We start from the raw sequence: 57671 nt of genomic DNA on the forward strand, positions 1-57671 counted from the left end.
CATTGTATGGATGTAGTGCCCAAAAGTATTGACGAGGCGATTATCAATCTCACCAATCACGAGGGTGCCGATCCGTTAAAAATAGCCAAAACCATTAAACGGGAAATACTGGAAAAGGTGGGCGACTGGCTCACTTGTTCTGTTGGCATTGCCCCTAACGCTTTCCTGGCTAAGCTGGCATCGGTACGGGGTAAAAAACAGGATGGTTTACTGATGATCACCCATGATAATATAGACGACATTTTACGCCCGCTCGGATTAGGCGATTTGCCGGGTATAGGCGGCAACATGTCGTACCGGCTGGAGCGCGCCGGAGTGATGACCCCGCTGGATATGCGTTATGCCGGGCCGCATAAACTAAAAGCTATATTTAAAGGTATCGAGGGGGTTTTCTGGCATTACCGGCTTAATTTCATCGAAACCAATATTGTGGCTCACGAATACCGGGGCATGCAGGCCATGCGGCAGATCTCGGCCGAGAAACGACAAAGTATGGAATATATTGATCAGTTGTTTATGACGCTGTGCCTCACCCTGGAGAAACGCATGGTAAAACATAAGTTCCATTGCAAAGCCATTGGCTTTACAGCCCGGTATGAGGACGGTACCCGCTGGGACGATGCTTTTACGGTAAGCACGCCGGTGCAGGACGCCATTAGCCTGATGCGCATGATACGCCTGCGGGTTGATAAGTTTCAGCAACTGATGAACTGCGGACCGGTTTTTAATAACGACATTACCCAGATGCGGGTATCGGTCACCAATTTTGTAAATAATGGCAGCATGCTTTATAGTTTGTTTGAAGAGGATGATAAAAAAGACACCGCCTTTAAAACCATGCACGATATTAAAAATAAGTTTGGAGCAGACAAATTGATACGGGCTATCGAGATGACCGACGAGCAGGTAATTAAGGATGTGATTGGCTTTGGATCGGTAAAGGATTTGAGCGAGTTAGATTATAAAGCGTAGTTGTTAGTTTTCAAGCAAGATCAAGTTAATCCCCCCAATTAAAACTTCTTTTTTTCATCTCACGTATAAGTGTGTAACTATTGCCATAAGCCAAGGTTAGCCAAAGCTTTTTAATGGCATTAGTAAACAAAAGCACAAACCCTGATTATATTTGTTATGAAACTATTTACTCCCAAATTTTTTATGCACTATTCACTGCTTTTTGTCATGTTATTATCCCGCTGTGTGGTGCAGCCCCTGCAAGGCCCAACCAAGCCGGGAGCAGATAATGCAGCTTTAAGCGCAAGGAACACGCAAAATACTACCGCTGCACTTGTGGAGGGCGGCAGTGGGGTACCTTTAAAAAACATGTTTGGTGTTAACTCCTACGAATGGAACTTTTTGCAAAATCCAGCCGATCCCGGTAACCGGAATGTTATTTATGAAGATAATATGGCGCTGATTAAATCATTCAGCGCGGTAAGGCATTATATGAACTGGAATAAGCCTGAGTATAGCGAGGGGAATTACACCTTCAACCCTACGCACGATGGCAGCTGGAACTATGATATTATTTACACCCGTTGTAAGCAGGAAGGCATTACAGTTTTGGCCGATTTAAAAAACTGCCCCAACTGGATGATGCAAACCTACCCTGCCGATCAGCAGGATAATGAAAATGTACCCGCCTTTTATGGTACCGATTTAAGCTTACCGGCCAGCTATGTGCAACAAGCCCGGGTTGGCTTTCAGTTTGCAGCAAGATACGGCTATAATACCTCGGTCGATCCCAGCCTGGTAATGGTAGATACCCGCCCCCGTTGGACAAATGACCGTATAAATGAAGTAAAAATAGGCTTGGGCCTGGTTAAATATTTTGAATGCGATAACGAACGTGATAAATGGTGGAAAGGCCCGGCAACAAAGCAAACGCCCGAACAGTATGCCGCTAACATGTCGGCGTTTTATGATGGCGATATGGGTAAGCTTGGCCCCAATGCCGGCGTAAAAACTGCCGACCCCAGTATGACAGTAGTAATGGGTGGCCTTGCCTCGTGCGACCCGGCTTTTGTTAACCGTATGATAGCCTGGTGTAAAACCAATCGTGGTTATAAGGCAGATGGATCGGTAAACCTGTGTTTTGATGTGATCAACTATCACTATTATTCAAACAATGGCGATATCCTTACGCATAAAAAATCTACCACAGGCATTGCTCCCGAATTATCACAGGCCGGCGTTATTGCCGATTCATTCACCAGCATTGGCAGGCAGTATAATATCCCGGTTTGGGTTACCGAGGCAGGTTACGATATTAACCAGGGCAGCTATCAAAAGGCCGTTCCTATCGGCAGTAAATCAGCATTACTTACCCAGGCCGACTGGATCTTACGCACCGCTTTACTGTATATGCGCCACGGTATACAAAACCTGTATTATTATCAATTATTTGATGCGACGGCCAACAGCCCTACCCAATATGCCACTTCGGGACTGGCCGAAGGAATAAAACGCCGCCCGGCAGCCGATTATGTTTTGCAAACCACCAAACTAATGGGCAATTATACCTACAGCGGCACCATTAATGCCGACCCTTTAGTAGATGTATATACCAACGGCGCTAAAACCATGTATGTGTTAACCGTGCCCGATCAAATTGGCCGTACAGCAACTTATAATCTTGATCTGGGCAAAACAGCAACGGGCGCCAATATTTATAACCTGAAAGCCGGTGCCGACGCTGTAACACAATCAAAAGGCAAACTGATAGCCGGAAAAGTAAAGATAACGGTAACCGAAACACCGGTATTTGTTGAGGCTGTAAATTAATTACAGATATTGAGCTAAGCACCGGCGCGTTTGCGATAAATAAGCGCCGCCAAACAAGTTTACGTGTACCAATAACGGGTACAAATTCCACAGGTTTATCCTTTGTTGCCAGCCAGGCAGCAAAGAATAAACCGAATGGTAAGCATCGTAAAAATCCCGGTCGAAACCGCCAAATAGGGTCGTCATGGCTATATCAAACTCCCTGTGACCGTAACTTACGGCGGGGTCAATTAAATAAGGCCGGCCATTGGTGCCGATGAGATAATTACCGCTCCACAGATCGCCGTGGATCAGCGCGGGCTGCTCTTCGGTAAAAAGGCCGGGGAGTTTTTGATACAGCTTTTCAAAATCCTGTTCATCCTGATGGTTTAGCTGCCTGTTATGGACAGCCAATTTTACCATGGGGTGCAAGCGTTCGGCTATAAAAAAATTGGTCCAGGTATTATGCCGCTTGTTACCCTGCGGTAACGCCCCCATGTAATTATCATTATCAAAACCAAATTGCGGCGCGGTATCCCGGTGCATTTGGGCCAATTGTTCGCCTAATAGTCTAAACGCGTTTGGGGAGGCATTTCCGGGATCTATCCACTCCAGCAACAGGTAACTATAATCGTCAACATCGTTCTGTAAAATAATCCCGGGCACGGCAATGGTACCCGTTTTTGCTATGGCGATAAGACCTTCCTGCTCGCGTTGAAACATACCGGGAAATTGCTGCCGGCTGTTTACCTTAAGCAGGTACGCAACCGTTGATGATTGCAGGCGATATACCCGGTTTATGCTCCCGCCGCTAACAGGTTTTACATCTTTAATGCTTTGCCCGGTTTGTGCTTCAATATGTTTTAAAAGGACATTCGGCAGCACTATTGGTTCAGCAATTTCTTTTTCTGGGCTTCGTATTCTTCTTTGGTGAGCGCGCCCGAATCGAACAATTTTTTCAGCTTTGCAATCTCGTCGGCTACCGATGGTACAGCTTTGCCTGTAGTTTGTCCGCAAGGCGTTACTTCGCAGGCCGAAATAGCATCATCAATATATAACGAAAAGCGCAGCGGTCCGCCGGCATAAACCATAAATACGTATTTATCCAGGTTATTTAACGTTGTCTTTTTGATGCTCCGGATGATGACGCCGCCATTGGCAAACTCTTTAGGCAACCCGCGCGAGCCATTACTCCTGCCCGGAGGGCCGGGTAACGAAATGCCCAGTCCTTTATCTTCCACATACAAAAACGAACCGTTTGAATTTGATCCCCTACCCAGCCTTACCGTATCGTTAATATGATAGGTAACACCGTTGGTGGCTTTATATTCGGTAATGGTTTGTGCCAGGCTATATAGTGGTGCAAACAGCGCCATGGCAAATAGTATTTTTTTCATATTTCAGGTAAGTAATGTGGTACCAAGTTAGGCAAATCCTTTAATTGATACTAATTTATCCATGCAAAAAGCTATTTTTGCGCTTCAATGAAGCACATACGTAATTTTTGTATTATCGCACATATCGACCACGGCAAAAGTACCCTTGCCGATAGGTTGTTAGAATATACCCATACCATCTCCAAACGCGAAGCGCAGGCCCAGTTGCTGGACGATATGGACCTGGAGCGCGAGCGGGGGATCACCATAAAAAGCCATGCCATCCAGATGGATTATGAGCTGAACGGCCAGAAATACGTGCTGAACCTGATAGACACCCCCGGACACGTGGATTTTAGCTACGAAGTTTCACGGTCGATTGCTGCCTGCGAAGGCGCTTTGCTGATCGTTGACGCGTCGCAAGGGATCCAGGCGCAAACGATATCCAATCTTTACCTGGCTTTGGAGAACGATTTGGAGATCATCCCCGTGCTAAACAAAATGGACCTGCCCGGCGCTATGCCCGAGGAAGTAAAAGACCAGATTGTTGAGCTGATCGGCTGCAAGCGCGAGGAAATTTTGGCAGCATCGGGCAAAACAGGTCAGGGTGTGCATGATATCCTGGAAGCCATTGTAGCCCGTGTCCCTCCTCCCGTGGGCGATCCGGAAGCACCGTTGCAGGCTTTGATCTTCGACTCGGTATTTAACTCCTTCCGTGGTATTGTGGCCTACTTTAAGGTAGTGAACGGCGAGATCAGGAAGGGTGATAAAGTAAAATTCTTCGCTACCGAAAAGAACTATATTGCCGAAGAAGTTGGCACATTGAAGCTAAACCAGTTGCCTAAAGATGTGATTAAAACCGGCGACGTAGGTTATATCATATCAGGTATTAAAGAAGCGCGTGAAGTAAAGGTTGGTGATACCATTACCACCATTGCCCGCCCCTGCGAAAGCGGCATACAAGGCTTTGAAGAGGTAAAACCCATGGTATTTGCCGGTATTTACCCCGTTGATACCGACGAATATGAAGAGCTGCGCGAGGCCATGGCCAAGCTGCAACTAAACGATGCTTCACTGGTTTTTGAACCGGAATCATCGGCTGCTTTAGGCTTCGGTTTCCGTTGCGGATTTTTGGGCATGCTGCACATGGAGATTATCCAGGAGCGGTTAGAGCGCGAGTTTGATATGACGGTAATTACTACCGTGCCCAACGTATCGTACATCGCTTTTACTACCAAAGGTGATGAACTGCAGGTACATAACCCATCCGATCTGCCCGATCCAAGCAAACTCGATTCGGTTGAAGAACCGTATATCAAGGCAAATATCATTACCAAATCCGAATTTGTAGGGCCGATCATGTCGCTTTGTATCAACAAGCGGGGAACGATCATTAATCAATCATACCTGACATCAGATCGCGTTGAGCTGATCTTTGAGATGCCAATGGGCGAGATTGTATTTGATTTTTACGACAGGCTGAAAACCATATCAAAAGGCTATGCCTCGTTCGATTATACGCAAACCGGTTATCGCAAAAGTGATTTGGTGCGTTTGGATATTAAACTGAACGGTGAACCTGTGGATGCGCTGTCATCCCTGATCCACCGCAGCAACTCTTACGATTTTGGTAAACGCATCTGCGAAAAGCTAAGGGAATTAATCCCGCGCCAGCAATTCGAGATCATTATACAGGCCTCTATCGGCGCCAAGATCATTGCCCGCGAAACGGTGAAAGCTTTGCGTAAAGACGTAACCGCCAAATGTTACGGTGGTGATATCTCGCGTAAGCGTAAACTGTTGGAGAAACAGAAAAAAGGTAAAAAACGCATGCGCTCGGTTGGTAACGTAGAGATACCGCAAAGCGCGTTTATGGCGGTGCTTAAACTCGACTAACAAGCCCCCTAACCCCCTAAAGGGGGGAACAATGGCGGGCTTTTATATAAATTAACATTACTAAACTCCCCCTTTAGGGGGCTGGGGGGTTATATATGCAACTACTCGACGGCAAATACGTATCAGAAAAACTTAAAGTTGAAATAGCTGAGGAAGCAGCTAAAATATTAGCGCGCACAGGCCGCAAGCCACACCTGGTGGCCGTATTGGTTGGTCACGATGGTGGCAGCGAAACCTATGTAGCCAGCAAAATGCGTAACTGCGAGGCGGTAGGTTTTAAATCGAGCCTGGTGCGTTACGAGGATACCGTTACCGAAGCTGAACTGCTGGCTAAAGTTGCCGAGCTAAACGCCGATGCGGATATCGACGGTATCATCGTTCAGCTTCCCCTCCCTAAGCATATCGACCCGGAAAAAGTAACCGAATATATTGATCACCGTAAGGATGTGGACGGCTTCCACCCTATTAATTTGGGCCGGATGCAGCGTAACCTGCCATCGTTTATCCCCGCTACTCCCTACGGTATCACTTTAATGCTGAAAGAGTACGGTATCGAAACCGCCGGTAAGCATTGCGTGGTGATTGGTCGCAGTAATATTGTAGGTTCGCCCATGAGTATCCTGATGGCGCGTAATACCCAACCCGGTAACTGCACCGTAACTATTTGCCACAGCCGTACCCCCGATATCAAGAAATTTACGCTGGATGCCGATATCCTGATCGTAGCCATTGGTAAAAAGAACTTTGTAACGGCAGATATGGTGAAAGACAGCGTGGTAGTAATTGATGTAGGCATGAACCGCGAAACATCAACCCTAACCAAATCGGGCTATAAACTATATGGCGATGTGGATTTTGAAGGCGTAGCGCCTAAAGCATCGTACATTACCCCTGTCCCGGGTGGTGTTGGCTTGATGACCATTATTGGCTTGCTGAAAAACACCTTGGCTTCGGCTAATAAGGAAGTTTATCCATAAGATTTCACCGATTGGGGGTTGATTTCACCGATTTTCTTTCCCTTCCTCAGGTCTGTGTCTTCACAGACTTCCTTGTGGTTAGTATTGGACAAGTTTTTAACTTAATCTTTATAATTGCGCCATGTTTTCAAAAGCGGAGGCCTCTCAATTACGGCATGAATTCTGGACTACCTTTGGCAGGTATCTAAGGCCGCAATTATCGGCCGATGGCGAAAAAGTGAATTGGGTAAATTATAAAACCGGTGTTAAGTATGTATACTTCCGCATGGAGGCCGAGAACAGGCTGGCCCGCATCAGCATTGAGATAGCTCATTATGATACAGGCATACAAGAGCTGTTTTATGAACAGTTTGTAGAATTAAAAACTATGCTGCAAAGTCACCTGCAAGAGGAATGGGAATGGCAGCTGCACCATGTAGATATAGAAGGGAAAACCATTAGCCGCATTTACAAAGAGCTACCCCGTGCCAGCATTTTTAACCGGGAAGACTGGCCAAAGCTGATCAGTTTTTTTAAGCCCCGCATGATAGCGCTGGATGAATTTTGGAGCATGGCTAAATATAGTTTTGATGCCTTGAAGTGACGTGAGTAAAAAACGATGTCATTTCGACGAGCCGGGGCTGGATTGCGCGGTAGTGTGAGGAGAAATCCTATGCGTGCGATATACAAACCGTATAAGATTTCTCCTCGCCCTACTACGCTTTGCCCACACATGCTCGTCGAAATGACATAAGGACTTATACCAAAACTAAAAACAAAAGGCCGCCTAAAGGCGGCCTTTTGTATAGACGCTATACATCTGCTGATTACTTCTGCTCTGCTTTATTATCGGGCGCTTTGCCTATCAAATCCATAAACTGATCCAGTTTGGGGGTAATGATAATTTGGGTACGCCTGTTTAGCGTTTTGCCCGCGTCTGTGCTGTTATCGGCAACCGGGTTATATTCGCCACGCCCGCCTGCAGTTAAGCGCTTAGGATCGACCCCATAGTTATTTTGCAGGGCTATTACTACTGATGCCCCTCTCAAGGCGCTCAGATCCCAATTGTTACGGATGTTTTTCTGCGCGATAGGCACATTATCGGTATTCCCCTCAATCAATACATCATAGTTGCTGTAATCTTTAATGATTTTGGAAATTTTGCTCAGGGTTTCTCCTGCCCTGTCTGATATTTCATAACTACCCGATTTGTACAACATATTATCAGCAAGTGATATGTAAACTACGCCTTTTAATACCTTCACATCCACATCCTTCATTTCCTGCTGACTTAATGAGCGGGTTAGGTTGTTGGTTAAAACCACATTAAGCGAATCGCTTTTATTTTTAGCGTTTACCAGTTGCTTGATGTATTTGTTAGAGCTGTTGATCTCATCAACCAGTTTAGAAATATTCATATTACCCTGGCTGCCCGAGTTTAAACATTTGTTAAGCGCCTCCTGCAGTGAGCGGGCATTGGCTTTTTCTGATGCTATTTGCTCATCAAGGCTTGTTATCCTGTTAGTGGCAACTGCCAGCCTTTGCTCGGTAGTTTGGAATCTAACGGTTAAATCGCGGTTATCCTTTTGTAATTGATCATTAGTGGTTTGCAGTTCTTTATACTTTTTAGTACTCACACAACTTTGACCCAGCGCTGCTATAACAAACAAAGCGGGTATAATTATTTTAAGTTTCATAATATTTTAATTAATAAAACAATAGTTAAATAATAACCCATTTTAGCCCATAAAGTTTGTTTTTTATTTATTTCAGGCTGTAGCATTATAAAAAAAAAGGCTGCCCGTATAAGGAGCAGCCTTTTTTTATATTATAGTGCAATTACATTTTCGGAGGTGTTTTGGTAGTATCCCTCTTAGTGGTGTCTGTTTTCACAGTGGTATCTTTAGGAGCAGTCATTTTGGCCGAGTCAGCCTTTTTTGCACTATCTGCACTGCTCGTCGCAGATTTTTCTGAACTGCAGCCCGCTGCAATTGATCCAACTATGGCCGCCACCAGGGCGAGGCTTAAAATTTGCTTTTTCATAGGTATCTTAAATAAGTGTGAATTAATAGCTGTTTATACTTACAACCTGTTAAATAAACCTTTGTTTAAGATTTTTTGTCTTTTTTGCTTTTTAAGCAATTTTGTTACAATGAATTGAGGGTTTTAATGTTATCATATTCAAACTCAAAATCTATCTCAAAGCAATCTACAAACTTGCGCTTCATAGCCTGTTTCAATTTAAAAGGATCTTCACAATAAAACACAAAAGCGCCGCCACCGCCGGCGCCGCATATCTTGCCGCCATAAGCGCCATTTTGCCTGGCGAAGGCGTACATCAGGTCGAGTGTATCGTTGGTACTGGCTTTAGCTAATTGCTTTTGGGCTTCCCAGTTGCGTTCCATTAAGCGGGCGCATTCCATATAATCGGCTTTGGCAAGGGCATGGGCAAATTTCAGACCGCAATCGCCAATAATATCAAGCGCTTCCCTGCCTACCGGTGTGTTATGATTCTCGTAAACCTGCTCTACAGCCGATTGCGCGTTGCGTGATATGCCGGTATGCAATAACAGCAGGTTTTTGCGGAAACCTTCCAGTGTTTCTTTTGATACGGTAACATCTATTGGTTTAGAGTAATCATCGCCAGATTCGAAGCAATGGAAACCGCCAAACACTATTCCGTACTGATCCTGCCGGCCAATGGCCCAGTTCAGTTCTTTATTCTCCAGGTTAAACAGGTCTTCTGCAATATTGGTTAATGTTTTCGATTCGGCATTGTAATTACGCGCGCTGATCAATTCCAGCAGCTTTACGGCTGTAGATGTACTTAAACCACTTCCCCTTGGGTACCCGGAAAAGTTAAAATGCCCGTTCTTTAACTCAATCACCGGTTTAATAGCCACGTTTGATACATAGCCTTTTTTGCCATACATGATATAGGGCACATCGGTCCATCCGCCCGAAAAATCGATACGCAGGGCAGCTTTATACGAGTGGTTTATTTTGCTAATGATGTTTGAAGTAGAAGTAGCTTGTAATTCGGCAGGCACATCCCTGCCCACCAGCTGTATCTTTACACCCAATTCATCACACAGTGTTTGTTTAAATGCAATTGCCGAGTCATCGTCGTTCAGGATAAATACATCGGGCCTTAAAGCCGTTATTACCTCCTTAAAATCTATTTTGCCTTCGCCTATGGTATGGTCGTTTAAAACAGCATAATCCACATCCTGCAATGCAGCAACCAGGTATACCCGGTTATTTTCGGGGTTTACCGGCCGGCCGGGGCCTTTTAACGCGGTAAGGGTACTATCGCGGCCTACGCCAACAACCAATATATCGCCAAACTGACGCGCGTGATTAAAAAACACGGCATGGCCCGATTGCAGGATATCGTAACAGCCTGTACAAAACACAATTCTTTTTTGTTGATTATTTGATCTGATAAGAGCAAGGCCCTCATTATCAATCACTTTAGACCGTAAAGTTTCGAACATACTTATAATAATATATAATAACTAAACAATGCAATAACATGCTAAGCCTGATATGCCAAAACAGCAAATCATTAAGCTATATTTGCCAATCACCTTATCAACAAATTTGTGCTTTCACCATTTTTTTTATGATATTTAGCCGTCATGTTAATTTCAGAAAAGGCTTTAAAATGGGTCATCCGTTTTTATCCACCACTTTTCTTCCAACGTATTTGGGTAAAGTCTTTTGCAAAGGACTTTAAAGGGGTAGATGTTAGTATAAAAAAAAGCGTTTTTAACAAAAACTACAACGGTTCAATTTTTGGCGGTACACTTTTTGCCGCGGCCGATCCATTTTATCCCCTGCTATTCCACCAGATATTTTTGCGCCGCGGGCACAAGGTAATTGTATGGCTAAAATCGGCTCAGATACAATATTTAAAGCCGGCTGCCACCAATCTGCACTTTAGCATCACCATCAACGACGAAACAATTGCCGAAGCCGAGCGTATGTTAACCGCAGACGGGAAGTTTATCAAAACTTTCCCTATTGAAATTTTTGATAAAGACAATAACTTGTGCGTAACCGTTTTTGCAGAGGCCTATGCACGTAAAATATATTGATTAATGAAGGTAATAATGAACGATGCCGCATTTGCAAACAAAGGTTTCAGCATCTCCACCGATCCCGGCTTGCTTGATTTTGAAATGATCTATCATTACCTGGATCAGGGATCGTACTGGGCTAAAGGCATACCGGTTAATACTTTGCGAAAGGCTATTGATAATTCGCTTTGTTTTGGTGTTTATGAGCATGATAAACAGATTGGCTTTGCCCGGATAATTACCGATAAGGCAACTTTTGCGTACCTTTGCGATGTATTTATTTTGGATACTTATCGCGGCCTGGGGCTTTCCAAATGGCTGATGCAAACCATACGCCAACACCCCCATCTGCAGGGTTTGCGCCGCTGGTCGTTGGCTACCGCCGATGCACATGGCCTGTATCAGCAATTTGGATTTACGCCTGTTACCAAACCCGAAGTATGGATGGAAATATTTACGCCCTATACTGCTCAACAGAACTAAGGAGAAAAAAGATGAATATCAAAAAGCTGATCTTTGATGGTGAAGGTGTAACCTTAGACTTTAAAAAAACAATTACCCGCTGCGAAAAGATAGCTAAAACAATGGTGGCCTTTGCTAACAATAAAGGCGGCCGGCTTTTAATTGGTGTAGCTGATGATGGCAGTATAAAAGGTGTAAAGTTTGAGGACGAAGAGAAATACATGATCACCAGGGCGGCGCAGTTTTATATCCGCCCTGCATTAGAGCCTGTTTTTGAGGAGGTTTATGTAGATGATAAAATGGTTTTGGTGGTGAATATTGAAAACAGTACCACTAAGCCGCATTATGCCCTGGCCGAAGATGGCAAATGGTGGGTATACGTACGTGTAAAGGATAAAAGCGTACTGGCCAGTAAAATTGTAGTGGATGTTTTAAAACGATCGGCTGATGATCAGGGTGTAATGATTGAATATGGCGGCAACGAGAAAACCCTGCTGGAGTACCTTGAACAGCATAACCGCATTGATATTAAGGAGTTTTGCAAACTGCTCACTATCAGCCGGAAAAACGCCCAACGGATATTGGTTAACCTGGCCCTGTCGGGCGTTATCAGCATCCATACTACCGAGAAGGAAGAGTATTATACTGCGGTATAATTGGTTTGTTTAACAAAAAGCCTTACGAAGTTTTAAAACTTCGTAAGGCTAAAGATTGTCATTGCGAGGAGCAGCGAGGGAATGTAGCAGGGGCGACGTGGCAATCTCGTAGCTGTTCGGGTCTTCATTATGATTGATAATTTGCCACAGGGCCTATTACTTTTTTCTTGAAAAAAAAGTAACAAAAATTCAAGACAGCAAAAATGCTTCCTCTGCCACACGTGGCCTTTGCCCTACAAAACGGGCAGAACCACGGCTACGCTTATTTGCCCCGCTGTCGCACCCGCTTACCCTCGCTTCTGCAAAACGCTGATGCCCTCCTGCGGCACAGTCCACCATTGTTCTGTCCGTCTTCGCCCGGAAGCTCCTTTGCTGTCGGGAACCCAAGAAAAAACACGTCATTACGGGTACGAAGCAATCATCGCTTAGCAGAGCCGCTCTTCATGCCGGGAATTGCCACGCTATCGCTCGCCGTGACGTGATGGAACTATTATTATTGATCAGCTAACTGAAAATTAATAGGTATCACATACCTCACTCTTACAGCCTGCCCATTTTGTTTGCCGGGTTTCCAGGCGGCGGCCAATTTAAGCACACGTACTGCTTCCTCATCAAAACCATACCCTCCTTTGCGCTCAACCGTAAAGTTTGACAGGTGTCCGTCTTTTTCAATAATAAAGCTCACAAATGATCTTCCCGATACGCCTTGCTCCTGTGCTATCATTGGGTAGCGTAAATTCTTCTCCAGGAATTTCTTCCAGGCTTTTTCGCCGCCTACTGGTTCGGGCATAAATTCTAAACCATCGGCTGGAGTATATGTGATGTCGTCTACACCAGGGGCTGTTCCTGTTCCCTGGCCACTCCCTGTTCCGCTTGCCGGTACATTCTGCGCAACCTCACCGCCGGCAACTTTAACCTCTGCGCTTCCCACTGCCATGTTTGGATCAATTGGTTTGGGTTCCTCCGTTACGGGCTCTGCGGTAGGTCGCATTACCACAAACTTTTGTACGTTAACAGGCGGCGCAGCTTTAGCAGGCTCTACTTTTTGCTGTTTTTTTACTGGTTCTGCCTTTTTGGCTTCATGGATGATGTCCTCCTTTGGTAGAGCTATAGGAATATGACAGACTATCACAGGCTCTACGATGGGTTTGTTACGCGAAATAACAGTTTCCGTTATACCAAATGCCGCTACGGTAAAAAACGTAACCGCCATTGCGCGCGATAGTACATTGGTGTAATGGCTCCTTAACTCGTAAGCGCCATATTGTTGGTTGCGGTTCTTAAATACAAGCGAAAGCCACTCCCGCTTGTACAAATTAAATTCTGAGTTTATCATGATGGTTGAAATTTAGTTTCTTATTTAACGCTAATTTAAACTATAAAATTGCGAAAAATAACCATCTGACACACTTTTCAGATATTTTCAATAATCAATAAACTAAATTATTAGTTTTCAAATATACGTATAATTTTATTTGAAAACTAATAATTTAGTTACCATTTTTTAGTATCAATTTTAGTTGGTGAGGCTTGCTTTTTTTGCGGGTTAGCAGTGTATAGCTTAAGTAAATCGCCTGTTTGCTTGCCAAACAGTGCAATTTGTTCCAGATAATTATCCAAAACGCGACCATCGTATTTGTCTTTTATCTTTTCAGCGGGGATCTCCACTCCCGGCGCTCGTTCAAAAACACCATAACGGTTGCGCTGGTATGGCATAAAAACAAAGTCGGTTAACCAGTACCGGTATTTGGCATCTTTAAACTCTATATTTAAAGTATAGGCCAGCTCACCATCTTCATGTTTTACATAAGTAAGGCTGCTGTAAATCATTATTTTTGATTTGATGGTAATAGATGATCCCGGCACAGTTACCGGTTTACCAGCCTGCTTTGGCTTCATCCGGGTAAGGCCTGTTAAACACCTGTTGTATAAAGTATCGGCGCTTATCCCCGGCATATCGGTAACCTGGTAATAAATATATTTATTATGCTCATCTAAAGTAACCAGTTCTTTTTGGGCATGCGCATATTTGCAGATACATACTATGGCTATAAGTGCTAACAAGTTTTTCATTTTACAAAACAAAAAGCCGCCGGCTTAATTACCGGCGGCTTGTAAATTTAATTTAAATTTTATTAAAACGCGTAAACCGCAGCCAGTGAAAACTGTGATGCTGATTTAGTTAATGCGCCGTTTTTATCGGTATACAGGTTTTTTGAACCGTTGTCCAGTCTTACTTCAGGGATAAAGGTTAACGGGCCGCCTTTAATGTTAGCGGTAAAGGTTAAACCTGTTACAGAATCGCCTGCTGCAGGGCCAGCGGTAGTAAAGCCACCTGTTTTAGTTTTAAAGTACTCGCCGCGTAAACCTAAGGTTACTGCAGATGATACTGCATATTGCGGATACAATGCTACACCGGTAAAACCACCTTTAACAGCATCAGGTGCAGAAAAATCGGCAGCGTTTAAGCCTAATTTAAATGCATCAGTGATTTGATAGCTGGTGGTTAAATCAAATTCTGTACCCGATACAGAACCCGCTAATACGTTCAGGTAAGCGGTCCAGCCTTTTACCGGGGCTACCATTAACTGCGCGCCAAAAGTGTTGATCTTACTTGTTGCAGTATAAACATTCCAGTAATCGTTAAACACACCTGCCATTAAGCTGGCCTTGTCAGAGAAAGTGTAAGTGAATTTAACACCTGCATTTTGGAAAGGGCCGTTAGTGAACAAGTACGAAGTAGAATAGTTGAAGTTACCAGTTGGGGCAATTACTTCGTAACCTACAAACGTAGCCATATAACCTGCTGTTACGTTAAAGTTTTCGGCCAGGTCATACCCTACATACAGGTTTTGGATGTGGAATGATTGTCCGTTGCTTCCTGCATTCGGGATAGATTGTCCTTCGCCGCGGGGACCGAATGATAGTTCGCCAACAAACGAGGCTTTGCTAACTTTCTTTTTCAGGGCCAGATCTACCATACCGATTGAAAATGAGTTTTGATCGCTGGCAAAGCTGGTTGGGATATTGTTATGCCCCGAAAAATCATACTTGTAATAGGTATCTACCGAACCAGAGATGGTCAACGGCGGATCGGCTGGTTTAGCATCCTGCGCTTTAGCAACATAACCAATTGCAGAAAGAGAGAGTAATAGTAAAAGTTTGTTTTTCATCATTTTTAATTGTTTAAGGATTGAATATTTAGTTGAATATTTGGGTTTGTAAGCATCCCCCCATCGGCTGTTAAGGCCGGGAAAAGGATGTAGTAAATTATAATTCTAACTGCTTATTAACGGGGGTATTGAAAGCGCCATTACTTACAAGCAGTACAAAAGTATGATGTATGATCTTTTAAAACCGTGCGGATGATGCGTAATCATCCGCACGGCTAATCATATCATTTTATGCCAACGGTGCTTTTACACCCGACTCGAATAAGCCGCTTAAGCTTACATCTTCATCATCTGACGGATAAGCTTCGGCGCCGTGTTCAAACACGTCTATGCCGCCTTTCATCAGTTCGCCATGTTCTTCAACACGCAGGTTCCATGGATAAGGCAACTTACGGATGATAAACATCATTACAAGTGCAACTGCAAATGTTGCCGCGGTAATAGTAGCGCTGCCAATAGCCTGTGATTTTAACACTGAAAAACCACCGCCATAAAACAAGCCTGTTACCGGATGAGAGTTATCCGGACCTGTTGGGCCGGTAAAACCATATTGCCCTGATGCGAAAAGGCCTAACGACAATGTACCCCATATACCGTTTAAACCGTGTACGGGTACAGCACCAACCGGATCATCTATACGTACATGCTCTAACAAAATGGTACCCAGGTAAACAATAACACCCGATACAGCGCCTAAGCAAATAGCACCAAGCGGACTAACCCAGTAACATGGACAGGTAATAGCAACTAAACCTGCCAGGAAACCGTTTACAGTAAAACCTACATCAAACTTACCTTTGGTAGCACCAAACCATAAGCCCATGTACATGGCCACCATACCCCCGGCGCAAGCTGCCAGTGTAGTATTAGCGGCAACACGGCCTATACCAGCGCCATCCATTGCTGATAGCGTACTGCCCGGGTTAAAGCCATACCAGCCAAACCACAGGATAAAACCACCAACAGCAGCAATAGTTAAGTTGTGTGCCGGTGGCATGCCGCCGCCGTCACGCTTAAATATCCTGCCCAGCCGTGGCCCTAATACAATAGCGCCGGCTAATGATGCCATACCGCCAATAGTATGTACTACGGTTGAACCTGCAAAATCAAGGAAACCTAAACCTACAAGGAAACCATCCGGTCCCCAGGCCCAGTGACCAATAATCGGGTAGATAAAACCGGTAATACCGATACTGTAAAGGATATCGCCGCGGAAGCTTGTACGACCGATCATAGCGCCCGAAACGATAGTTGAGCAGGTATCAGCAAAAGCATATTGGAATATCCAATGCGCTAAAACAGGGATACCTGTGCTGCCGTATGTTTCAGGGGTGTTTTGTAAAAAGAACCAGCTTTTGCCATCGGCACCATGCCAGCCAATAAATCCGTTACCACTGCCAAACATAAAGGCATAACCAACAGCCCAAAACAATATACCGCATAAGCAGGTATCAAAAATACACTCCATTAAAATGTTAACCGTTTCCTTTTTACGGGCAAAACCGGCTTCCAGCATAACAAATCCGGCCTGCATACCGAATACTAAAAATGCAGCTACCAATGTCCATATCGTATTAACGGTATTGATCATTGACGTTTCATGAGCCGTATAAGTATCGGCCGCGTTTGCTTTTGTGGAAATTAATCCGGGGATTACCATCATGGCAACAAACACAAGGGCAAGCCCAAGTAATTTGCCTGTAAAAATAGTAGCGCCGAGTTTCCATTTTTCCCGCGTCAGTTGTCGAAACTGCTGGGAGAGTTTACTTTTTGTGAAGTTTACTTCCATTGTTTTAAAAATTTAGTTAGTTAGAATGATATGTGAACGATTAATAAATTCAAAAAGCTATAATATGGCAAAAACTCACATCTGAAAATTATAAAACTTGTGTTTTCAAGATAAATGCTTTGATTTTTACAATAACAATTACCAAAATCGCATATTTTTTAATTTTTACAGTGAATTTTATTAATATTTTTATGAAATTATGAATATCTTTTCAATAAAGCAAAATTTTACATAAAAATAAACTGCATTTTTTGTAAATTTTATTATTTTATTAAAACAATTACTAATTATCTTACTTCGTTTTACATATTTTCAAAAAAACAGTCTTAAATTGAACATAATATTAAATTAACCTACATTATAACATCTTATCATATAAAATCTATGTTTTTAGTAGAATATTATCAAATTTGTATAAAACCGATATAATAGCACCCGAATAAGTTTTCAAATAATGGTGTCCGCACTCAATATATATTTCTTCTTTTCTTGATTTTTTTTGATGTTTCTGCCCGGATTAAGTTATTTTTGGTCATCAATTACCTAAAAAATGACAAATTTTCGATTCAGAGCATTAGAAACAGTATTAACACGTACTATTCCGGAGGTAAAACCACCTTCCAACAAAATCTCCGATTATTTTGGGGCAAATGTTTTCGACAATAAAAAGCTAAAGGAATATCTATCAAACGATGCTTACCAGAGCATCATCCATTCAACCGGCGATGGCGAACCTATACCGCGCGAAACTGCCGAGCAAATTGCTTCGGCTATGAAAAGCTGGGCTATCAGCAAAGGGGCTACACATTATACACACTGGTTTCAACCATTAACGGGTTCAACTGCCGAGAAACACGACGCGTTTTTTGAACCTACCGCCGATGGCGTGATCGAGCGCTTTAGCGGCGATGCCCTGGCGCAGCAGGAACCCGATGCTTCCAGTTTCCCAAGCGGCGGTATCCGTAATACTTTTGAGGCACGCGGCTATACCGCCTGGGACCCATCGTCGCCTGCCTTTATTATGGGCCGTACACTATGTATCCCAACCGTATTTGTTTCATACACCGGCGAGGCGCTTGATTATAAGGTGCCTTTATTAAAGGCGCTAAGCGTGCTGGATAAAGCAGCTGTTGACGTTTGTCACTATTTTGATAAAAGCATCGAAAAAGTAAACGCATCGTTAGGTATCGAACAGGAATATTTCCTGGTAGACCTCGCCTTATTTAATGCGCGGCCTGATTTGTACCTGACCGGTCGTACGTTGTTTGGCCATATGTCGGCAAAAAACCAGCAATTAGAAGATCATTACTTCGGTTCGATACCCGAGCGGGTTTACGCCTATATGCAGGATATGGAAACCGAGGCCTTATTATTAGGCATACCCTTAAAAACACGCCATAACGAGGTTGCCCCATCGCAATTTGAGTGCGCGCCGGTATACGAAGAAATTAACCTGGCTATTGATCATAACCAGTTGCTGATGGATTTGATGGACAGGGTAGCCAAGCGCCATAACTTTAAGGTGCTGCTGCACGAGAAACCTTATGCCGGCATTAACGGTTCGGGCAAGCATAATAACTGGTCGCTGATTACCAATACAGGCAAAAACCTGCTTTCGCCGGGTAAAACGCCTAAAAACAACCTGATGTTCCTTACCTTTTTTGTGAACATTATTAAAGCGGTGCATGAACATGCCGATTTGTTAAGGGCATCGATAGCTTCGGTAAATAACGATCACCGGCTTGGTGCTAATGAGGCGCCGCCGGCTATTATATCCATATTTTTAGGCAGTCAGTTAAACGATGTGCTGGACGAGATAGAAACATCCCGCATCAGTAAAAAAATAAAGGATGATAGCTTATTATGGCAGGGCATCCCTAAAGTACCTCAAATACTAAAGGACAATACCGACCGTAACCGTACCTCTCCTTTCGCGTTCACGGGTAACAAGTTTGAGCTGCGTGCTGTCGGTTCATCGGCAAACTCGGCTAATCCTATGACTATCCTTAATTTAATTGTGGCCGACCAGCTGCGTAAATTTAAGTACGATGTGGACAAACTGATCCGTAAAGGCGAAAAGAAAGACGTAGCGCTGTTAACGGTGATCAAAAAATGCATTAAGGAATCGAAAGCTATACGTTTTGAAGGTAATGGTTATAGTGCAGAATGGGAAGCTGAAGCTAAAGAGCGCGGCCTAAACAATATTAAAACCACACCAAAGGCGCTTGATGCCCTGCTATCCGACAAAACAGAGCGCCTTTTTGATGAAACCGGCGTATACAACAAACGCGAGGCGCAGGCACGCCATGAAATATTATTAGAAAGCTTTTATAAAAAATTGCAGATTGAGGCCCGTGTAATTGGCGAGCTGGTAAACAATGTGATTATCCCGGCAGCTATCAGCTATCAAACCAAATTGGTTGAAAACGTGATCGGCTTAAAGGAATTGGGCTTCCCGAAAGAAACATACGCGGCGCAAACAGATATTATTACTAAAATAGCCGAACACGTAAACTTTATTAAAAGCAACGTGGAGCATTTAATTGAGGAGCGCAAAAAAGCTAATATAATTGAAGATAGCCGCGACAAGGCCATCGCTTACGATGAAAAAGTGAAGACATATTTCCAGCCCATACGCTATCATGTAGATAAGCTGGAACAGTTAATTGATGATGCCCTATGGCCACTGCCTAAATTCAGGGAATTGTTATTTATAAAATAAGGACCCCTCCTAACCCTCCCCGAAAGGGAGGGCTTTCAAAAACTCAACTTCCCAAATCTCCCCCTTTGGGGGAGATTTAGAGGGGGTGAAGCACCCTCACCGTCACTAACAACTGCCCGGTATGCCGCATGGTATGTTCGGCGGAGTGCATCAGTAATCCGATTACTGTAGATGGTATCTGCGCGCGCCCTACTCCCCGTTTTTGAGTTAATATTTGCTCGTCCGTTTGGGATAATTGCTTAATAGCTTTATCTACCTGTATGTTAAAGGCACTAATCAATTGCGACAGGTTTATATTCTCATTTTTCCCTTCCGATGCCAGGTATGTTAACTGATCGTTATCCAGGCTTGCACCCGATGCGTAAGTAAACAACCTGTCCAGCACACCGGTTAAATGCTGCAGGTGAAATCCCGGCGAGGCCAAACCGGCCACTTTTTGCCACAACATATTTTCAGGAAACCCATCCATTATTTCGTTCACTTCTTCGCGGGCTTGTAATAAGGCGTGCGCAACGGGTTGCAATAAGGCGGGTATCCCATTCAGTGGACCCCGCAGCCATACTTCGGGTTGTTTGGTTTTAGTCATATACTGACCTATAAAATATAGAATAATATCATTTGTGTATTAAATTATCAACTGCCAGCGGCCGTTAAACGCCCGTATTAACTTAAACAGGGCACTGCGTAAATATGGTACAGACATTGATATATTAAATATATAATTAAATCTATAATATGACACTAAATACTAAACCGGTAAAAAAAAGCCGGTCAATCATTGTTCTTATCTTACTGTTAACCTTAACCATTGCTTTTCAAAGCTGTAAAAAATCACGTTCGGATATGGGTAAAACCTTATTTTCGAAAACTAAAAATAAGGTTTTTAAGGATATAACCCCCGAAGGCTTTGCCCCTGTTTTTCAAAAGATGCTGGCCGAACAAAAATCTAAAATGACCAACCCCGGCATTATTACCAGTTATTATGAAAGTCATGATTTTGACCCGGTTTTATTAATGGACCATATTGCAAACGACGATGTAAAGAACCTGATAGTTTATTATAATAAAGCAGGCCTGCATGGTTTGGATCCTAAAATATTCCAATCGCCGCAAATAGATACACTGTTACACAAGTTTTACAATAAAAAGGGTATAAAAACCGTAGATGAAGCTTACCATGATATGGCGCAGCTGGAAATACTGCTGGCTAACTCGCTGATCAATTATTCAAACGCTTTGCAGTTTGGCGTATTAAACCCGCGTAAAATTTACGCCCGCTATTTTACCCAAACCAAACGGCCCGACAGTGCTTTTATGGCCCATGTATTTGGTGTTACCAACTTTAAAAGTTACCTGGACAGTATCCAGCCGAAAGACCCGCAATACCTGGCGCTGCAAAAAGCCCTGCAGAACCATATTAACGCACCCGGTATGACCAACCAGGAAGTACAACGCACCCTGATAGTTAACCTGGAACGGTTAAGATGGAAAAACAAACCCACCGAAAGCCGCTATGTGGTTGTAAACATCCCCGATTTTCAATTAAACATCATGAATAACGGTAGATCTGAACTTAACATGAAGGTTTGCGTGGGCGAAGGCCGAAATAAGGATTACGCCAATACACTGGTGGAGTACGACGATAGCGACCGGGTGGACCGCCCATTTTCGCGCGAGACACCGCAGCTAAGCAGTAAGATTAATGAAGTGCAGGTAAACCCGGTATGGAATATCCCCGAAAGTATAGCCAGTAAAGAAATCATTATAGAAGCGCAAAAAGACCCTTACTACCTATCTAATAAAAACATTAATGTTTATAAAGATGGTAAGCTGATAGAAGACCCCGAAACCATTACCTGGGATGATAACTCGGCTAAAGAGTATGAGTTTAAGCAACAACCCGGCGCAGATAATGCATTGGGTAAGATCAAATTTCTGTTCCCTAATAAAAGCAGCGTTTATTTACACGATACACCCGCACAACTGCCCTTTAAGCGAAGCATGCGCGCGGTAAGCCACGGCTGTGTACGCCTGGAAAAACCACTTGAATTTGCCAGGGCCCTGTTTGGCAATGATACTAATAAATTTAACCTGATAGAAAAATACATGAGCCAGGATAATGCCGAGCCAACCAACCTGTCGCTGCCCCAAAAAATGCCGATATACATTACCTATGTTACTTGCTGGACTGACGAGAGCCACCAGCTGCAAATACGGTCGGATGTATACGGGTTGGATATTGTACTATACGCACACCTGCAAAAGCTGGCCGGTTTATAATTACAGGACAAAACAAGATACAAAAAAGCCCGTCAATGTTTAATTGACGGGCTAACCCAGGTGGGTTTATAATTGGTTAGTTTGTAAACACATCTTTTACCAGGTTAAAGCTACTGTCTGCAAATGCAAATTTTGCGGCCTGGTCTTCATCTAAATATTTAGATGTATAATCACTATCGTTACCGGTAATAAATAGAAGGTTTTTATTCTTAACAATATCAATTACCTTATCAACTATTTCGGTTGATACCGCCGGGCAGCCATAACTGCGTCCAAGCCTGCCTAACTGATCAATCGTATTCTTATTTACATATTCGGCACCGTGCAATACAATAGCACGCTCACGGGCTTTATCATTAAAACCCTGATCTACACCATCCAATCGTAACGACCGGCCGTGCTTACCTATATAGGTTTCATCTGTAATATAAAAACCCAAACTGCTTTGATGCGATTCTTCATTATTAGAGAATGCCTGTGCCATATCGGCGCCACTACCCTGCCCATGTGCTACCCAGGTGTTTAATAACAGTTTGTGCTTTTGCAGATCAACAATCCACATACGTTTGGTTGTACTGGGCTTGTTGAAATCAACAATAGTTAAAATAGAACTGTTAGATGGCAACAGATTAGCAATTTTTAAATTGTAGTAGCCAGTTACCGCTTTCTCAAATACAGCCGAATCCAGGCCAGACTGATTTAAACCAGCTGATGAATAAATATCATCCACATAGTGAATAAACAATACCCTTGACGATGAATTTGGAGATTTTTTTACTGTAGCAACTTTGGTACTGTCGCTTTTTACATTTGCAAAACCCAGGCTAATAATGGATACTGATAGCCCAAAAAAAGCGCAGATTACCCACAAAAAATGTTTTCTCATATTTTACTTAGTAAAGTGGTTAACAATACAGCAAAAAGGTTTATAATTTATAAGTGTAAAACAAATATAAGCAATATTATATTACACACCAAAAATTATTAACAGAAATACACTTAAACGAAAGTAACTTTACCTTTAATTAACAATTCAATCCACCCATTTCACCTTATCTTCAACAGGTGCTTTACGCTTACCTTCGGGGTGTTCATCAGCATAACCTAAGTATAAAATACCCAGCACATTATCATCGTCGCCCAGTCCTAAAAAGGTTTTAAACTCGGGGCGCAGCGTCATACCGCCGGTGCTCCAAAAAGATGCGATACTTAGCGCGGTAGCCCCTATTAACAGGTTTTGCACGGCTGCAGAAGCGGCCGCCACTTCCTCAAACGGTGGGATTTTAGGTAGATCGCCGCGTTTCATGCTGGCTATTACAATGTGCGATACCTTATCGCCCATGTGGGTAAGATTATTGAAGGTAGTTGGGTTAAAATTTTCGGCGGCGGTATTTTGCTGATAGAGTTCGGCATGCTGGGCACAAAATTGAGCCGGATCGGCATAAACTACAAATTGCCATGGTTGCGTATTACCGTGATTAGGCGCCCAGTCGGCCAGTTCTAATAAAGCAGCCACGTGGCCATTAGGTATTTTATTACCGTTCATCATAGCAGGTTTAATACTGCGACGGTTTTTTATTGTATTTGATACGATTGAAAAAGTGTTAGAATCCATTCGGCGAAATTAGGGAAATATTTACTTATCCTGCTCGTAATATTTGGGGAGTTTCAGCGAAAAAATCTTCATAGTCGTTTTGGATATTTTTTTTGTGATAGTATAATCTGCTTTATCTGTAAGAGCCCGACTCATTATCGGGTAATTGAAATGATTACTGACATTTACAAGATGACCATCTTCATATCTGTAAACATCAAACAGCCAATAAGCATGCCACCTGTAAGAAACGTAGATTGTACCCACAATTTCAAAATTACCATCGCCATCAAAATCATATAAACAGTTTGAGGTATTATCATGAAAATCCCAAAAGAATATTTTCTTAAAAGAAACTTTACTTGTACCGAATAAATACAGATTGCCTATATACGACGAGGCCAGGCCGGAAGCACTGGAATTATAACAGCCTATATTAAAATCAATAAGACCATCACCATTTATATCCCCAATATGTAATTGATTATTAACTATAGCCTGTGGTGATAGACAAAAACTGACTTTTACTTTTTTTATTAATTTGTTATGATAGTAAAGCAAAACAACACTTCCATCAAAATCCCCCTGAGGTATTTCTACTCTATAAAACTTATATGTGGCTACTGCTACAGCCGTAGAATCTGTTTTCCTAAAAATATTTATAAAAGGAACTTTAGTAAATTTTATGGCCGGATATCTTTCAAAAGGATATTGCGCGCACGCATTGAAAGAAGAGAATAGGAACAAAGCGCAGATAATCGTCTTCATTCCTATTCAATAATTCAAAATTCAATAACTTGATAATTAATATATCGCCGGATATTTCGCCGGGTTGGCCTCGCTCATCATCGCATAAATGGTTTCAACCACGTCATCCAGGGATGGCTTGCTGAAATAATCCCCATCCGAGCCGTATGGTGGGCGGTGTTCTTTACCGCAAAGAGTTTTAGGCTGCGCATCTAACGCATAATAACCTCCCTGGTTTTCCAGTATTTGTTGCAGCAGGTACGCCGATCCGCCACCCGGGATATCTTCATCAACCACCAATAGCTTGCTGGTTTTTTTAAGGGATGTATTGCAAACCTTTGTCCTGTCAAACGGATATAGCGTTTGCGGGTCTATCACCTCTACATTAATCCCCATTGTTTCCAGTTCGGCAGCGGCTTCCATTACAATACGCAGGGTTGAACCATAGGATACCACGGTAATATCGCTACCCTCCTTCACCACTTCGGCAATGCCAAGGGGAACGGTATAATCGCCCGGGTTTGAAGGTAATTTTTCTTTTAAGCGGTAACCGTTCAGGCTTTCAATTACTATGGCAGGCTCATCGCCGCGCAGCAGTGTGTTATACATGCCGGCAGCCTGGGTCATGTTGCGGGGAACGCAAATGTGCAATCCGCGCATGGTATTTAAGATCATCCCCAAAGGCGAACCCGAATGCCAGATCCCCTCTAACCGGTGGCCGCGTGTACGGATGATCAGTGGCGCTTTTTGTCCCCCGCGTGTACGGTAGCTCAAGCTGGCCAGATCATCACTTAAAACGGTAATAGCATATAACAGGTAATCCAGATATTGGATCTCGGCAATAGGTTTTAAGCCACGCATGGCAAGGCCCATACCCTGCCCAATAATAGTTGCTTCGCGGATACCGGTGTCGGTGATACGCAGATCACCATATTTTAGCTGTAAGCCCGCAAAGCCCTGGTTAACATCGCCAATCGAGCCTACGTCTTCGCCAAAGGCAACAATAGCTTTATCCCGCTCAAAATTAGCATCAAAGCAGGCATTCAATAACTCGCGGCCATCCAGTAGCTTGGCATCCTGATCGTACGTAACCGGCGTAACGGGTACATTTAATGGCGAAAACGGAGTGCCGGTAAAAAGTTTGGAGTTAAAACGCTCGTTATTTAAACCTGCCTGCTGTTGCAGCCAGGCCTTTAGCTCGTCTTTAGCGCTGCCGGTTTCGTTAATGGTGATACGCATGGCTTTCCGTACCGCTACCATTACATCGGCCCGGCCCGGATCAACACAACGCTCCATGGTTGATACGGCTTCCAGTAATTCATCCCTTTTGGCGGATTGCCCGGCCAACCGGTTAATTAAAATTGAAGCTTCGCTGAGGTCAGCTTTTATTTCTCCGGCCAGTTCGTTCCAGGCCTCGCGCTGGGCATCACGGACAGTTCTTTTAGCGGTAGCCTCCAGTTCGTCCATTTCCTCGTCGTTACTAATGGCCGATGTGATCATCCATTTGCGCATTTGCAAAAGGCAATCGTGATCGCTTTCCCAGGCTAAACGATCTTTAGATTTATAACGCTCGTGCGATCCGGACGTAGAGTGCCCCTGCGGCTGCGTCATTTCTATCACGTGGATCAGCACCGGCACATGTTCGGCACGGCAAATATCAATAGCACTGGCATAAGTATCGCACAGGGCGGGGTAATCCCATCCGCGCACTTTAAATATTTCGTAGCCGTTGGTACCTTCTTCGCGTTGGAAACCTTTTAATATCTCGGATATATCTTCTTTAGTGGTTTGCAGCTTGGCGGGGACAGATATCGCGTAAGCATCGTCCCATATAGAAATAGCCATAGGCACCTGCAGTACACCGGCCGCGTTTAACGATTCAAAGAACAAGCCTTCGGATGTGGCGCCATTGCCAATAGTACCAAATGCTACCTCGTTGCCGTTAACCGAAAAGTTTTTTAAATACTCCAGCTCTTTATTCTGGCGATACAATTTTGAGGCGTAAGCCAGCCCAAGCAAGCGCGGCATGTGCCCGCCCGTGGTTGATATATCTGATGAGCAGTTTAAAGTTTCGGCCTGGTTTACCCAGTTTCCATTGTTATCTATATAGCGTGTAGCATAATGACAATTCATTTGCCTTCCGGCCGATGCAGGGTCTTTTTCGATATCGGGATGGGCATATAGCTGGGCAAAAAACTCTTTCAGGTTACTCATGCCCGTAGCAAACATAAATGTTTGGTCGCGGTAATATCCTGCACGCCAGTCGCCTGCTTTAAAAGCCTTGGCCATAGCCAGTTGGGCAACCTCCTTACCGTCGCCAAAAATGCCGAATTTAGCCTTACCCGTCAGTACTTCGCGCCTGCCCAGTATACTGGCCTGGCGGCTTTCAAAACCAATACGATAATCATTGATCACGATCTTTCTGAACTCTTCAAAACTTAGTTCAGATGCGTCAAACCTGCTGGTAGCATGCATTATGGTTTCAGGCATATATAATATTCTGTTAAGGTGGTAAAATTAGGAAATTCTATTTTGTAAATAGCATAAAATCCATTTGAATAAAATTGTTGAAGCAAATAAACTATTTGCTTTAAAATAAATCTATATATTTGTGTATAAACAAACGAAAATGAAAAAGTTGATCATATTATGCGCAGTAGTGTTAGGTTTCACATTTGCTGCATCGGCCCAGGACAATACCAAGCCCGAGTTTAAATTTAATGAGGAAAAACATGATTTTGGTAAAATCCCACAAGGTAAACCGGTAACCACCATGTTTGAATTTACAAACGTGGGCGAGCAGCCACTTATTATTGCCGCCGTGCAACCTACCTGCGGTTGTACCATTGCCGACTTTACCCGTACACCTGTTAAAAAAGGTGATAAAGGCACCATTAAGATCACTTATAATGCTGCTGTAATAGCTCCTTTTAATAAATCGATCACCATTACATCAAACGCGTCAACACCTACTAAAATTATCAGCATTGTTGGCGAAGTGGTAGCAGCCGGGGCAGCTACAGCAAGCAAATAACGATAGCAAAAAACATAAACAAAGAAAGGCGCGAATATTCGCGCCTTTCTTTGTTTATGCCTGTACATGTTTTTTTCTTAATTTTGCGCCATGCCAAAAATCTCGACAAAAGGGCAACAAATGCCTGCTTCGCCCATACGTAAATTAACCCCGTTTGCCGATAAGGCTAAACTGGAAGGCAAAAAGGTATATCACCTTAATATCGGCCAGCCCGACATCGAAACGCCCGAAGGGATGCTTAACGCAATTAAAAATATTGATTTTAAGGTGTGGGCCTATACCCCATCCGAAGGCACCTTGTCTTACCGTAAAAAACTGGTTAACTACTATAATAAACTGGGCTATAACATCAGTCCCGAAAATATTATTGTTACCGTTGGCGGATCTGAAGCTATCACCATAGCGATGATGGCCTGCCTCGACCCGGGCGACGAGGTAATTATCCCCGAGCCTTTTTATGCCAATTACAACGGCTTTGCCTGTGAGAGCGATATTGTGGTGAAACCCATCCTATCGTACATTGATAACGGTTTTGCCTTGCCCCCAATCAGCGAGTTTGAAAAGCTGATCACTGATAAAACCAAGGCCATCATCATCTGTAACCCTAATAACCCTACCGGCTATTTATACAGTGCTGATGAGCTGAACGCGCTAAAAGAACTGGCCTTGAAATACGACTTGTACCTGTTTAGCGACGAAGCTTACCGCGAGTTTTGTTATGACGGCCGGGAGTTTATATCGCCTATGCATTTAGACGGTATTGATGAGCATGTAATTGTGATGGATACCGTAAGCAAGCGTTACAGCGCCTGCGGGGCCCGACTGGGTTGCATGATCACCAAAAACAAAGCTGTAATTGCCGCCGGACTAAAATTTGCCCAGGCACGCCTGAGCCCCGGTATGGTAGAACAAATTGCCGGTGAAGCCGCTGTGGATACCCCCGACAGCTACTTTGAAGCAGTAAATACCGAATACACTCACCGCCGGGATATCCTGGTAAGCGCGCTTAATAAAATGGACGGCGTTTATTGCCCTAACCCAGGCGGTGCTTTTTATGTGGTGGCCAAGCTGCCAATAGATAACGCCGACAAGTTTTGCCAGTGGATGCTGGAAAGCTTTGCCTATGATAATCAAACCGTAATGATGGCCCCTGCAACGGGTTTTTACAGCAGCAAAGGCGCCGGACTTAACGAAGTGCGCATGGCCTATGTTTTAAATACCGGTGACCTGCAAAACGCGATGATTTGTTTAGATGAGGCGTTGAAAGTATACCCGGGCCGGACAGAAAGTGCTGAGTCTGCAGTCTTAAGTTCAGAAGCGAAATAAATGATTAAAGAACAGATATCCACCCTGCTTAGAAATTTAAAAGACAAATCAATCGCGTTTAAAGATGTACTTGAATTGATAGATGCTTACTATCAGCACCAACCAACTGCCTTTAAAAATGGCGATGCGTATAACGAAGCGACACAGAACCAGGGAAGCGCCAGGGTTTTCGCTTTCGCCCAGATAAACAACCTGGCTAAGGAGGATACCTTATCATTATTTGCCGAACATTATCAGTCGGTTTTAGATAACCCCAATGGCACTGACCATCAAAACATCAGGCAGTTTATAGCGCATGGCTGGGATGGGGTTGTTTTTGAAGGACAGGCTTTACTTGCAAAATAGATAGGCGTTGTGATAACCTACCGGTTAATATTACATCATATTAATCCTGCAAACGGTGTTTAATTTGTATATTTGTAACCACTATTTAACTCAGGACTTAAAACTCCCGGCTTAAGACTTAAAATGGGGTCGACCGGAATTGACAGGATGGAGATAAGTAAGTAAGCATACTGCGCGTTGGGTGAATTAGCGCATAAATCTGAACGCTCAAACTTACAAATGGCGAAAATAACTACGCCTTAGCTGCCTAATTTAGAATTAGCATAGCTTTTGTCCCGCCGGTTTTGCGTCCCATTGGATCGGCAACCGGGGCATCGAAAAATGGAACTGGCCTGTTGATGGTGTTATAAACAGGTGAGATAAAGCACCTAAGGTTTACGGTACAGGCAAGCGACTGGCCTTCTGTATCCCCGACAATTAAACAGAAGCTAAGTATGTAGAAAGCTTACCTTATACCATGTTTGGACGAGGGTTCGAATCCCTCCGGCTCCACCAGATGAGAAATCATCAAAAACCTCATTAGGCTGCTCCAAAAAGAGCAGCCTTTTTTGTCTCAAAATCAGCAAGGTATGATTGAACGCCGGATGTATCCAAGTTGCTCTAACTACCCCTTCATTTCAAAGAAAAAACCATCAGACCCAACTAAGTCTGGCTTGTACAAAAACGTTTTTGAATACTAACCGACTTTATCAAATACCGTCTTCCAGGAACGCCCGGCGTCAAATAAACCTGATTTTGCATTGGCCTGCACAGAAATAGACCGGCCATCATTGCTCAACTTCCAAACCTCTGTTATGTAAACAGATTCTTGTTTTTGACCAACCATCAGGCGCACAGTTGAGTTAACAGTCATCGTTTGCCCATCAGCTGACAACTTTACGGTAAACTTTTTTCCTTTTCCGGGGCCATGCTCAATTTCGCTTGCTTTACCGTCGAAGGCCATTTTCTCCTGGCTGGTAACAGGATCTGTCCCCGAAAACGAGCTTGACACCTCTACGGTTAAAAAATTCACCTGATCTGCTATTTTCATCGTTTTAGCTAACATACGGTCACCCGAGTTATAACAGCAAACAATATTTCCGCCCATAGCTATCGACTCTTTGGCTCTCCATTCGCCGGAAAAGCTAGCGCGATGAGTGCCATTTTTTTGCTGAGCCAACACAGGAAAATAAATTAGTCCAACCAAGATGATAGCCAGACCGTACAAAACATTTCTTTTATTTTTCATATCTTATTAAATTGATTCAGCAAATCTACCCTGACATCCTTTAGCCTGAAGAATTTGTATTGTAAATTAAAATGTAAACTTTGTAAATAAAATCTTGACACTATGTTTGGTAGTCGAAACCTCCTGTCGGGAAAACGCAAGTACTTCTTTGGATAGTATTACTAAATATCTTCCCCACATTCCCGGCATAGAAAAACTAAAAAGTACTTTATAAAAGTTTAATACTATATATTTGTTGCCAATGAAATTTATAACCATCTTATTGAGTGTCTATATGACCATCCTTGCCCTGATGCCCTGTCAGGACAAAGACGATGAGGTGAGCCATTCATTTAATACTACTGTTTCTAAAAATAAAGCCTGCAACGATCAGGCCGGTCAGGAAACCTGCCCGCCATTTTGTACTTGTAACTGCTGTTCTACTGCAAGGTACATTGCGGCCCAACCTATTACAACTATAGTAATTCTGGAATTGATCAATGATTACCCTGCTTACAAAATCCCCGTTGCTCAGCAACAGAGCCTCGATATCTGGCAACCGCCGCAAATAGTATAATCTCTCTTTATTGAATTGTTACCTGTCGCCTGTAACCGGGCCGGGTATGTTTTATATATTCTCTTTAAAAAGATCTTATGTTAGCTGCCATTATACGGTTCAGCATCCGTAATAAACTGGTGATCGGCTTTTTTACCCTGGCGCTCATGGCCTGGGGTATCTGGAGTACTTCACAAATTCCAGTGGATGCCCTACCCGATATTACTAATAACCAGGTGCAGGTTATTACCAAAGCACCCACCTTAGCCGCGCAGGAAGTGGAGCAGTTCATTACTTACCCGGTAGAACGCTCGTTATCTAACCTGCCCGATATTACCGAAATGCGGTCGATGTCGCGCTTCGGGCTAAGCGTTATTACTATTGTGTTTAAAGAGTCTGTCAACGTCTATTTCGCCCGGCAACTCATCGCCGAGAAGCTTAACGAGGTACAGGAACAAATCCCCAAAGGAACTGGCCGGCCCGAGATGGCACCTGTTACTACCGGTTTAGGCGAGATTTACCAGTATATCCTGCACCCTAAAAAGGGAAGCGAGCACAAATACTCAGCAATGGATCTCCGTACGATGCAGGACTGGATCGTCATCCGCCAGTTGTATGGCATTGCCGGGGTTGCAGAAGTTACCGCTTTTGGCGGCGTGGCTAAACAATACGAAGTGGCGCTTGACCCGGATAAACTTAAGGCGATGGATGTCACCATTCCGGAGGTATTTACAGCGTTGGAGAAGAACAACCAAAATACGGGTGGTGCTTATATCGACAAAAAACCCAATGCTTATTTTATCCGCGGTGTGGGTTTAATGTCCGGCATCCCCGATATTGAGAATACCATTGTTAAACGCCAGGCCAACGGTGTGCCGATACTGGTAAAAAACATAGCGAAAATACAATTGGGTTCGCCCCCCCGCTATGGGGCGATGACCTATAATGGAGAAAAGGAAGTGGTTGGTGGGATTGTGCTGATGACCAAAGGGGCCAACAGCGCCGAAGTAGTGGCCCTGGTAAAAGAGCGAATGAAGCTGGTACAAAAATCGTTGCCGAACGATGTGATTATCGAACCGTTCCTTGACCGTACCAACCTCATCAACCGGGCGATAGGTACGGTAGAACGTAACCTGACGGAAGGCGCCCTGATCGTGATCTTTGTGTTGGTGCTTTTCCTGGGAAACTGGCGCGCCGGGCTGATCGTGGCCTCGGCTATTCCTTTATCGCTATTATTCGCGCTTTCATTGATGAACCTGTTTGGCGTATCGGCCAACCTGATGTCATTGGGCGCGATAGACTTTGGCCTGATCGTAGATGGGGCCGTAATTATTGTAGAAGCGACCATGCACCACTTGATCCTGAAAAAGAGTTCGGGCCGGTTCACCCAGGCCGAAATGGACGAGGAAGTATTTCAATCGGCTTCCCGTATCCGTAACAGCGCAGCTTTTGGCGAGATTATTATCCTGGTGGTGTATATCCCCATCTTAACCCTGGTGGGTATTGAAGGTAAGATGTTTCGGCCAATGGCGCAAACGGTGGGATTTGCCATTTTAGGGGCGCTGTTGCTGTCTTTGACCTATATTCCAATGATGTCGGCTTTATTTCTATCTAAAGACGCAGAACCTAAAAACACTTTTTCCAACCGGATGATCGGATTTTTTCAACGCAGGTACGAACCGGTTTTAAAAGCGGCGATACGCTTTAAGTACATTGTGATTGGTGTGGCAGTTGCCTTGCTAATTGTGAGTGGCATTATCTTCTCCAAAATGGGTGGCGAGTTTATCCCGCAACTGGAAGAAGGTGATTACGCCATCGAATTTGTATTACCGCAAGGCACTTCAGTAACGCAAACGGTAGAAACGATTATGCAGGCTGAACGCATGCTTAAAAAGTACCCGGAGGTAAAAATGGTGGTGGGTAAAACCGGCAGCGCCGATGTGGCGACCGACCCGATGCCGCCGGAAGCTTCCGACCTGATCGTGATCCTGAAAGATAAATCGGAATGGCCATCCGGTAAAGGTTTCTATGAACTTGCCGAGGATATGCGCATTACCCTGGCTGACCTGCCTGGTGTAATTGCCGAACCCAGCCAGCCGATACAAATGCGTTTCAACGAATTGATGACCGGGGTAAAACAGGATGTCGCGGTCAAAATATTTGGCGAAAACCTGGATACACTAAACCTGCTTGCCGATAAAGTTGCCCAGGCAATCAAACCGGTCAACGGCGTAACTGCCCCGCAGGTAGAACGGGTAAGCGGCTTGCCACAGATCACCGTGAAATACGACCGCGCACGCATGGCTAATTATGGCTTAAATATTGAAGATGTGAACCAGGTGATCAGTACGGCTTTTGCCGGTGCTTCAACAGGCTCCATTTATGAAAATGAACGCAGGTTCGACCTCGTGGTTAGATTAGATTCGGCCCATCGCAACGCGATAGAAAATGTCAGCGACCTGTTCATCCCGACAGCGGACGGCAACCAGATCCCTTTATCGCAGGTAGCTACCGTTGCTTACGAGACCGGCCCGGCACAGATCAGCCGTGAAAATGCCAGGCGGCGTATTGTCGTCAGCTTTAATGTGAGCGGCCGCGATGTGGAAAGTGTGGTGAAGGAGGTGCAGGCCAAGCTTAATACAAAAGTGCCTTTACCAACCGGATATTACTACACTTATGGTGGCACGTTCGAGAACCTGCGCCAGGCTTCGGCCAGGCTGATGATAGCTGTACCGGCGGCATTACTGCTCATTTTTATCCTGCTTTATTTCACGTTCAAATCTATTAAGCAGGCAACACTCATTTTTACTGCTATACCCATGTCAGCTATCGGTGGTGTCTTCGCTTTGTTGTTAAGAGGGATGCCATTTAGTATTTCGGCTGGTGTTGGCTTTATCGCACTGTTCGGTGTCGCGGTGCTCAATGGTATCGTACTCATTGGCACTTTCAACCAGTTAGCTAAAGATGGCGTGGATGATGTATTACAGCGCATTTATCAGGGCACGAAAGACCGTTTGCGCCCGGTATTGATGACGGGCGCGGTGGCTTCTTTAGGCTTCCTGCCGATGGCGGTTTCGTCAAGTGCCGGTGCCGAGGTACAAAAACCGTTGGCAACGGTAGTGATCGGCGGGTTGTTGACAGCGACCTTGTTAACACTGATTGTACTGCCTTTACTCTATCTGATCTTTACTAAAAACACTCAACCCCTATCAGTTAAAATGAAAAAAGCTTTGATCACGCTATTGGTCATGGGTTTCACCCTACCAACCTTAGCGCAAACAACGCCGGCCAAACGCATCACGCTGAACGGCGCTTATGAACTGGCCATTCAAAATAATTTGCAATTACGTTCGTCAGGTTTAAAGATCGATCAGCGTAAAGAACTCGGGAAAACCGCTTTCTCCTTACCTAAAACAGGTTTATTTGTCGAGAATGAGGATATCAACCCCGATGATCAAAAAGGTATCCTGAAAATTGGCGTTTCCCAAAGCCTGGACTGGCCGGGTTTATACAAAGCCAAAAAAAGTTTATTGTACGAACAAACCCGCTCGGCAGAATACGCCAAACAATCTCAACTGGCCGGGATCAAAAGAGACATTGCCGGTACCTATTATTACCTGTGGTACTACCAAAGTAAACAACGGCTGTGGCAGCGACTGGATAGTATCTACAGCACCTTAGCTAAAGCGGCAGTATTAAGGGTAAAGACCGGCGAGAATGCCGGGCTGGACAGCATCGCCGCGCAAGCCAAAGCCAAAGAAACCAAAGTGCAATTACGTTTGGTGCAACGGGATATCAATAACCAGCAGCAGGCATTAAAGCGTTTGCTAAATACTCCGCTGAATTTATTACCGGATAGTTCATCATTACAAAAAGTCCAATTAGAGGGGAATAAAGCGGACACCACCGCGCACCCGCTACTCAAATTACAACAACAGAACGTAAACATTGCTGGTGCGGAAGCTAAGGTAGCGGGGCAAAGCCAGATGCCATCCTTTGAAGGGCGCTTCTTTTCGCAGCGCTTGTATGGTATTAACCCGCCATATTCAGGTTTCTCGGTAACGGTCGGTATCCCGTTGTTTGGCAGAAGCCAGTATAAACACACGGTTAAAGCTGCACGGTTGGAACAAAGCTACCAGCAATCGGTGCTGACCGATCAGCAACTGGCGTTCAGTACTTCCTACAACCAGGAATGGGAAACTTTACAAAAGAACGATGACTTATTAGCGTATTACACCTCCACCGGGCTGAAGCAGGCTGATGCGATTATCAAAGCGGCCAATCTGTCGTACCGTTCCGGCGAGATAGGTTTTGCAGAACTGTCGCAATTCCTGACCCAGGCAATTGATATCCAGCGCAATTATCTGGAAGTATTAAATGAATATAACCAATCGGTCATTCAACTGAATTATTACACCAATAACAGTAAATAAAGACATGAAAACGCATTTTAAATATTATAGCTATCTGTTTCTTGCCTTGCTGGCGCTCACCGCTATATCCTGCGTACAGCAGGAAAAACCAAAGGAGGAGGAGGCGAAAGCAGACACTGCGCCCGAAGCAACAAATACCGTAAGCCTTACAGCGAACCAGATCAAAACGGCGGGCATTGAACTCGGCACAATAGAAATGAAGAACCTGTCAACCGCCATCAAAGCCAATGGTTTGTTATCGGTGCCCAATCAGAACAAGGCATTGGTTACTTCTGTTACCAGCGGCACGATCAAAACATTGACCGTTCAGCCCGGAAATTATGTAAACAAAGGCCAGGTGATCGCTACGATACTTAATCCTGAAATAGCGCAATTACAGCAGCAATCGCAAACTACCCAGGCGCAATTGCTATTGGCTGAACAGGAATACGGGCGTCAAAAGGAATTGGTGGCCGGAAACGCTGCGCCCTTAAAAAACCTGCAGAAAGCCGAAGCGGAATTAGCCGCGCTGAAAGCAACCAAAAAATCCCAGCAAATGCAATTGTCGGCAATGGGGATCTCGCAATCGGCTACCAATAATGGCCGTTGGGTAACCAGTATCCCGGTGCTGGCGCCCATTAGCGGCACGGTGAGCGAGGTGTCGGCACAGATCGGCTCCAATGTAGATGCCTCCACACCCATCGCGCAGATCGTTAATAATTCACAATTGCACCTGGATCTGTTCGTATTTGAAAAAGACCTGCCCCAAATAAAGGCCGGTCAACGCATCCATTTCACCCTGACCAACAGCGCGGGTAAGGAATATGATGCGCAGATCTATTCTATCGGTACGGCATTTGCCAGCCAGTCAAAAACTATCCCGGTACATGCTGTGGTGATGGGCAACAAAGCTGGACTGATTGAAGGGATGAATGTAACAGCAATCATCAGCATCGGCACATCGGTAGTGCCGGCCGTTCCCTCTGAAGCCATCGTAAGCAACGGGGGGCAGGATTATATTTTCCGGGTAAAGAAATACGATGCCAATGGAATTGTGTTTGAACGGGTGCCATTAGCAAAAGGTGTTTCGGATATCGGCTTTACCGAGATCACACCCGTAAAGGAATTAAAAGAAGGTTCGAAGATCGTCGTGAAAAAAACTTTCTTCGTAATGGCTAAAATGGTGAATACAGGTGAAGAAGAATAAAAACAAGCTATGAAAAAGCAAGTACAGCACGCTTTCATGGAAAGTGAGCCGGTCATGATCACGCTCATGGGGGCAACTTCATTTTCCGCGTTAAGGATAGCAGCGGATACCGGCCCTGTGGCTAATGCTTGTGCAGTATGAGCGGAAAGCCTGGGCCGCAGGCAACGCCCATTTTAAAACCTGCACATCCCCTACCGTAATTTTCTCAAAAATCTCCCTAATCACCAATCTCTAATTAACTGATTACTAAAAAAAGCCATGCCTTATTGTCAGTACAGCCTGACTTTATGCCTACTAAAACGTCATTATTTTTATAAAAAGCAACGATATTAAACTATTTAAGGTAATAATTATCAAAACCTTAACTGTTGATTGACATTTTATTAATAATTTTATGCAAATACTTGCTGTATATGGGCTCAAAAACCTTTATTTAGCAAGGTGATTGCACGGTTGCATCATTTGATTGTCTGATTTTACCGTATGTAAATTATTGGCAATATTGTTGATAATTATTGTGCGGGATGTCTCTATCAAACGAAACTAATTTATAGATTAGGACGTTCATAATTTATTGAAAGGTATTATATGGAAGCTAAATTTTCGCCGCGGGTTAAAGACGTTATATCATATAGCAGAGAGGAGGCCTTACGCCTTGGGCATGACTATATAGGTACTGAACATTTATTGCTGGGGCTTATTCGTGATGGCGACGGTGTTGCTATTAAACTATTGAGAGGATTGAACGTGGATACCGCCAAACTGCGCCGCGCCGTGGAAGATGCCGTTAAAGGCACTACCGGCACCAACGTGCATATTGGCAGCATACCTTTAACCAAACAGGCCGAAAAAGTATTGAAGATCACTTATCTTGAAGCTAAAATATTTAAAAGCGATGTAATTGGTACCGAGCATTTATTGCTTTCGATCCTGCGGGACGAGGACAATATCGCGTCGCAATTATTACTGCAGTTTAATGTTAACTATGAGATATTTAAACACGAGGTAGATTCGCACAAGAACAACGTGACCGACGAGATGCCGGGTTCGCCAACGGGTGGTGATGATGATTTTAAAGAAGAAGAATCATTTAGCCAGCCTAAAAAGGTGAGCGACATTAAATCAAAAACACCTGTGCTTGATAATTTCGGCCGCGATTTAACCAAAGCTGCCGAAGAAGGCAAGCTTGACCCGATTGTTGGCCGCGAGAAAGAAATTGAACGCGTATCGCAGATCTTATCGCGCCGTAAAAAGAATAACCCTATTTTGATAGGTGAACCGGGCGTTGGTAAATCGGCTATAGCCGAGGGTTTGGCGCTGCGTATTGTACAGCGTAAAGTATCACGTGTCCTGTTTAACAAACGCGTGGTTACCTTAGACCTTGCATCGCTGGTTGCCGGTACAAAATACCGCGGGCAATTTGAAGAGCGTATGAAGGCCGTGATGAACGAGCTGGAAAAATCGCCTGATGTGATCCTGTTTATTGACGAGATCCATACCATTGTAGGCGCCGGTGGCGCTTCAGGTTCGCTGGATGCATCAAATATGTTTAAACCGGCTTTGGCCAGGGGCGAGATCCAATGCATTGGCGCGACTACTTTAGATGAGTATCGCCAGTATATTGAAAAAGATGGCGCTTTAGACCGCCGTTTCCAAAAGGTAATGGTAGAACCTGCTACCCCGGATGAAACTGTGGAGATTTTAACCCGCATTAAAGACAAATACGAAGAACACCACGGTGTAACTTATACCGACGAGGCTATACAAGCCTGCGTTGCCTTAACCACCCGTTATATTACCGACAGGTTTTTACCTGACAAGGCGATTGACGCGCTGGACGAATCGGGCTCGCGTGTGCATTTGACCAATATCCATGTTCCGCAGGAAATTTTGGATATCGAGCAGAAGATTGAGCAGATTAAGGTTGAGAAAAACAAAGTGGTACGCAGCCAGAAATACGAAGAAGCTGCTAAACTGCGCGATACCGAAAAACATTTGTTAGAGGAATTGGAACAGGCTAAAGCCATTTGGGAAGCCGAAACCAAATCTAAACGTTATACCGTAACCGAAGATAATGTTGCCGAAGTGGTGGCCATGATGACCGGCATACCCGTACAAAAGGTGGGCCAGGCCGATAGCCAGAAACTGCTACACATGGCCGAGAACATTGGCGGTAAGATCATCGGTCAGGAAGATGCGATTAAGAAGCTGACCCGCGCTATTCAGCGCACACGCGCAGGATTGAAAGACCCTAAAAAGCCAATCGGTTCGTTCATATTTTTGGGCCCTACCGGTGTTGGTAAAACGGAATTAGCTAAAGAGCTGGCCCGTTTTATGTTTGATACCGAGGATGCCCTGATACAGATTGACATGAGCGAGTACATGGAGAAATTTGCGGTATCCCGTTTAGTGGGCGCGCCTCCGGGCTATGTGGGTTACGAAGAAGGCGGACAGTTAACCGAAAAGGTACGCCGTAAACCATACGCCGTTGTATTGCTGGATGAGATTGAGAAAGCCCACCCCGATGTATTCAACATCCTGTTACAGGTGTTGGATGAAGGCCAGCTGACCGACTCGTTAGGCCGCAAGGTTGATTTCAGGAACGCGATCATCATCATGACATCCAACATTGGCGCACGCCAGTTGAAAGATTTTGGTCAGGGTGTTGGTTTTGGCACCGCGGCTATGAGCAAACAGGTGGATACCCACTCGCGCGGTGTAATAGAGAACGCTTTAAAACGTGCATTCGCGCCTGAGTTTTTGAACCGTATTGACGACGTGATCGTATTTAACTCATTGGGTAAAGAAGAGATCTTCAAAATTATTGACATTGAGCTGGCTGCCTTGTTTGGCCGCGTAAGCAGCTTAGGTTATAAAATTGAACTGACCTTAGCCGCTAAGGAGTTTGTTGCCGATAAGGGTTTCGATTCGCAGTTTGGTGCCCGTCCGTTAAAACGCGCCATCCAGAAATACCTGGAAGAGCCAATTGCCGAAGAAATACTGAAAGGCGAGTTGGTTGACGGCGACCTGATGGAAGTTGACTATGATAAGGAAGCTGATCAGATTGTTGTCCACATCAAGTCATCCGGCGAAAACAAAAAACCGAAAGAAGAAGCACAGGAGTAATTTTGTGCTGATGATAAAAACAGGAAAGAGGCTATCTCAAAAGGATAGCCTCTTTTTTAGTTAGGGGCGTTTTTTGTAGTTTAACAGCATGGGAGCCAAAGTAGTCTTTAGGCAAATGACCTCGATCACAACACTATTAACCGTTTCCGCAGCGAAATGCTATACCTTATCAATGCTCGACATTATTTGACGTTTGTTTACTCAGTTTTAATTTTTAATTTTAACCAAACCTTATTATAAACACTATGGATAAACTCGACATACTCAAAAAACTAAACTTTGGTGAAAGAATTGCAGAGGAGGAAAGCGACCAATTACAGATGTATTTTATGTCAACTGACCCATACAATCGGGTATTAAATGGGGAGGTTGATGTAATCTATGGGCCTAAAGGCTCTGGAAAGAGTGCGATTTATTCAGTCATAGAGAGCGAATCCGAAACACTACGAAATCGAAAAATTATGATAATGTCTGCTGAAAACCCAAGAGGCAGCACAGCATTTTCTGGTTTGTCGACCGATCCCCCTACATCAGAAATTGATTTCATAAATCTTTGGAAGCTTTACTTCATACTAATAACTCATTCCATTTTAAAAGAATCAGATATTAGCAATTCATCTACAAAGGAAATTACAAAGGTGCTTGAGGATTCAAATTTAGTTTCATCAAGTACTAGTTTAAGATCAATACTAACAGCTTCATATAATTATGTTAAGCAATTGAGTAGAATTGAGTCTATTCAACCTGGTGTTGATCTAAATGAATTAACTGGTGTTCCAAACGGTTTTAGCTTTAAAGTATCGTTTCGGGAACCTTCAATGAATGAGGTAAAAAATGGAATTGTGTCAGCCGAGCGTCTATTTGAATTACTAAACGCAGCATTAAAAACATCAGGGATATCCCTGTGGATATTAATTGACCGCCTTGACGTTGCTTTTTCTGACAATATTGAACTTGAAACCAATGCGTTGCGAGCTCTATTCAAGGTTTATAACGACCTAAAACCATATACTCACATATTCCTGAAAATCTTTTTAAGGAACGATATTTGGAAAAGAATAACCAAAAGTGGATTTAGAGAGGCCAGTCACGTTACAAAAACTATTACTATTGATTGGAACAAGGAATCTATTCTTAATTTAATAATCCTTAGAGTATTGAATAATAAAATACTTCTGGAGTATTTACGTATCGACCGCGATGCTGTGCTTAGAAGCATCCATGAACAGGAAAAAGTGTTTTATCGATTGTTTCCTGATCAAATCGATCAAGGCGCAAAGAAACCCAAAACTTTAGATTGGTTAATGTCCCGAGTAAAAGATGGACAAGGTGTAACCGCTCCGAGGGAAATAATCCATTTGATCAATGAAGCTAAAATAGAACAGATTAAAAAAATCGAGTTAGGTGAAACAGATTTAAGCGGCGAAAACATAATTGGTCGTTCAGCTATGAAATCTGCTTTAGATAAAGTGTCTAAAGTCAGAATTGAACAAACTATTTTCGCTGAATATCCATCTATGACACCTTACATTGAACATTTAAAAAATGAGAAAGCCGAACAAACGATAGAAACATTATCTAGCATTTGGGGATTAGCGGTTGATAAAACACAAGAAATTGCTAAGGAACTTCATTTTATCGGCTTTTTTGAAGAAAGAGGAACAAAGCAGCAGCCGCGCTATTGGATTCCATTTATGTATAGAAATGAACTAAATATAACACAGGGGGCCGCAGATGGACAATCTGACTTCGGACAAGATGATCAAGATGGTCAACTTGGTCTTTTTTAAATGCGATATCTATACATGCAAGAAATTAATTGGATACAAATAGGAGCAGCTTTTATAAGTGGTGGTGCCGCGGGAGCTTTCATTAAACAGTATTTTGATAATCGTAGAAACAGAATACAACCTGTTGCATTATCCGTAGAAGTCACGTCCGTCTATGACTCTGGTGACAATAAAATGTTAAATTCAAGAATCATATTATCAGATGAATCTGAAGAGTTTGCGTTTTCTAAGTTATATACCGGCATCGTTGAATTAGCAAATACCGGACTTCACGATTTGGCTGAGTTTACATTTGGGATTACATGTAGTGAGGATATAAAATTTATTCAGGTTAGGCCTATAACTGCGGATAGACACCATACTGCAAACCTGTCAGTTATACCTACTTTAAATAATCAAGTAAGTTCTTTCGATATAACTTTAAAACCGTTTAATAGAACGGACTCCTACTCATTTGAGATATTAGCTACGTCTGACAAAGTAACTATTAAAGCTAACGACATAAAAATAAGTTCAGCCCACTCCATTAAGTGGGTTCAATTTAATAATTCACTCACAGCGGAGGCAATCCTAGAGATAACAGCATCGCCGATACCGGCATTGATTAACAAGCTGTTGACATCACGTTTGCGTTAACTGATTCACTTAAACTCAAAATATTAGCATGAAAAACACATCGTAAACAATGGAAAGCGCACCGAAGCTGCACCAAAAGTAGCGGTTTTACCTATAGAATTGGTAAATTACATGAGATAGAGCCGATCGTAGCTCTATCGATATTGTTAGTCAAAATATGTATAAAACCGCGGTTTCAGCTTCAGAAGCAGCTTTAAAAAGTAAAAAAGCCTCTTAGATTAACTCTAAAAGGCTTTCACTTTCGTGATCTCATCAGGATTCGAACCTGAGACCGACAGATTAGAAATCTGTTGCTCTATCCAGCTGAGCTATGAGACCATCGCGGTTATTTTCGCGGTGCAAATATGCAAAAATTTCGAGGAATTCTAAAGAAGCCGCTTTCAAAATTGTATGATATGGATTTAGAGGCCGCTTTTACCTGGTTTAACATCTGATCCAACCAGTATTTATTCACTCATTTCCGCCAATCCCATAACCGTCATTTTGACACAAAAAGATTTATTTAAAAAATCGTCAAAGTGTTTGTTTTACAATAAGTAAAAATCATACTTTTAGCAAATATTAATTTAACATTATGATCATTATTGCTGACGGGGGCTCCACCAAAACCAACTGGTGCCTGGTTAATGAAGAAGGTAAAAAGGTATATTTCAATACAGAGGGATACAACCCTTATTTCTCAAGCAAAGAGTACATCATCCAATCCTTAAAGGAAAATCTGCCTTCCGATCTGCAGATCGACAAGATCACCGAAGTTAACTATTATGGCGCCGGCTGTTCAACTGTTGATAAGCGCAAGCAGGTAGAGGATGCCATGTCGGCTGTTTTTACTGCAGCTAAAGTTAACATTGGGCACGATCTGATGGCCGCAGCACGCGCCCTGTTAGGTACAGGCCCGGGTTTTGCCGCCATTTTAGGTACGGGTACCAATACCTGTATTTACGACGGTAAAGATATTATACAAAACATTGATTCGGGCGCGTATATTTTGGGCGATGAGGGCAGCGGTTGCTACATCGGCAAAAAACTGCTGATCGACTATCTGCGCGGTTATATGCCCGAACCGGTACGTAGCCTGTTTTGGGAAACCTACCACTTAACACCCGATGATGTGAACGAACAGGTTTATACCAAACCACTGGCTAACCGCTTTTGCGCCGGCTTCAGCAAGTTTGTGTATGATAATAACGTGCATATCGAATATTCGCGCAATTTGGTGCGTACCTCCTTCGAGGATTTTTTCCGCAACCTGGTAACCCGCTACCCCGATTATCAAAAATACACGTTTAACTGCATCGGTTCGGTAGGTTATAACTTCCGCAATGTGCTGGAAGAATTAGTTGAGGAAAACGGCATGGTAATGGGCAATATTATCCGCTCGCCTATAGATAATCTGGTGAAGTACCATTTGGAGGTAAAAGGTTAGTGATTGGAGATTAGTTAATTAGAGATTAGGATAATAAGAAGAGCCGGGATGCAAATGCATCCCGGCTCTTCTTGCTTTCGTATAGGCAATTCCTAAACCTAATCTCTAATCACTAGAATAATTACTTATCAAGGTTAAGGTCATTCTGGAAGATCTTCGAATACTTCCTGCGGTCAAATTTATACAGCTTGGCGGCACGGTACGAAACGCCTTTTTGCTTTTCGTCCAGTTCCTTTAAAAAGCCATAGCTCAGCATTTTTTTGCGGAAATTACGTTTATCCAGTTTTTTGTTGAGGATGGCTTCGTAAAGCGATTGCAGTTGGGTTAGTGTAAATTTTTCGGGCAGCAGTTCAAATGCTATGGGCTGGTAACCCAGGCGGCGGCGGATCTTGTTAAAGCCCGTCTTGAAGATCTCGGTATGGTCGAACCCCAATTTAGGCAGGTCATTTACCGGGTGCCAGAATGCTTTTTTGGCTATCTGGGTAATCGGCTTCAGTTCCTTTTGCCCGTTTAAGCGTAACAGTGCATAGTAAGCTACGGTTACAACCCTACCCTGCGGGTGTCGGTTCACCTCGCCAAAAGTATGAAATTGCTCCATGTGCAACCCTCGTAACCCCGTAAGCTCGTATAAAATACGCTCGGCGGCGTCGTCCAGGCTTTCATCCTGTTTTACAATATAGCCGGGCAATGCCAGCCAATCCTTGTAAGGGTCTTCGTTACGTTCAATCAACAGTATCTTCAGTTCTCCTGCTTCAAAACCAAATATCACACAATCAATAGAAAATACCGATTCAAATTTAGGTAAGTTTAATTCCAAGTCCTTTTCAGATTATTAGTAAAAGTTAAAGATATACGCTTAATTGATAAATGTAAAAAAATAAATAAAATTTATATAGTGTAATTTTTACACACTATATTCGCAATATCTTTTCATAACGTAAATTATATGCCTGATATTTCAAAAATTGCTGTTCTCACTTCCGGTGGTGATGCCCCCGGGATGAATTCCTGCATCAGGGCGGTGGTACGGACAGCTATATATAATAACTTACAGGTAACAGGCATCAGGCAGGGCTACCAGGGGATGATCGCTAACGATATGTACGATATGCAAACCCGGTCGGTTAGCAATATACTAAGTTTAGGCGGTACTATCCTTAAAACGGCCCGGTGTATGGAGTTCCATACCGATGAGGGGATGGAAAAAGCCTATCAGAATTTAAAGAAGAACGGTATTGAAGGTTTAGTAGTAATAGGCGGCGATGGTACTTTTACCGGTGCGCTGCGTTTCTCTAAAAAATATCCGGATATAGCGGTTATCGGCGTTCCCGGTACTATTGATAACGACCTTTACGGATCAACCTATACCCTGGGCTTTGATACCGCCACCAATACGGTTATTGAAGCGATAGACAAGATCCGTGATACAGCCGACGCGCACGACCGGCTGTTTTTTATTGAAGTGATGGGCCGCGATTCGGGCGCTATTGCCCTGCGGGCCGGGATATCGTGCGGTGCCGAAGCTATCCTGCTCCCCGAAAAGGAAACCGCTATTGACGACCTGATCACCAATTTAAAAGGCGGGCAGTACGATAAAAAATCAAGCAGCATTGTTATCGTGGCCGAAGGTGATAAAAACGGCGGGGTTTACGATATTGCACAGGCTGTTAAAAAAGAAGTAAAGAACTACGATATAAAAGTAACTATATTAGGCCATTTACAGCGCGGTGGCAGCCCTTCGGCATTCGACAGGATATTGGGGAGCCGCTTAGGTTTTGCAGCCGTAAACGCGCTGATAGCGGGCGAATCGCAAAAGATGGTTGGCCTGCAGGCTAATACTATTGTTTTAACCAGCCTGGAGGAAGCCCTTAACCAGCATAAATTTCAGCTGGAGGAGGATCTTTTACAAATGGCCGAAGTATTATCTATCTAAAACGAATGATTGCAGTGGTTTATAGCGGATCTAACTATGCCGATTGGCGGCTTGCCGATAAGGGGCGCACTGTGGCCTCTTTTAAAACCAGCGGCATTAATCCCTACTTCAGCGACGAGAAGAACATCCTGCAGCTGCTCAATAAAAACATCAACCTGATCCACCACGCCGAAGAGATTAAACGGATCTATTTTTTTGGCGCCGGCGCCAGTTCGGATGAATTACAGGGTGTGATCAAAAACGCTTTTAACATCTTTTTTAAGTTTGCTAAAACCACCGTTCAGCATGACATTGAGGCAGCGGCAATTGCCTGTTGCAAAAATAAACCGGGCATTATCTGCATTTGTGGCAGTGGCAGCAACGCCGCCTGGTACGATGGTAAAAAAGTTAAACCCAATAATTATGGCCTGGGCTATATCCTGGCCGACGAAGGATCGGGCAACTGGATGGGTAAGCAACTGCTGAAAGGCTATATGAGCGAAACATTACCTGCCGATATCCGCCAAAAATTTGTTAAAAAACACGAGACCGACCGAAAGACCATCTTAGATAAAGTATACCGCCAAAAGCATCCTGCGCTGTATTTAAGCGCATTTGCCGACTTTTTTGCCGAGAATATCAACGAGACCTATGTAAAGAAGACGGTAAAAGCAGGGTTTGATAAACTATTTAAAACTTATATACTGCCGTTAAGGGAACAGCATCCCGGCGCGCCGGTGCACTTTGCCGGATCGGTTGCCGCTAATTTCCAGGAGTACCTGCAGGAAACAGCCGCCGAAAATGGCATCAGTATTGAATACATATTAAAAGAACCAATAAACAATTTACTAAATTACTATCAAAGTAAAAATTAAAACAAAAAATGAAAATAGGAATTAACGGATTCGGTCGGATTGGCCGCCTGGCTTTCAGGGCCGCCATTGAAAGACCTGATATTGAAGTTGTAGGTATTAATGACCTTGTTGAGCCCGATTATATGGCTTACATGTTAAAATATGATTCTACCCACGGTCAGTTTAAAGGCACCATCGCGGTTGAAGGCGGTCACCTGGTGGTAAACGGTAAAACGATCCGTGTAACTGCCGAGAAAGACCCATCAAACCTGAAATGGAATGAAGTAGGCGCTGAAGTGATCATCGAGTCTACCGGGTTATTCCTTACCTTAGATACCGCCCAAAAACACATTGATGCCGGTGCAAAAAAAGTAGTAATGAGCGCCCCTGCTAAAGATGATACCCCTACTTTTGTAATGGGTGTTAACCATAAATTGCTGAAAGCCGAACAAACTATCGTATCAAACGCTTCATGTACTACCAACTGTTTAGCCCCTATTGCTAAAGTATTGGATGATAAATTTGGTATTGAAGAAGGCCTGATGACCACCGTACACGCGGTTACAGCTACCCAAAAAACAGTTGACGGCCCATCGGCTAAAGACTGGAGAGGCGGCCGTGGTGCTTACCAAAACATTATCCCTTCATCAACCGGCGCTGCTAAAGCGGTTGGTTTGGTACTACCACAGCTGAAAGGCAAATTAACAGGTATGTCATTCCGTGTTCCGGTTGCTGACGTTTCTGTAGTTGACCTGGTTGTACGCTTAAAAACGCCAACTTCATACGAAGGTATTAAAGCTGCGATGAAAGAAGCATCTGAAGGCGAATTGAAAGGCATTTTAGGTTACACTGAAGATGAAGTGGTATCTGAAGATTTTAAAGGTGATGCACGTACTTCTATTTTCGACGCTAAAGCTGGTATCGCGCTGAATGATAACTTTGTGAAAGTAGTATCATGGTATGATAACGAATGGGGGTATTCAAACAAACTGATCGACCTTGTTCAGGAAATTGGTAAATTATAATCTCCACCCTCATTAAATATAACAGGAAGCCGGTCATTTTTTGGCCGGCTTTTTGTTTTTATAATTGCAGATAAGATTCAATTGTTATGTTGTTATTTGCTTATGCCTCCAATATGGATGTGGATGAGTTTGCCAAGACCGTCCCGTCCGCTAAAAAAATAGCCAACGTTAAAGTAGCCGGTTACCAGTTTGGATTTACCTTAAACGGTAACGATGGCTCGTCCAAAGCCAGCCTCGTACCCTCTGTCGAACCTACCGTTACCTGGGGTGTGCTGATCGAGTTTAATGATGATGAAAAGGATAATTTCTTTTTCCAGGAAGATTGGTTTGAGTGGACCACCGTAAACTGTACAGACGAAAACGGCAACCTATATAAAGCCTGGGCATTTATTACCCAGCCCCACGCCGTCAATAACTTCACGCTGCCTTATGATTGGTACCATGCCAAAATTTTAAACCTGGCTAAAAAACAAGGTTTCCCTGCCGATTATATTTTAAGTATCGAACAAATGCCCTGCAAGGTTGACCCGGATGAAAAACGCCGTGCAAAGAAAATGAAAGAACTATAAACCATCTTATCATAATAGTTTTATCCTACTCGTTTTTTAAACTATTAACCGGGTTGCTCACTGCAACCTTAATGGTTTGATAACTGATCACTATTACAGCTATCATCAGGATAACTGCTACCGGCAATAACAATAACCACCAGCTGATCGTAATATGATACGCATAAAAGGCCAGCCATTTATTCATCACCAGCCAGGTGATAGGTATGGCCAATACAGCCGCCAGGGCTATCAGTTTAACAAAATCTTTAGCCAGCAACACCAGCAGTTGATTTACTGCCGCTCCTAATACCTTGCGGATACCGATCTCTTTGATACGCTGGTTAGCCATTAAATAAGCCAGGCCGTAAAGGCCCAGACAGGCTAACAGGATGGATAATAGCGTGAAGTAATTAAACAGCCTGATGCTGGTCATGTCTTTTTGGTATAGGTCATTAAAACCACTATCCATAAAACTGTAACTAAAGGGCACATCGGGGAAATAGCTTTGCCAAACGCTTTTCACCAGCTTTAGGTTATTGGGGCTAATTTTTACCAATACCGAAGTAGCGGGCATGGCATTATAAACCAACACTAAAGGCGCTATGGGGTTATGTAATGATGCGTAATGGAAGTTTTTCACCACGCCAATTATATGTCCTTTCTTCTCAAAGCCATCAATGGTTGTACCAATGGGGTTTTTAAGGCCAACCTGCTTTATAAAAGCTTCATTAACAATATAGCCCCCTTTTTTATCAGCCACACCTCCCCGAAAATTCCGGCCTGCCGCCATCTTCATAGCCAGCAATTGCATAAACTGCTCGTCAACCGAAAAATAATTAGCAACTATTTCCCTTTTAATACCATTGGCTATTACTGTTGTGGTTGATTTTGGTGTTTCGTTATTACGCATAGACAGGCCAGTTTGCACAGCCGTCCCTTTAACCTGCATTAATTGCCTTAGCGCATTGTTAAAAGCGCTAACCCGCAACAAGGTAACCGAATCATCGGGCAAACCAATGTTGAGTACCTGGCTTTTATCGTAACCTAAGGACCGGTGCTGCACAAAATTGATCTGCCTGTTCATAATAAACGCGCCGGCTATCATTACCGTAGCAATTACAAACTGAACGGTGGTTATAACCTTGCGCATGGTTACGCCTTTGGCATGATACTTAAAATTACCTTTTAAAACAGCCACCGGGCTAAATGCCGACAATACCAAAGCCGGATATAACCCGGTTAATAACGATGATACCAAAACCAGTCCACCGATAACCAAAACACTCAGGGACGAAGCCCGGAAAGATATTTTAATTTGCAACAGATGGTTTAAAAACGGCAGCATCACAAACATGATCCCTATCCCGATAACCAGGGCTATTATCGTCACAAAAAACGACTCGAACAAAAATTGCCTCACCAGGCCCGATTGCAGCGCGCCGTTAACCTTCCGTACCCCTACTTCTTTCGCTCTTTCGGCAGCACGGGCTGTTGACAGGTTAATATAGTTTAACAGCGCTATAAATAATATCAGCATGGCCAGTACCGAAAACACGTAAACCAGCATCTTATCGCCTTTAGGGGTATCACCTAATTTATCCGCGCTGAAATGCACATCGGTTAAGGCCTCGGCATTAAACTGCATGGAATATCTTACCGCACCAGTTTTATTAAGCTCGGGCTGTATATCTCTTTTAGATATTACGGCGAGTTTATTTTGCAGCGTTGGCAGGTGGGGTTTATTTTTAAACAACACAAAAGTATAGACCGAAAAATCGTCGCCCATCCAGGTGGTTACTTTGGCAAAATCACCTTGTGTTAACGCGCTAATCTTCAAATCCGAATTTTCGGGCAATTGGGCAAGTACACCGGTTACATGATATAGTTTTTTATCACAGATAATGCGTTTACCCATTGCCTTATCATTCCCAAAATATTTTTTAGCCAGTTTTGCGGTTATCACTATTCCTTGTGGGTCGGCCAGGGCATGTGCCGGGTCGCCTTCTATCAGCGGATAATTAAATACTTTAAAAATACCGGCATCTGTAGCGTAAACATTTTCTTCGTTAAATACTTGGTTATTTACTTTAATAATAGCCTTACTGGGTTCCAGGCGTACAATGTCTTCCACATCAGGATAATCGCGTTTTAAAGTACTGGCCAGCAGTACCGGCGTTAAAGCGATATTAACATTATCTTTTTCGGGGGTGCGCATCAGGTTGGTAATACGTACAATACGGTCTTTATTGGTATGATAGGCGTCGTAACTTAACTCGTAATGCACATATAACGAAATAAGCAGACAGGCGGCAATACCAATGGCCAGGCCACCTATATTAATTATCGAAAAAATTTTGTGCCGTACCAGGTTGCGCCAGGCAATTTTTAAATAGTTTTTGATCATGACCGTACATTTAGGAGTTGTAAATGTAACCGGTTGATTGGAGTATAATTATTGATTAACAGTTATTTAACAAAGTTTAACAAGTGTTTAACAAGTGTTCAGACAAACATCACATCAGCTCCTTATCCTTTATTTCATGATAGGTTTTATACGCCAGGTAATATAAAACCACTACCATAAACAAGTCGCCCGACAGGTTCCAGAGGTTAATGCCGTTGGTATGGGTAGTTAAAAGCTGGTACACAAAAAGGATGAGCGCTATAGTGCCTGCTACCAGGTATATGTAATAAAACTTGTTGTTCATTATGGTGTTATTCTATAGCCTTAACCAATATCAGGTGTTAAAGTTTTATCGCAACACAACCATGTTTGCAAAAAAATGATATATTGCATTAATTAATTTAAACGTGATGCATAACTGGGAAGATACTTACCTTGAGGCAGAAGAGGCTATACGCAATACTAACTACCTGCACGCCAAGCAATTATTGGAAAACATCATCCTGGATGAACCCTCAACCGCGCAGGCGCATAACTCCTTAGGCTGGCTGTACCGCACCCAGTTTGATGATTACGAACGTGCCGAAAACCACTATAAAGCCGCCATCCGTAGCAATCCAAGCTACCCGCATGCCTATATTAACCTGCTGATCTTATATACTTACCAGGAGCAATGGGACAAAATAAAATCGGTAGCCGATAAGGCCATGACCAAATCACTGGTTGATAAATCGCTGATCAATTACCGTTTGGGGATTATGGAAGAATACCTGCAAAACTTTGACAGTGCTATAGCCTACTACAAAAAGGCCATTAAGCTATGCCTCAATTTCGATTCGATAGAGGATTATAAAAGGGCTATCGCTAATTGCGAGTATAAGGCATCGTTGTAATACACCTCTCCACAAACATTTCCCTCTTGAGAGGGGTCAGGGGTGTGTCCTTTCTACGATTTGCATTTCGTAAATGACACACCCCTGCCCACACACTACCCAACGCGCCCCCTCTCAAGAGGGGAGTTTTCTTGCGCTCGTCTGTGACGAGTGCTCCATACTGTATAGCGATTGCATCGCGAAGGAGCGTCGCAGACGCTGAACCACGTTAAGCACTCGTCACAGACGAGCGCAAGCAGTTCTTGATAAAAAACTATGTCATTTCGACCAGAGGGAGAAATCTTATACAAGCGATAGGTACACCGTATAAGATTTCTCGCTATCGCTCGAAATGACAATTATTTATAGTTAGGATACCTTCTTAAACATCACCACACTCAAAGGCGGCAAAGTAACCAGGATAGATTGCGCCTTACCATGCCAGTACTCTGGTTCCGAAGATATCATACCATCATTACTTACGCCGCTGCCCCAGTATTTTTTATCGTCGCTGTTGAAGATCTGTTTCCAGTTACCCGCGGCAGGTACGCCGGTACGCTGATTATGGCGCACAACCGGGGTCATGTTCAGGATCACTACTATATCATCAGCCGCATTAATTCCTTTACGCAGATAAGCCACTACCGAATCGTTAGCATTACCGCCATCAAGCCATTCAAAGCCGGCGCTTTCAAAGCCTTTTTCGTACAGGGCGGGCTCGCTTCTATATAGATGGTTTAAGTCTTTAACGGTTTGCTGTATGCCCAAATGGTTAGGGTATTGCAGCAAATGCCATTGCAGCGATTGCTGGAAGTTCCACTCATCTCCCTGGCCAAACTCGGCGCCCATAAACAACAGTTTAGTGCCCGGATGCGAGAACATATAGCCGTACATTAAACGCAGGTTGGCAAATTGCTGCCACTCGTCGCCGGGCATTTTACGCAGCATGGAGCCTTTGCCGTATACCACCTCATCGTGCGAGAAAGGCAGCATAAAGTTTTCTGTAAAGGCATATATCAGGCTAAAAGTAAGCACATTATGGTGATACTTCCGATTTATCGGGTCTTCTTTAAAATAATTAATGGTATCGTGCATCCAGCCCATCATCCATTTCATACCAAAGCCTAAGCCACCGGTATAAACCGGGCGACTAACCCCGCTGAACGAAGTAGATTCTTCGGCTATGGTCTGCACATCAGGGAAGTGACTGTAAACGGCTTCATTAAACTCTTTCAGGAATGATATGGCTTCCAGGTTTTCGTTGCCGCCAAACTCGTTTTGCTCCCACTCGCCATGGTTGCGCGAGTAATCGAGGTATAGCATAGATGCTACCGCGTCCACGCGCAAACCGTCGGCATGGTAACGTTCTAACCAAAACAGTGCGTTACTGATCAGGAACGCCCTAACCTCGTTACGGCCATAGTTAAATATATACGATTTCCAATCGGGATGGAACCCCTTGCGCACATCGGCATGTTCATATAAATGTGTCCCGTCAAAATGGTACAACGCATGCGCGTCGCCGGGGAAGTGCGAAGGCACCCAATCCAGTATCACCCCTACCCCTGCCTTGTGGAACTCTTCAATCAAAAACATCAGTTCCTGCGGGGTACCGTAGCGCGAGCTGGCGGCAAAAAAACCGCTGATCTGGTATCCCCAGCTGGGATAGTATGGATGCTCCATAATCGGCATCAGCTCTACATGCGTAAAACCCATTTCCTTTACATAAGGCACCATCTTTGCAGCCATTTGGCTATAGGTGTAAAAATCGTCCGGGCTTTCTATATTACGCGCCCACGATCCGAAATGCACTTCGTAAACCGAGTATGGCCTGTTTAAGCCGTTATGCTGTAAACGATTGGCCATCCATTCCTGGTCCTTCCACTCGTAAAAGGTATCGGCCACGATAGAAGCCGTTGAAGGCGGGATTTCCCAGCGCAGGGCAAACGGGTCCGACTTTTCCAGATCTTCGCCTGTAGATGCTTTAATATAGTATTTATAAGTTTCGCCAACGCCTACATTGGGCACAAACACTTCCCATATCCCCGAACCATCCCAGCGTGGAAATAACGGGGTTGAGGCCCGGTTCCAGCCGTTAAAATTGGCTATTACCGATACCGTTTGGGCATTTGGCGCCCATACCGCAAAGTAAGTGCCCACCACGCCCTTATACTCCACCACGTGCGACCCCAATTTCTCGTACAGCTTATAGTGCTTGCCCGATTTAAAAAGCGCGATATCAAAATCGGTAAAGCGGCTGTATACCTCGGGCATCGGCGGTAGGCCTGCTTCTGCAGCGCTGACCGCTCCCTTTTTAGGGGCGACAGCTTTTTTTACAGGTTTTGCTTCGGTTGTTTCAGCCTTTTTTGCTGATGAAGTAGTTTTCTTTTTGCTTACAGGTTTATCGGCGGGTAAGTCGGTTGCAGGTGTGGTTGTTTTTTTTGCCATAATAGATTGCCCAATGGGCACAGATAATTTTAGGCGATGAAGCAATAGCAATCATCTCATCAAATATACTTTTATTCAACAGATAATGGCAAGGGATGTTTTATTAAGATGACGTGTGATGAAGATTTAACCACGGAGGGTACGGAGAAAGAAAGCACGGAGGTCACAGAGATTCATTATTCAGAAATTACAAAGGTCACAGAGATTCTGCTATCGAATAACAAAACTCTGTGACCTCCGTGAAAACCTCTGTGAACTCTGTGGTTAAATCTTCTCTATGGCTAATTTCTCAACCGCTATTTCATGATCTTGATCTGCTTAAAGTTTTTGGAATGCCTGAATTCCAGCTTGTTATTATTGAAGGTAAAATTGGTCACCCATTTATTATCGATCATAATATTAGCCGGCTTAAACGGCAAACCTACTACCGAAAAGAAATAGTTCTCGTACCGCGGGGTATATAAACCTTCCAGACTTTGCTGCACGGTTAGCGACGCGTTGGTTCCGTTCACAATAAATTTCTTTTCGAGGTATATATCCTGCTCGTAGGCAAAAGTTTCACCATAATCTTCAAACAGGAACGAGTTAGCTTCAAAATCGCTGTAGTAAACGTTCAGTTTCACCTCCTCTATTTCCAGTTCGCCTACATATTGCTGTACCGGGTGCTCGGGTATTACCGATCCGGCTTTAACAAAAATAGGGATGGTATCCAGCGGGGTTTCAACCTCTACTTCATCGCCGCCATCAACCAACTGATTGGTCCAGAAGTTGTACCACTTGCCTTTGGGCAGGTAAACGGTGCGACTGGCAAGGCCGGGCGCCAATACCGGGCAAACCAGTATTTTATCGCCATAGGTAAATTCATCCTGGCGGAAATGGTTCTTTAACACATCCTGTTCCTGCATTACTACAGGCCTTAATATAGGGAAACCATAACGGTGATGCTCCCAAAATGCCGAATACATATAAGGCATCAGGCGCATTCGCAGTTCAATAAACTTGCGGTTAATAGCGGTATAGGGCTCGCCAAAGCTCCATGGCTCACGCTCTTTTGTATCACCCGCACTATGCGCCCGCATAAATGGCGAGAAGGTACCTAACTGGATCCAGCGGGTAAACAGTTCGCCGTCAGGCTCGCCACTAAAACCGCCGATATCGGTACCGCAAAACGGCACCCCCGACATGGATAAACGCTGGCACTGGATATTCCCCAGCTTCAGGTGTTCCCACGACGCCACATTATCACCCGTCCACACCGAAGCATAGCGTTGTAAACCCGAATAACCCGCGCGGGTAATGGTGAACGGGCGCTTGTTTTTCATCAGCTTGCGCAAACCCTCGTAAGTGGCACGCACCATTTGCATACCGTAAACATTGTGTGCCTTCCGGTGCGATCCGCGGTGTCCGTCATATTGATGGCGTACATCATCGGGGAAAGTCCCTGCGCCAAATACGGCCGGTTCGTTCATATCGTTCCACACACCGGCCACACCCATTTGCACCAGCTCGTCAAACAAGCCGCCCCACCAGGTACGTACCTCGGGGTTGGTAAAATCAGGGAACTGGCAGCGGCCGGGCCAAACGTGGCCTTCCATAAAATAATCATCGCAACGGCGACAGAAATACCTGTTCTCCTTACCCTCCTTAAAAACCGAGTAAGTATCATCCACCCGGATGCCCGGATCAATAATTACCACGGTTTTAAAACCGTCGGCAGCTAGATCGGCAATCATCTTCTTCGGATTAGGGAAATATTTATTGTTCCAGGTAAAGCAGCGGTAGCCGTCCATGTAATCAATATCCAGGTAAATACCATCGCAGGGGATCTTCCGTTCACGGAAGCCTTTGGTAATGGCCCGTACCTTTGCCTCGGGATAATAGCTCCAGCGGCATTGGTGATATCCCAGCGCCCACATAGGCGGCATAGGATGCGTACCGGTAAGGATATGGTAACGTTTCACCACATCCATCATGTGCGGACCGTGGATATAATAGTATTGCAGTTCGCCGCCATCGGCCCAAAAGCTGGTTTTGGTACTTTCTTCGGCGCCGAAATCAAAGTGCGATTTAAAGGTATTATCAAAAAATATCCCGTGGGCTATGTTTTCGTTTACACTGATATAAAACGGAATAGTGCGGTAAAGCGGGTCCTGCCCCCATTGAAACGAGTAGGCGTCGGTATTCCAGTTCGTGAAACGTTTACCGCGCAGGTTTAGTTCGGTAGGTTTATCGCCCAGGCCAAAAAAGGTTTCGTTTGGATGGCAAACTTTAGTACCATACACATAATAACCACCAAACTGGGCATTTTCTTCCCAGTGCATGGGCACGGCATCTACGCTGCTCACCACATTGTCCAGATCAGAAAAAGCGATAAAGAAATTCTTTTTGCTGATGTGGCAATTGATGCTGCTGGTGGTAATGCGGTATTCATCAGCATCTTCAGTAAGCGTATATTGGGCCGGGATAGTTTCGGCTTTGGGCACCGCGTACGAGAAATCTTCCAGGAAAACCCCGTGCGGAGCTACCCGGATACGGATGATCTCGTCGGTAATTACTATCGCCTCAACTTTGGCCTCGCCATCGGTAAAGTAGAATTTATTGCCCGATTGCACCACACTATTGGGGATACCGAGGTACTTTTTCACAATGGGTTTTATACCATCGGCGGGGTTATTGAGGTGGCGGAAACTATCCAGATCTTCCTCAATCAGTGGGGATCCGGCATTTTCTATATTAGGATCAAGTACGTTTTCTTCCATAAAATTGCAAAAAGTGCATCTTCACATTAACCAATAAACTAATCAGGAATAATTATAACGCTTGCCGCATTTATCCCTATCGCTAATAAACAATATTTGCTCAATAAACGAGCCATCCTTTTTGTAAAAAGTACACTATTTATAAATATATATCATTTTAGTAAAATATCGGGCCTGAAATTTAAAAATTGAGAAACCGGTTTGCAGTTCCCTTATTTGGGTTTGGTGTGGTGGATAATGAGGCAACCAGGTAAAGACAGAGGTTTGGCTAAAGCCAGGACACACCCGCATGGTATCCGTTGGCTGAAGCCAACGGCAATGAATAAGAATATGCAAGGAAATTCGTTGCGGTTATTTTTGTGTCCCCCAAGGTTTCTCGGCGAGGACCCTGCGTAAGTATGAAGGTCCGATATGTATATATCCGTTTTGCATGCGTGCGCAGAGTCATAGACTGAAGTCAGCGGCAATGAATGAGAATAGGATGGGTCAACAGGCTGACTTTTAAGTCATTTTATGTTAACCCCGAAAAAGCTTTAAATATCTGTATATCAAATACTTAATCTTATCAAAAATTGAATTATGTTAAGTCGTGTTAACCCCCTTACCAATAGACAAAAGACTCGATAGTCACAAAAAAACCAACCTTAAAACCCCAGCATCACCCCGCCTGTAGCCGGTAAGGTTAAATCAAGTCCGTTACCTATATCGTTGGCGGTAAACTTCACATCGCTCAGCACATCGGTAAACACTACCCTGCCGCTGATACCCAGGCGCTCGCGCAGATCGGCAGGTAGTTTCACGTTCAGCTGGCGCTGGTCATGGTTAAAGTTAACCACGATCAGGATCCGTTGCCTGGTGGTATAGCGCAGGTAAGCGTATACCTTATCATCAAAGCCGGCATTGTGATGGTTTTCCAGCATCAGTTCGTAAAAATCGCCCAGGCGTATGGCTTCATTTTCGCGTGCGGCCAATAATAATCTATGATAGAAAAAACGCAGGGCGCTTTGCCCGCCGTCCAGCGCGCCGCCGTCATATTTACCATTGTTCACCCATTTTTGCAGAGATGGTATGCCCCAATAATCAAAAATGGTGGTACGGCCATCAGGCCCGCTAAAACCTTCGCCACCTTCGGCCGGCTCGCCTACCTCCTGCCCCGAGTAAACCATTACCGGCCCTACCGAAAGCGTGGCCGTAACGATCATGCCCGGGATAGCCAGCCAGGGATTGCCTGCAAATACCGATGAAGCGATGCGGTATTCGTCGTGGTTTTCCATAAAGCGCAGCATAT

46 protein-coding genes, 1 tRNA gene and 1 other RNA gene (2 of these 48 running past the window's edge) are annotated in these 57671 nt (G+C 44.0%); 26 read left to right on the plus strand and 22 right to left on the minus strand.

Translation table 11 applies throughout. The features are described from left to right. Nucleotides 1–972 carry the 3' portion of a DNA polymerase Y family protein gene (locus tag AC07M6_RS09875; RefSeq protein ID WP_494888912.1) on the plus strand. 306 nt of this gene lie to the left of the window's left edge, so 972 of the gene's 1278 nt are visible here — the last part of the coding sequence; its start codon lies off the left edge, out of view; its stop codon occupies nt 970–972. Between the two features lie 156 nt (nt 973–1128). After that, nucleotides 1129–2781: a hypothetical protein gene (locus AC07M6_RS09880; RefSeq protein WP_494888914.1), complete on the plus strand. Its 1653-nt coding sequence runs from the start codon at nt 1129–1131 to the stop codon at nt 2779–2781. On the opposite strand, the gene AC07M6_RS09885 is transcribed toward AC07M6_RS09880, so the two are convergent. Further along, complete coding sequence (locus AC07M6_RS09885) at nt 2782–3645, minus strand: fructosamine kinase family protein (RefSeq protein WP_494888916.1); 864 nt, start codon at nt 3643–3645, stop codon at nt 2782–2784. After that, nucleotides 3645–4157: an SHOCT domain-containing protein gene (locus AC07M6_RS09890; protein ID WP_494888918.1), complete on the minus strand. Its 513-nt coding sequence runs from the start codon at nt 4155–4157 to the stop codon at nt 3645–3647. The genes AC07M6_RS09885 and AC07M6_RS09890 overlap by 1 nt, the downstream gene beginning before the upstream one ends. A gap of 87 nt (nt 4158–4244) precedes the next feature. Here AC07M6_RS09890 and lepA point away from each other — a divergent pair, with 87 nt between their 5' ends. The 3 genes from lepA to AC07M6_RS09905 all read left to right on the plus strand — a co-directional run bounded on the left by lepA (nt 4245) and on the right by AC07M6_RS09905 (nt 7592). Beyond that, entirely contained in the window at nt 4245–6032 is a 1788-nt protein-coding gene (gene lepA / locus AC07M6_RS09895; protein ID WP_494888920.1) for a translation elongation factor 4, read from the plus strand. A 95-nt stretch (nt 6033–6127) separates the two neighbouring features. After that, nucleotides 6128–7009, plus strand: a complete 882-nt coding sequence (locus AC07M6_RS09900; RefSeq protein WP_494888922.1) for a bifunctional 5,10-methylenetetrahydrofolate dehydrogenase/5,10-methenyltetrahydrofolate cyclohydrolase — start codon at nt 6128–6130, stop codon at nt 7007–7009. 121 nt (nt 7010–7130) lie between these two features. Then, a complete protein-coding gene (locus AC07M6_RS09905) occupies nt 7131–7592 on the plus strand; it encodes a DUF4268 domain-containing protein (protein ID WP_494888924.1) in 462 nt (153 codons plus the stop codon). A gap of 223 nt (nt 7593–7815) precedes the next feature. On the opposite strand, the gene AC07M6_RS09910 is transcribed toward AC07M6_RS09905, so the two are convergent. From AC07M6_RS09910 to AC07M6_RS09920, 3 genes are all read right to left on the minus strand, one after another. After that, nucleotides 7816–8685, minus strand: a complete 870-nt coding sequence (locus tag AC07M6_RS09910; RefSeq protein ID WP_494888926.1) for an OmpA/MotB family protein — start codon at nt 8683–8685, stop codon at nt 7816–7818. A gap of 142 nt (nt 8686–8827) precedes the next feature. Beyond that, nucleotides 8828–9031 carry a hypothetical protein gene (locus AC07M6_RS09915; protein ID WP_494888928.1) on the minus strand — a complete coding sequence of 68 codons (204 nt, stop codon included), beginning with the start codon at nt 9029–9031 and terminating at the stop codon, nt 8828–8830. Between the two features lie 104 nt (nt 9032–9135). Then, entirely contained in the window at nt 9136–10485 is a 1350-nt protein-coding gene (locus AC07M6_RS09920; RefSeq protein ID WP_494888930.1) for an adenylyltransferase/cytidyltransferase family protein, read from the minus strand. Nucleotides 10486–10629: 144 nt separating this feature from the next. On the opposite strand from AC07M6_RS09920, the gene AC07M6_RS09925 reads away from it, so the two are divergent. Genes AC07M6_RS09925 through AC07M6_RS09935 form a run of 3 tightly spaced genes read left to right on the plus strand, consistent with a single transcriptional unit; the run spans nt 10630 to nt 12188 of the window. Beyond that, a complete protein-coding gene (locus AC07M6_RS09925; protein ID WP_494888932.1) occupies nt 10630–11088 on the plus strand; it encodes a DUF4442 domain-containing protein in 459 nt (152 codons plus the stop codon). A gap of 3 nt (nt 11089–11091) precedes the next feature. Next, a complete protein-coding gene (locus tag AC07M6_RS09930) occupies nt 11092–11553 on the plus strand; it encodes a GNAT family N-acetyltransferase (protein ID WP_494888934.1) in 462 nt (153 codons plus the stop codon). A gap of 11 nt (nt 11554–11564) precedes the next feature. Next, nucleotides 11565–12188: an RNA-binding domain-containing protein gene (locus AC07M6_RS09935; protein ID WP_494888936.1), complete on the plus strand. Its 624-nt coding sequence runs from the start codon at nt 11565–11567 to the stop codon at nt 12186–12188. 493 nt (nt 12189–12681) lie between these two features. Here the strand turns inward: AC07M6_RS09935 and AC07M6_RS09940 are convergent, their stop codons facing one another. From AC07M6_RS09940 to AC07M6_RS09955, 4 genes are all read right to left on the minus strand, one after another. Beyond that, on the minus strand, nt 12682–13524 hold the full coding sequence (locus AC07M6_RS09940; RefSeq protein WP_494888938.1) for an energy transducer TonB: 843 nt from the start codon (nt 13522–13524) through the stop codon (nt 12682–12684). Between the two features lie 158 nt (nt 13525–13682). Continuing rightward, on the minus strand, nt 13683–14261 hold the full coding sequence (locus AC07M6_RS09945) for a DUF4468 domain-containing protein (protein ID WP_494888940.1): 579 nt from the start codon (nt 14259–14261) through the stop codon (nt 13683–13685). A 62-nt stretch (nt 14262–14323) separates the two neighbouring features. Next, complete coding sequence (locus tag AC07M6_RS09950) at nt 14324–15361, minus strand: porin (protein ID WP_494889370.1); 1038 nt, start codon at nt 15359–15361, stop codon at nt 14324–14326. A 229-nt stretch (nt 15362–15590) separates the two neighbouring features. Further along, on the minus strand, nt 15591–17150 hold the full coding sequence (locus AC07M6_RS09955; RefSeq protein ID WP_494888942.1) for an ammonium transporter: 1560 nt from the start codon (nt 17148–17150) through the stop codon (nt 15591–15593). Nucleotides 17151–17700: 550 nt separating this feature from the next. Between AC07M6_RS09955 and AC07M6_RS09960 the strand changes: the two genes are divergently transcribed. After that, nucleotides 17701–19872, plus strand: a complete 2172-nt coding sequence (locus AC07M6_RS09960) for a glutamine synthetase III family protein (RefSeq protein WP_494888944.1) — start codon at nt 17701–17703, stop codon at nt 19870–19872. Nucleotides 19873–19948: 76 nt separating this feature from the next. Here AC07M6_RS09960 and AC07M6_RS09965 read toward each other — a convergent pair whose 3' ends face one another. Beyond that, a complete protein-coding gene (locus tag AC07M6_RS09965) occupies nt 19949–20458 on the minus strand; it encodes a DinB family protein (RefSeq protein WP_494888946.1) in 510 nt (169 codons plus the stop codon). Between the two features lie 149 nt (nt 20459–20607). Here AC07M6_RS09965 and AC07M6_RS09970 point away from each other — a divergent pair, with 149 nt between their 5' ends. Further along, nucleotides 20608–22152 (plus strand): L,D-transpeptidase family protein, encoded by a 1545-nt coding sequence (locus tag AC07M6_RS09970; RefSeq protein ID WP_494888947.1) that lies wholly within the window; start codon nt 20608–20610, stop codon nt 22150–22152. A gap of 76 nt (nt 22153–22228) precedes the next feature. Here the strand turns inward: AC07M6_RS09970 and AC07M6_RS09975 are convergent, their stop codons facing one another. The 4 genes from AC07M6_RS09975 to AC07M6_RS09990 form a co-directional block, all read right to left on the minus strand. Then, entirely contained in the window at nt 22229–23038 is an 810-nt protein-coding gene (locus tag AC07M6_RS09975; protein ID WP_494888948.1) for a murein L,D-transpeptidase catalytic domain family protein, read from the minus strand. A gap of 147 nt (nt 23039–23185) precedes the next feature. Then, complete coding sequence (locus AC07M6_RS09980; protein ID WP_494888949.1) at nt 23186–23767, minus strand: nitroreductase family protein; 582 nt, start codon at nt 23765–23767, stop codon at nt 23186–23188. A 21-nt stretch (nt 23768–23788) separates the two neighbouring features. Beyond that, nucleotides 23789–24514, minus strand: a complete 726-nt coding sequence (locus AC07M6_RS09985; protein WP_494888950.1) for a hypothetical protein — start codon at nt 24512–24514, stop codon at nt 23789–23791. A 36-nt stretch (nt 24515–24550) separates the two neighbouring features. Continuing rightward, nucleotides 24551–26983: an alpha-ketoacid dehydrogenase subunit alpha/beta gene (locus AC07M6_RS09990; protein ID WP_494888952.1), complete on the minus strand. Its 2433-nt coding sequence runs from the start codon at nt 26981–26983 to the stop codon at nt 24551–24553. A gap of 139 nt (nt 26984–27122) precedes the next feature. Here AC07M6_RS09990 and AC07M6_RS09995 point away from each other — a divergent pair, with 139 nt between their 5' ends. The 4 genes from AC07M6_RS09995 (at nt 27123) to ssrA (ending at nt 29693) form a co-directional block, all read left to right on the plus strand. Beyond that, nucleotides 27123–27527 carry a DUF1573 domain-containing protein gene (locus tag AC07M6_RS09995; RefSeq protein WP_494888953.1) on the plus strand — a complete coding sequence of 135 codons (405 nt, stop codon included), beginning with the start codon at nt 27123–27125 and terminating at the stop codon, nt 27525–27527. A 90-nt stretch (nt 27528–27617) separates the two neighbouring features. Then, complete coding sequence (locus tag AC07M6_RS10000) at nt 27618–28853, plus strand: pyridoxal phosphate-dependent aminotransferase (RefSeq protein WP_494888954.1); 1236 nt, start codon at nt 27618–27620, stop codon at nt 28851–28853. Then, on the plus strand, nt 28854–29198 hold the full coding sequence (locus AC07M6_RS10005) for a HopJ type III effector protein (protein WP_494888956.1): 345 nt from the start codon (nt 28854–28856) through the stop codon (nt 29196–29198). Between the two features lie 125 nt (nt 29199–29323). Continuing rightward, nucleotides 29324–29693: a transfer-messenger RNA gene (ssrA, locus tag AC07M6_RS10010) on the plus strand. Between the two features lie 181 nt (nt 29694–29874). Here ssrA and AC07M6_RS10015 read toward each other — a convergent pair. Then, the gene (locus tag AC07M6_RS10015) at nt 29875–30426 is read right to left on the minus strand and encodes a hypothetical protein (protein WP_494888958.1); all 552 of its coding nucleotides are present in this window, start codon (nt 30424–30426) and stop codon (nt 29875–29877) included. A gap of 241 nt (nt 30427–30667) precedes the next feature. Here AC07M6_RS10015 and AC07M6_RS10020 point away from each other — a divergent pair, with 241 nt between their 5' ends. The 6 genes from AC07M6_RS10020 (at nt 30668) to AC07M6_RS10045 (ending at nt 42132) form a co-directional block, all read left to right on the plus strand. Continuing rightward, nucleotides 30668–30982: a DUF6660 family protein gene (locus AC07M6_RS10020; protein WP_494888960.1), complete on the plus strand. Its 315-nt coding sequence runs from the start codon at nt 30668–30670 to the stop codon at nt 30980–30982. A 77-nt stretch (nt 30983–31059) separates the two neighbouring features. Continuing rightward, entirely contained in the window at nt 31060–35394 is a 4335-nt protein-coding gene (locus AC07M6_RS10025) for a CusA/CzcA family heavy metal efflux RND transporter (RefSeq protein ID WP_494888962.1), read from the plus strand. A 4-nt stretch (nt 35395–35398) separates the two neighbouring features. Continuing rightward, a complete protein-coding gene (locus tag AC07M6_RS10030; RefSeq protein WP_494888964.1) occupies nt 35399–36580 on the plus strand; it encodes an efflux RND transporter periplasmic adaptor subunit in 1182 nt (393 codons plus the stop codon). Nucleotides 36581–37168: 588 nt separating this feature from the next. After that, on the plus strand, nt 37169–39706 hold the full coding sequence (locus AC07M6_RS10035; protein ID WP_494888966.1) for an ATP-dependent Clp protease ATP-binding subunit: 2538 nt from the start codon (nt 37169–37171) through the stop codon (nt 39704–39706). A 245-nt stretch (nt 39707–39951) separates the two neighbouring features. Further along, nucleotides 39952–41496: a P-loop ATPase, Sll1717 family gene (locus AC07M6_RS10040; RefSeq protein WP_494888968.1), complete on the plus strand. Its 1545-nt coding sequence runs from the start codon at nt 39952–39954 to the stop codon at nt 41494–41496. A gap of 15 nt (nt 41497–41511) precedes the next feature. After that, entirely contained in the window at nt 41512–42132 is a 621-nt protein-coding gene (locus AC07M6_RS10045) for a hypothetical protein (protein ID WP_494888970.1), read from the plus strand. A gap of 244 nt (nt 42133–42376) precedes the next feature. Here AC07M6_RS10045 and AC07M6_RS10050 read toward each other — a convergent pair. Further along, nucleotides 42377–42450: transfer RNA gene (locus AC07M6_RS10050), tRNA-Arg, on the minus strand. 256 nt (nt 42451–42706) lie between these two features. On the opposite strand from AC07M6_RS10050, the gene AC07M6_RS10055 reads away from it, so the two are divergent. Continuing rightward, nucleotides 42707–43558 carry an N-acetylglucosamine kinase gene (locus AC07M6_RS10055; protein ID WP_494888972.1) on the plus strand — a complete coding sequence of 284 codons (852 nt, stop codon included), beginning with the start codon at nt 42707–42709 and terminating at the stop codon, nt 43556–43558. 121 nt (nt 43559–43679) lie between these two features. Here AC07M6_RS10055 and AC07M6_RS10060 read toward each other — a convergent pair whose 3' ends face one another. Beyond that, a complete protein-coding gene (locus AC07M6_RS10060) occupies nt 43680–44375 on the minus strand; it encodes an NUDIX hydrolase (RefSeq protein ID WP_494888973.1) in 696 nt (231 codons plus the stop codon). A gap of 129 nt (nt 44376–44504) precedes the next feature. Between AC07M6_RS10060 and pfkA the strand changes: the two genes are divergently transcribed. The 4 genes from pfkA (at nt 44505) to AC07M6_RS10080 (ending at nt 47918) form a co-directional block, all read left to right on the plus strand. Then, nucleotides 44505–45491 (plus strand): 6-phosphofructokinase, encoded by a 987-nt coding sequence (pfkA, locus tag AC07M6_RS10065; protein ID WP_494888975.1) that lies wholly within the window; start codon nt 44505–44507, stop codon nt 45489–45491. Nucleotides 45492–45496: 5 nt separating this feature from the next. Continuing rightward, the gene (locus tag AC07M6_RS10070; RefSeq protein WP_494888977.1) at nt 45497–46345 is read left to right on the plus strand and encodes a hypothetical protein; all 849 of its coding nucleotides are present in this window, start codon (nt 45497–45499) and stop codon (nt 46343–46345) included. An 8-nt stretch (nt 46346–46353) separates the two neighbouring features. Further along, a complete protein-coding gene (gap, locus tag AC07M6_RS10075) occupies nt 46354–47349 on the plus strand; it encodes a type I glyceraldehyde-3-phosphate dehydrogenase (protein ID WP_494888978.1) in 996 nt (331 codons plus the stop codon). A gap of 86 nt (nt 47350–47435) precedes the next feature. Further along, complete coding sequence (locus tag AC07M6_RS10080; RefSeq protein ID WP_494888979.1) at nt 47436–47918, plus strand: gamma-glutamylcyclotransferase family protein; 483 nt, start codon at nt 47436–47438, stop codon at nt 47916–47918. A 25-nt stretch (nt 47919–47943) separates the two neighbouring features. Here AC07M6_RS10080 and AC07M6_RS10085 read toward each other — a convergent pair whose 3' ends face one another. Both AC07M6_RS10085 and AC07M6_RS10090 read right to left on the minus strand, forming a co-directional pair. Beyond that, nucleotides 47944–50304, minus strand: a complete 2361-nt coding sequence (locus tag AC07M6_RS10085) for an ABC transporter permease (protein WP_494888980.1) — start codon at nt 50302–50304, stop codon at nt 47944–47946. Between the two features lie 109 nt (nt 50305–50413). Beyond that, nucleotides 50414–50608, minus strand: a complete 195-nt coding sequence (locus AC07M6_RS10090; RefSeq protein ID WP_494888982.1) for a hypothetical protein — start codon at nt 50606–50608, stop codon at nt 50414–50416. 106 nt (nt 50609–50714) lie between these two features. On the opposite strand from AC07M6_RS10090, the gene AC07M6_RS10095 reads away from it, so the two are divergent. Continuing rightward, nucleotides 50715–51197 (plus strand): tetratricopeptide repeat protein, encoded by a 483-nt coding sequence (locus tag AC07M6_RS10095; RefSeq protein WP_494889371.1) that lies wholly within the window; start codon nt 50715–50717, stop codon nt 51195–51197. A 348-nt stretch (nt 51198–51545) separates the two neighbouring features. Here the strand turns inward: AC07M6_RS10095 and glgB are convergent, their stop codons facing one another. The 3 genes from glgB to AC07M6_RS10110 all read right to left on the minus strand — a co-directional run. Then, nucleotides 51546–53450: a 1,4-alpha-glucan branching protein GlgB gene (gene glgB, locus AC07M6_RS10100; RefSeq protein ID WP_494889373.1), complete on the minus strand. Its 1905-nt coding sequence runs from the start codon at nt 53448–53450 to the stop codon at nt 51546–51548. Nucleotides 53451–53920: 470 nt separating this feature from the next. After that, nucleotides 53921–56383: a glycoside hydrolase family 31 protein gene (locus AC07M6_RS10105; RefSeq protein WP_494888984.1), complete on the minus strand. Its 2463-nt coding sequence runs from the start codon at nt 56381–56383 to the stop codon at nt 53921–53923. Nucleotides 56384–57027: 644 nt separating this feature from the next. Further along, nucleotides 57028–57671, minus strand: partial view of an alpha-amylase family glycosyl hydrolase gene (locus AC07M6_RS10110; RefSeq protein WP_494888986.1) — the 3' end only. The gene runs 1072 nt beyond the window's last position; 644 of the gene's 1716 nt are visible here — the last part of the coding sequence; its start codon lies off the right edge, out of view — the gene reads right to left on this strand; the stop codon is at nt 57028–57030.

It is taken from the genome of Mucilaginibacter sp. GW821-FHT07H05 (assembly GCF_059418485.1).

What these genes read in the sequence shown, in the direction of transcription:
- AC07M6_RS10005 (WP_494888956.1), top strand. Translation starts at nt 28,854, where the DNA reads ATGATTAAAGAACAGATATCCACCCTGCTTAGAAATTTAAAAGACAAA.
- AC07M6_RS09935 (WP_494888936.1), top strand. Translation starts at nt 11,565, where the DNA reads ATGAATATCAAAAAGCTGATCTTTGATGGTGAAGGTGTAACCTTAGAC.
- AC07M6_RS09995 (WP_494888953.1), top strand. Translation starts at nt 27,123, where the DNA reads ATGAAAAAGTTGATCATATTATGCGCAGTAGTGTTAGGTTTCACATTT.
- AC07M6_RS09915 (WP_494888928.1), bottom strand. Translation starts at nt 9,031, where the DNA reads ATGAAAAAGCAAATTTTAAGCCTCGCCCTGGTGGCGGCCATAGTTGGA.
- AC07M6_RS09980 (WP_494888949.1), bottom strand. Translation starts at nt 23,767, where the DNA reads ATGGATTCTAACACTTTTTCAATCGTATCAAATACAATAAAAAACCGT.
- AC07M6_RS10105 (WP_494888984.1), bottom strand. Translation starts at nt 56,383, where the DNA reads ATGGAAGAAAACGTACTTGATCCTAATATAGAAAATGCCGGATCCCCA.
- AC07M6_RS10090 (WP_494888982.1), bottom strand. Translation starts at nt 50,608, where the DNA reads ATGAACAACAAGTTTTATTACATATACCTGGTAGCAGGCACTATAGCG.
- AC07M6_RS09960 (WP_494888944.1), top strand. Translation starts at nt 17,701, where the DNA reads ATGACAAATTTTCGATTCAGAGCATTAGAAACAGTATTAACACGTACT.
- AC07M6_RS10000 (WP_494888954.1), top strand. Translation starts at nt 27,618, where the DNA reads ATGCCAAAAATCTCGACAAAAGGGCAACAAATGCCTGCTTCGCCCATA.
- lepA (WP_494888920.1), top strand. Translation starts at nt 4,245, where the DNA reads ATGAAGCACATACGTAATTTTTGTATTATCGCACATATCGACCACGGC.
- AC07M6_RS09965 (WP_494888946.1), bottom strand. Translation starts at nt 20,458, where the DNA reads ATGACTAAAACCAAACAACCCGAAGTATGGCTGCGGGGTCCACTGAAT.
- AC07M6_RS09890 (WP_494888918.1), bottom strand. Translation starts at nt 4,157, where the DNA reads ATGAAAAAAATACTATTTGCCATGGCGCTGTTTGCACCACTATATAGC.
- AC07M6_RS09880 (WP_494888914.1), top strand. Translation starts at nt 1,129, where the DNA reads ATGAAACTATTTACTCCCAAATTTTTTATGCACTATTCACTGCTTTTT.
- AC07M6_RS09950 (WP_494889370.1), bottom strand. Translation starts at nt 15,361, where the DNA reads ATGAAAAACAAACTTTTACTATTACTCTCTCTTTCTGCAATTGGTTAT.
- AC07M6_RS09900 (WP_494888922.1), top strand. Translation starts at nt 6,128, where the DNA reads ATGCAACTACTCGACGGCAAATACGTATCAGAAAAACTTAAAGTTGAA.
- AC07M6_RS09985 (WP_494888950.1), bottom strand. Translation starts at nt 24,514, where the DNA reads ATGAAGACGATTATCTGCGCTTTGTTCCTATTCTCTTCTTTCAATGCG.
- AC07M6_RS10025 (WP_494888962.1), top strand. Translation starts at nt 31,060, where the DNA reads ATGTTAGCTGCCATTATACGGTTCAGCATCCGTAATAAACTGGTGATC.
- AC07M6_RS09970 (WP_494888947.1), top strand. Translation starts at nt 20,608, where the DNA reads ATGACACTAAATACTAAACCGGTAAAAAAAAGCCGGTCAATCATTGTT.
- AC07M6_RS09910 (WP_494888926.1), bottom strand. Translation starts at nt 8,685, where the DNA reads ATGAAACTTAAAATAATTATACCCGCTTTGTTTGTTATAGCAGCGCTG.
- AC07M6_RS10085 (WP_494888980.1), bottom strand. Translation starts at nt 50,304, where the DNA reads ATGATCAAAAACTATTTAAAAATTGCCTGGCGCAACCTGGTACGGCAC.
- AC07M6_RS10080 (WP_494888979.1), top strand. Translation starts at nt 47,436, where the DNA reads ATGTTGTTATTTGCTTATGCCTCCAATATGGATGTGGATGAGTTTGCC.
- AC07M6_RS10070 (WP_494888977.1), top strand. Translation starts at nt 45,497, where the DNA reads ATGATTGCAGTGGTTTATAGCGGATCTAACTATGCCGATTGGCGGCTT.
- gap (WP_494888978.1), top strand. Translation starts at nt 46,354, where the DNA reads ATGAAAATAGGAATTAACGGATTCGGTCGGATTGGCCGCCTGGCTTTC.
- AC07M6_RS09990 (WP_494888952.1), bottom strand. Translation starts at nt 26,983, where the DNA reads ATGCCTGAAACCATAATGCATGCTACCAGCAGGTTTGACGCATCTGAA.
- AC07M6_RS09925 (WP_494888932.1), top strand. Translation starts at nt 10,630, where the DNA reads ATGTTAATTTCAGAAAAGGCTTTAAAATGGGTCATCCGTTTTTATCCA.
- AC07M6_RS10055 (WP_494888972.1), top strand. Translation starts at nt 42,707, where the DNA reads ATGATCATTATTGCTGACGGGGGCTCCACCAAAACCAACTGGTGCCTG.
- AC07M6_RS09955 (WP_494888942.1), bottom strand. Translation starts at nt 17,150, where the DNA reads ATGGAAGTAAACTTCACAAAAAGTAAACTCTCCCAGCAGTTTCGACAA.
- pfkA (WP_494888975.1), top strand. Translation starts at nt 44,505, where the DNA reads ATGCCTGATATTTCAAAAATTGCTGTTCTCACTTCCGGTGGTGATGCC.
- AC07M6_RS10045 (WP_494888970.1), top strand. Translation starts at nt 41,512, where the DNA reads ATGCAAGAAATTAATTGGATACAAATAGGAGCAGCTTTTATAAGTGGT.
- AC07M6_RS10020 (WP_494888960.1), top strand. Translation starts at nt 30,668, where the DNA reads ATGAAATTTATAACCATCTTATTGAGTGTCTATATGACCATCCTTGCC.
- AC07M6_RS10015 (WP_494888958.1), bottom strand. Translation starts at nt 30,426, where the DNA reads ATGAAAAATAAAAGAAATGTTTTGTACGGTCTGGCTATCATCTTGGTT.
- AC07M6_RS09930 (WP_494888934.1), top strand. Translation starts at nt 11,092, where the DNA reads ATGAAGGTAATAATGAACGATGCCGCATTTGCAAACAAAGGTTTCAGC.
- AC07M6_RS09920 (WP_494888930.1), bottom strand. Translation starts at nt 10,485, where the DNA reads ATGTTCGAAACTTTACGGTCTAAAGTGATTGATAATGAGGGCCTTGCT.
- AC07M6_RS10035 (WP_494888966.1), top strand. Translation starts at nt 37,169, where the DNA reads ATGGAAGCTAAATTTTCGCCGCGGGTTAAAGACGTTATATCATATAGC.
- glgB (WP_494889373.1), bottom strand. Translation starts at nt 53,450, where the DNA reads ATGCCCGAGGTATACAGCCGCTTTACCGATTTTGATATCGCGCTTTTT.
- AC07M6_RS10040 (WP_494888968.1), top strand. Translation starts at nt 39,952, where the DNA reads ATGGATAAACTCGACATACTCAAAAAACTAAACTTTGGTGAAAGAATT.
- AC07M6_RS09940 (WP_494888938.1), bottom strand. Translation starts at nt 13,524, where the DNA reads ATGATAAACTCAGAATTTAATTTGTACAAGCGGGAGTGGCTTTCGCTT.
- AC07M6_RS09975 (WP_494888948.1), bottom strand. Translation starts at nt 23,038, where the DNA reads ATGAGAAAACATTTTTTGTGGGTAATCTGCGCTTTTTTTGGGCTATCA.
- AC07M6_RS10030 (WP_494888964.1), top strand. Translation starts at nt 35,399, where the DNA reads ATGAAAACGCATTTTAAATATTATAGCTATCTGTTTCTTGCCTTGCTG.
- AC07M6_RS10095 (WP_494889371.1), top strand. Translation starts at nt 50,715, where the DNA reads ATGCATAACTGGGAAGATACTTACCTTGAGGCAGAAGAGGCTATACGC.
- AC07M6_RS09905 (WP_494888924.1), top strand. Translation starts at nt 7,131, where the DNA reads ATGTTTTCAAAAGCGGAGGCCTCTCAATTACGGCATGAATTCTGGACT.
- AC07M6_RS09945 (WP_494888940.1), bottom strand. Translation starts at nt 14,261, where the DNA reads ATGAAAAACTTGTTAGCACTTATAGCCATAGTATGTATCTGCAAATAT.